Here is a 57,143-nt window from a genome sequence, read left to right as displayed (position 1 = left end):
GGTAACAGCGGAAATCATGGCCGCGGTTTATGCGCCGCAGGGTGGCGTCATGGGCGGTTTGCAGCCCCAGCTCCAGCCACACTTCATACCCCTGCGCCCGGTAGCCGGCCAGCAGGTCAAGCACCGCGTCCGGCACGCAGTCCGGCCGGGTGCCGACACACAACCCGACCATATCCGCCTGCTGCAAAGCCTGCTGGTACATTTGCCGCAGCAGCTGGGTTTCTGCATAGGTGCTGGTGTAGGCCTGGAAATAGGCGAGGTAACGGCGTGCGCGGTTGACCCTGGCAGCCTGCGCCGCCAGCTGCTCCGCAATGCTGAGCTGCGCGGCCGCCTCATCGGCAAAGGAGGCGACGTTGCAGAACGTGCAGCCGCCGCGCCCCAGGGTGCCGTCCCGGTTGGGGCAACTAAAGCCGCCGTGCAGCGTCAGTTTATGGACTTTCTCGCCAAAGCGGCGCTGTAAATAAGGGCCGAACATATTGACTAAGTCGGGCAGTTGCATGATGGTATTTTTGCCTCAGAAAAAGCCCAACACTTTAGCGGCAAATCACTTTTCCTATTATGATGCCGGTCAAGTCCCTCCCCACCGCGACACCTATGGAATAAAAATTCACTATAAACGATAATTAATTCATCTCTGGCCTGATGAATTCTTCTTATCTGCCTCAGGGGGATCATGAGAGAAAATGAAGGGGTAAAAAACAGTGTCAAACCACATACAACGGGGGTTTACCAGAATATAATTCTGCCATTATTACCCGCACTAGCATGGTGCAGAGATTTGGGCCTTGCACTATAGTGATACAGCTCACAACCAACCCACCCCGGCGGCGAGTTTCTGACCGATAAAAACACCTATATTTTTCTTATATTTCATAGAATTAACTCATTAAAATCACAAAAACGCATATCTTAAATACATATTTGACCTGCCTGTTCTTTCTCGCTAAGTTGGACATCCGCTGGAAGCATTCTCGACGGGGCAACAACTCGTCATACTTATGCAGTTATTGAAGACTCCCTCATTAAACAAGTCATAACCCGCTTGTGAGCGCCATCACAAGAGGCCATCGACGGAGGACGTCAGGCCGCGTAATTACGTGCCGGTCATGCAGGTAACCGCCTGCCCCTCCTGAAGATTTGCCCCTTGCCGTCGGCAGTCAAGAGTCACGTAGAGCCTGGGGAGGTTCCTGATATGTTGTACGATGCATCCCAAGAGAGGGATAACTGTGGTTTCGGCCTGATCGCCCACATAGAAGGCGAACCTAGCCACAAGGTGGTACGCACCGCCATTCACGCACTGGCGCGTATGCAACACCGTGGTGCAATTCTTGCCGACGGCAAAACCGGTGACGGCTGTGGCCTGCTGCTGCAAAAGCCGGACCGCTTTTACCGCATGGTGGCCGAAGAGCGTGGCTGGCGTCTGGCCAAGAACTACGCCGTAGGCATGATGTTCCTCAGCAAAAACGAGGACGACGCCCGCGCGAGCCGCCGCATTGTGGAAGAGGAACTGCAAAACGAGACCCTGTCGGTGGTGGGCTGGCGCGACGTGCCGACCAACCCGGACGTGCTCGGCGAGATTGCCCTCTCCTCCCTGCCCCGTATTGAGCAGATCTTTGTGAATGCCCCGGCCGGCTGGCGTCCGCGTGATATGGAGCGCCGCCTCTATATGGCCCGCCGCCGGATTGAAAAGCGCATTCAGGACAACGAATTCTACGTGTGCAGCCTGTCGAACCTGGTGACGATCTATAAAGGGTTGTGCATGCCGGCCGACTTGCCGCGCTTCTATCTGGATCTGGCTGACCTGCGGATGGAATCGGCAATCTGCCTGTTCCACCAGCGCTTCTCCACCAACACCGTGCCGCGCTGGAAGCTCGCGCAGCCGTTCCGCTACCTGGCGCATAACGGCGAGATCAACACCATTGCCGGTAACCGCCAATGGGCGCGTGCGCGCGGCTATAAATTCAAGACCCCGCTGATCCCTGACCTGCAGGATGCCGCGCCGTTCGTCAACGAGAGCGGTTCCGACTCCAGCTCGCTCGACAACATGCTGGAACTGTTCCTGAGCGGCGGGATGGACCTGGTGCGCGCCATGCGCCTGCTGGTGCCGCCTGCCTGGCAGCAGAACCCGGACATGGACAGCGACCTGCGCGCGTTCTTTGACTTCAACTCCATGCACATGGAGCCGTGGGACGGCCCGGCCGGTATCGTGCTCTCTGACGGGCGCTACGCAGCCTGTAACCTCGACCGTAACGGCCTGCGCCCGGCGCGCTATGTCATCACCAAAGACAAGCTGATCACCTGTGCCTCGGAAGTCGGCATCTGGGATTACCAGCCGGACGAAGTGATTGAAAAAGGGCGCGTCGGCCCCGGCGAGCTGATGGTGATCGACACCCGCAGCGGCCGCATTCTGCACTCGGCAGAAACCGACAATGACCTGAAAAGCCGCCACCCCTATAAAGAGTGGATGGAGAAAAACGTCAAACGCCTGGTGCCGTTCGAAGATCTGCCGGAAGATCAGGTAGGCCGCCGCGAGCTGGACGATGCGCAGCTGGAAACCTACCAGAAGCAGTTCGGCTACAGCAGTGAAGAACTGGACCAGATTATCCGCGTGCTGGGCGAGAACGGCCAGGAAGCGGTCGGGTCGATGGGCGATGATACGCCGTTCGCCGTGCTCTCCAGCCGCCCGCGTGTGATCTATGACTATTTCCGCCAGCAGTTCGCGCAGGTAACCAACCCGCCGATTGACCCGCTGCGTGAAGCGCATGTGATGTCACTGGCGACCAGCATCGGCCGTGAAATGAACGTCTTCTTTGAAGCGGAAGGCCAGTCCCACCGCCTGAGCTTCAAGTCGCCGATTCTGCTCTACTCGGACTTCACCCAGCTGACGTCGCTGGAAGGTGAATACTATCGCGCCGAAACGCTGGACCTGACCTACAACCCGGCGGTACAGGATCTGGAAAGCATGATCCGTGACCTGTGCGACCAGGCGGAACATAAAGTGCGTGACGGTGCGGTGCTGCTGGTGCTCTCTGACCGCGCCATCGCCCCGGACCGCCTGCCGGTACCGGCCCCGATGGCTGTGGGTGCCATCCAGACGCGTCTGGTGGAGAAGAACCTGCGCTGTGACGCCAACCTGATTGTGGAAACGGCCAGCGCCCGCGACCCGCACCACTTTGCCGTGCTGCTCGGGTTCGGTGCCACCGCGATCTACCCGTACCTGGCTTACGAGACGCTGGCGAAGCTGGTGGACTCACGCGCCATCGACAAGAAATACCGCGAAGTGATGCTGAACTACCGCAACGGCATCAACAAGGGGCTGTACAAGATCATGTCCAAAATGGGCATCTCGACCGTCGCCTCTTACCGCTGTTCCAAACTGTTTGAAGCGGTCGGCCTGCACCGTGAGCTGAGCGACCTCTGCTTCCAGGGCGTGGTCAGCCGCATCGGCGGGGCCAACTTCAGCGATTTTGAACAAGATCTGCAAAACCTGGCCAAGCGCGCCTGGCTGAAGCGTAAGCCGCTGGATCAGGGCGGGCTGCTGAAGTTCGTGTACGGCGGCGAGTACCACATGTACAACCCGGACGTGGTGCGCACCCTGCAAAATGCCGTGCATACCGGCGAGTACAGCGACTACCAGCAATACGCGAAGCTGGTGAACGAGCGCCCGGCGTCGACATTGCGCGATCTGCTGGCGATCAAACCATCGGGTGAGCCGATCACGCTGGATCAGGTCGAGCCGGCAGAGAATCTCTACAAACGCTTTGATACCGCGGCGATGTCCATCGGCGCGCTCAGCCCGGAGGCCCATGAGTCCCTGGCGGAAGCGATGAACAGCCTCGGCGGCTTCTCCAACTCCGGCGAAGGCGGCGAAGACCCGGCGCGTTACGGCACCAATAAAGTCTCCCGCATCAAGCAGGTGGCCTCAGGCCGCTTCGGCGTGACGCCTGCCTACCTGGTCAATGCCGACGTCATCCAGGTGAAAGTGGCGCAAGGCGCGAAGCCGGGTGAAGGCGGCCAGTTGCCGGGCGACAAAGTCACGCCGTACATCGCCAAGCTGCGTTATTCGGTGCCGGGCGTGACGCTGATCTCCCCGCCGCCGCACCACGATATCTATTCGATCGAGGATCTGGCCCAGCTGATCTTTGACCTGAAACAGGTCAACCCGAAGGCACTGATTTCGGTGAAGCTGGTGTCTGAGCCGGGTGTCGGCACCATTGCCGTGGGCGTGGCGAAAGCCTATGCCGATTTGATCACCATCGCCGGGTATGACGGCGGCACCGGTGCCAGCCCGCTGTCATCGGTGAAGTATGCCGGTTGCCCGTGGGAACTGGGGCTGGTGGAAACGCAACAGGCGCTGGTGGCCAACGGCCTGCGCCACAAAATCCGCCTGCAGGTGGATGGCGGCCTGAAAACCGGCGTGGACATCATTAAAGCCGCGATCCTGGGGGCAGAGAGCTTCGGCTTCGGCACCGGCCCGATGGTCGCGCTGGGCTGCAAATACCTGCGTATCTGCCACCTGAACAACTGTGCGACCGGTGTGGCGACTCAGGATGACAAACTGCGCCGCGATCACTACCACGGCCTGCCGCTGCGCGTGACGAACTATTTCCACTTCATCGCACGGGAAACGCGTGAAATCATGGCATCACTGGGCGTCAGCCGCCTGGTTGACCTGATTGGCCGCACCGACCTGCTGGAGGAGCTGGAAGGCTTCACCGCCAAGCAGAATAAGTTGGACCTGGCCCCGATGCTGAAAACTGCCCAGCCGCATCCGGGCAAGGCGCTTTACTGCACCGAAAGCAGCAACCCGCCGTTTGATCCGGGCCTGCTGAACAAAGCGCTGCTGGAACAGGCCGCGCCGTACGTGGAAAAACGCCAGAGCAAGACGTTCTACTTCGACATCCGTAACACCGATCGCTCAGTGGGCGCGCTGCTCTCCGGGGCGATTGCTGAGAAGCACGGCGACCAGGGCATGGCCTCGGATCCGATCACCGCTCACTTCTCCGGTACCGCCGGCCAGAGCTTCGGCGTCTGGAATGCGGGTGGCGTGGATCTGATGCTGACCGGCGACGCCAACGACTACGTCGGCAAAGGCATGGCCGGCGGCCGGATCTCGGTGCGCCCGCCGGTGGGTTCCGCGTTCCGCAGCCATGAAGCGAGCATCATCGGTAACACCTGCCTGTATGGTGCGACCGGCGGCAAACTGTTCGCGGCAGGCCGGGCGGGTGAACGCTTCGCCGTGCGTAACTCCGGGGCCATCACCGTGGTGGAAGGCATCGGTGACAACGGCTGTGAATACATGACCGGCGGCATCGTGTGCGTGCTCGGGAAAACCGGCGTCAACTTCGGCGCAGGCATGACCGGCGGCTTCGCCTACGTGCTGGACGAAGATGGCGAGTTCCGCAAACGCGTCAACCCGGAGCTGGTCGAGATTTTGGATGTGGATCAGCTGGCTATCCATGAAGAACACCTGCGCGGCCTGATTACGGAACATGTGCAACTGACCGGCTCCAGCCGCGGCGAAGAAATGCTCGCCAACTGGCCGGTGTGGTCTGCGAAGTTCGCCCTGGTGAAACCGAAGTCCAGTGATGTCAAAGCATTGTTGGGTCACCGCAGTCGTTCCGCAGCTGAGCTGCGGGTACAAGCGCAGTAAGAGGTTTTCGATGAGTCAAAACGTTTATCAATTTATCGATTTGCAGCGCGTTGATCCGCCAAAGAAAGCGCTGAAGATTCGGAAAATTGAGTTTGTAGAAATTTATGAGCCGTTTTCTGATACCCAGGCCCAGTCGCAGGCCGATCGCTGCATCGCGTGTGGTAACCCTTATTGCGAATGGAAGTGCCCGGTTCATAACTATATTCCGAACTGGCTGAAGCTGGCGAACGAAGGCCGCATTATGGAAGCGGCAGACCTCGCCCACCAGACCAACAGCCTGCCGGAAGTGTGCGGGCGCGTCTGCCCGCAGGATCGCCTGTGCGAAGGCTCCTGCACGCTGAACGATGAGTTCGGCGCGGTGACCATCGGTAACATCGAGCGCTACATCAACGATAAAGCGATCGAGATGGGCTGGCGGCCGGATATGTCCCACGTTAAACCCACCGGCAAGCGCGTAGCGATTGTCGGTGCCGGCCCGGCCGGGCTGGCCTGTGCAGACGTGCTGACGCGCAACGGGGTGAAGGCAGTGGTGTATGACCGTCATCCGGAGATCGGTGGTTTGCTGACGTTCGGCATCCCGGCGTTCAAACTGGAAAAATCGGTGATGACCACCCGCCGCGAGATTTTCACCGGCATGGGCATTGAGTTCCAGCTGAATACTGAAGTCGGCAAAGACATCACCATGGACGCTTTGCTGGCAGAGTACGACGCGGTGTTCCTCGGCGTCGGGACGTATCAGTCCATGCGCGGCGGGCTGGAAAATGAGGATTCGCCGGGCGTGTACGATGCGCTGCCGTTCCTGATTGCCAATACCAAGCAGCTGATGGGCTTTGAAGCACAGCCGGACGAGCCTTACATCAACATGGAAGGCAAACGCGTGGTGGTGCTGGGCGGCGGCGATACGGCGATGGACTGCGTGCGCACCTCCATCCGCCAGGGTGCGTTGCACGTGACCTGTGCCTACCGCCGTGACGAAGAGAACATGCCCGGTTCGCGCCGCGAAGTGAAAAACGCGCGTGAAGAGGGTGTGGAGTTCAAATTCAATGTGCAGCCGCTGAGCATTGTGCTGGACAGCCAGGGCCGGGTGTGCGGCGTGAAGATGGTGCGTACCCAACTGGGCGCGGCCGATGCGGCCGGGCGCCGCCGGGCTGAAATCGTGCCGGGCTCTGAGCATACAATGGATGCCGACGCCGTGGTGATGGCCTTTGGTTTCCGCCCGCACAGCATGGAATGGCTGGCGGCGCACGATGTGGAGCTGGATAACCAGGGCCGCATCGTGGCACCGGAAGCGGTCGAAAACGCCTTCCAGACCAGCAACCCGAAAATCTTCGCCGGTGGCGATGCGGTACGCGGCTCTGACCTGGTGGTCACGGCGATTGCCGAAGGCCGGAAAGCGGCAGACGGCATCATGAACTACCTGGAAGTGTAAGCGGCGTCTCTTACCGCGCACTCCACCGAAAGGGGCCTTCACGGCCCCTTTTTTATTGCCGTCCTGCCAGACATAAAACGTCGCGCCATAAAAAAAGCCCCGCCGGAGCGGGGCTTTTTGATGCGGTATGAAGGGTTACTTCACGACCCGCAGGGCCGGGCGGCCGCCACGTGGCGGTTGCGGCGGTTCGTCATCCGAATCATTGCTGTTATCGGGACGATCGCCGTCAATCACGGACATGGTAGGCTCTGGCGCGGCGCCCTCTTCCCCAGGCGCCTCAAACATGCCTTCTTCTTCGTAGGCAGGCTCCGGCTCGAACATGGTACCGGCCCCGTTTTCACGGGCGTAAATCGCCAACACAGCGGCAATCGGAACATTCACCTGACGCGGCACACCCCCGAAGCGGGCATTGAAACGGACGTCGTCCGTGCCCAACTCCAGATTCCCTACCGCGCGCGGTGCAATGTTCAGCACGATTTGGCCGTCACGGGCAAACTCCATCGGTACCATAACACCTGGGCGCGTGACATCCACCACCAGGTGCGGCGTCAGCTGGTTGTCGAGCAACCAGTCATAGAACGCACGCAACAGGTACGGACGACGCGGAGACATGTGCGACATCTCCATCTGAATTAACCCCGAGTATGTAAACGCATTTCGCGTTCAGCTTCAGTCAGCGACGCCAGGAAGGCATCACGTTCAAAGACGCGGGTCATGTACCCTTTCAGCTCTTTGGAGCCGGCGCCGGTAAGCTCAATGCCCAGTTGCGGCAGACGCCACAACAGCGGTGCCAGGTAGCAATCTACCAGGCTGAATTCATCACTTAAGAAGAAAGGCTTCAACGTAAAGACCGGCGCGATTTCAATCAGCGCTTCACGGAGCTGTTTACGGGCTGCTTCTGCTTCCTGGCCGCTGCTCTGTTCGATTTTGTACATCAGCGAATACCAGTCTTTCTCGATGCGGCGCATCCACAGGCGGCTTTCGCCACGCGCAACCGGGTAAACCGGCATCAGCGGCGGGTGTGGGAAACGCTCATCCAGGTATTCCATGATGATGCGGGATTCATACAGCGTCAGTTCACGATCAACCAGCGTTGGTACAGATTGATAAGGGTTGAGGTCAATCAGATCCTGCGGCAGATTTCCCATATCTACCTGCTCGATCTCGACACTGACACCTTTCTCCGCCAGTACGATACGTACTTGATGGCTAAAGATGTCGGTCGGGCCAGAGAACAGCGTCATTACCGAACGTTTGTTGGCAGCGACAGCCATGTAAACCTCCAAGTTTATCTAGAAAACAGTGCGAATAGCCAACGATCAGGCTGCTATCCTGAATCATGCATCGCCAGCCAGCAGCCTCGCAGACCAGCCTGAAGAACAGGCGATCCTCAGGGCAAAGAACCAACAAAACTGCTCGGCGCTCGGGCGCAAAAGTGTTGTTAGTTTACCAGATTTTGCCTGTTTTGTGGCGGGGCAACGGTGATTTCAGCGTGAATTGTATGTCATCCGGCAAATAAGGAGAGCAACGGCCGGATTGCGGGCATAAAAAAACCCGGTGAGACACCGGGTTTTTGACGTTGTTTCCGCTGCGTGAGCAGCCAGAAATTAACGCTTGGAGAACTGAGGACGACGACGTGCTTTACGCAGGCCGACTTTCTTACGTTCAACCTGACGGGCGTCACGGGTAACGAAGCCAGCTTTACGCAGCTCCCCACGCAGAGACTCGTCATATTCCATCAGTGCACGGGTGATACCGTGACGGATAGCACCAGCTTGACCGGAGATACCACCACCTTTAACGGTGATGTACAGGTCAAATTTGCCAACCATGTCGACCAGTTCCAGCGGCTGACGAACTACCATGCGGGCAGTTTCGCGACCGAAGTACTGTTCCAGGCTACGCTGGTTAATTACGATGTTACCACTGCCCGGCTTGATGAAAACGCGAGCGGCGGAGCTTTTGCGGCGACCAGTGCCGTAGTATTGATTTTCAGCCATTGCCTATAATCCCGATTAAATGTCAAGAACTTGCGGTTGCTGTGCCGCGTGATTGTGCTCGTTACCCGCGTAAACTTTCAGTTTACGGTACATAGCACGACCCAGCGGGCCCTTCGGCAGCATGCCTTTAACCGCGATCTCAATCACACGCTCAGGACGGCGGGCAATCATCTCTTCAAAGGTCGCTTGTTTGATACCACCGATGTGGCCGGTGTGATGGTAATAAATCTTGTCATTACGCTTGTTGCCGGTTACAGCAACTTTCTCAGCGTTCAGAACGATGATGTAATCACCGGTATCAACGTGCGGAGTGTATTCCGCTTTATGCTTGCCACGCAGACGGCGAGCCAGTTCAGTGGCCAGGCGACCCAAGGTCTTGCCGCTTGCGTCAACTACGAACCAGTCACGCTGTACTGTTTCCGGTTTAGCTGTAAAAGTTTTCATTAAAAGCTTACCCAATTTAAGTTACACGTTGGCGAACACCCAAACGCTTAATTAACAGTGTTGGAGGTTCACACGACCATCAAGTCCAGCAAACCTACCCCTTCGAATAGCCTATGCCGGCACTAATAAAGTTTCGGGAAAAAAACTTTGTTGTAACGTGGGGTCGCAAGATTATAGAGAAGTCACCTGCAAAGATCGACTGCTTTTTTGGCGTAAATGCATAAATTCTGCCCGCTGTCCGGCAGGCAGAGAAAAGGCCGCGATCAGGGCAGATGCGGCAGGCGCAGGTACTCCTCGCTCTGCATCTCCTGCAGGCGCGACAGGCAGCGCTGGTACTCAAATTTCAGCCGGTCGCCGCGGTAGATGTCATGCATCCCGGCGTCGGCGGACACCACCAGTTTGACGTGGCGCTCATAGAACTCATCCACCAGCGCCAGGAAGCGGCGGGCGGCGTTTTCGTTGTGGCTGTCCATCACCCGCACATTGTGCACCAGCACCGTGTGGTAGAGCGTCGAGAGCGCGATGTAATCGTGCTGGCTGCGCGCCTCTTCACACAGGGTGTGGAAGTCGATCGCCACCACGCCTTCTGCCTCCGTCAGCACCGGCAACGGGCGGTGGTTAATCTCCAGCACCCGGCCGGGCTCCCCCGGTTTGCCGGCCAGCCGCGCAAACATGCTGCCGAGCTGGTCTTCTGCCGCCGGCCCCAGCGGCGAGATCCAGAGGTTGGCCTGGGTCAGGGTGCGCAGGCGGTAGTCGATGCCGGCATCCACGTTCATCACCTGGCAATGGGCGTTGATGAGGTCAATCGCCGGCAGGAAGCGCTGGCGTTGCAGGCCGTTGCGGTAGAGCTGGTCCGGCGGAATGTTGGACGTGGCGATAAGCGTGATGCCGCGCGCAAACAGCGCCTGCAACAGGGTCGCCAGCAGCATGGCGTCGGTAATGTCAGAGACGAAAAACTCATCGAAGCAGAGCACATCGGTGTCAGCCTTGAAGCGGTCCGCCACTGTCTCCAGCGGGTTCTCCTGCCCCTGCAACTGCGTGAGCTGCTCATGCACCCGCAGCATAAACCGGTGGAAGTGCAGCCGCATTTTCCGCTCACCCGGCAGGCTGTGGAAAAACATGTCCATCAGCCAGGTTTTGCCGCGCCCCACACCGCCCCACATATACAGCCCCTGCACCGGCGCTTGCGGAGCCGGTTTTTTGCCCATCAGCCGGGCGAACAGGCCGCCGGACGCACGCGGTGCCTCCGGTTTTTGCGCAATCAGCGCATGGTAGATGGCATCAAGTTGCGTGACGGCCTGACGCTGCACGTCATCCGGTTGGTAATCCCCGGCGTCCAGCGCCTGGTGATAGCGTGCAAGGGGCGTAATGGATTGCATGTTTTTCGACGTTCCGTGAGAAAAAAGTTATCGGTGTTTCGCCGCGCTTCGGAGCCTGATCCCCCCGATTTCGCCGCAGTTGCCTGCTGTGTTGCTTATGAAAAATTCGCCTTCCCTCAGGTTCAGACCCGTCAGGATTCCACTGAGACAAGGTTAACGGTTATAGTGAGCATTATTAAGTGAAAAAGTTAAGTGAAAAAGCCCTACTGGACAACGAGAGTAACATAGGAGTCATTATGACCTGGGAGTATGCACTTATTGGTTTAGTCGTCGGCCTGATTATCGGCGCGCTGGCGATGCGTTTCGGCAACCGTAAATTGCGGCAACAACAGGTACTGCAAACGGAACTGGAAAAAAGCAAAACCGAGCTGGAAGAGTACCGCCAGGAGCTGGTCAGCCACTTCGCCCGCAGTGCGGAACTGCTGGACAACATGGCAACTGACTATCGCCAGCTCTATCAGCACATGGCGAAAAGCTCCAACAACCTGCTGCCGGACATGCCGACGCAGGATAACCCGTTCCGTTACCGCCTGACGGAAGCCGAAGCAGATAACGACCAGGCACCGGTCGAGATGCCGCGCGACTACTCCGACAGCGCCTCCGGCCTGTTGCGGGGTGACCGCACGCGCCGTAACTGATTCGCTGCACGCCGGCAGCCCCCTGCTGCCGGCCTCACCTTTCCTCACAGCCCGTCAATTTCGCACGTCAGACATGACAACCGAAAATCAGTCCCTTATTGTTAAAAGATACCCTGTTGAGCGCGCAGGTGTGTTGCCGCTACGACATCATCGCGCAACAGGTTATTGTCTTTTCTTAGCGTTTTTTGCCGCAGGTTGCGGGAGAGCCCACCGATGAAGATAAAATTACTAGCCAGTGCCCTGAGCCTCGCCCTTGGCCTCGGCCTGTCCATGCCGCAGGCGGGTGCGTCTGCATTGCCGGTCGAAGTTGACGGGCAGCCGCTGCCGAGCCTGGCCCCGATGCTGGCGAAAACCTTGCCGGCGGTGGTCAGCGTGCATGTGTATGGCACGCAGGTTGAGCATCAGCGCCTGCCGGAAGAGTACAAATATTTCTTTGGCCCGAATGGCCCCTCAGACAACGAGAGCATCACCCCGTTTGAAGGGCTGGGCTCCGGCGTGATTATTGACGCCGCCAAAGGCTATGTGCTGACCAATAACCATGTGATCAACAATGCAGAAAAGATCCAGGTGCAGCTTAACGATGGGCGCGAATATGACGCCAAACTGCTCGGCAAGGATGAGCAGAGCGATATTGCCCTGCTGCAACTGAAAGACCCGAAAAACCTGACGGCCATCCGCATGGCGGATTCCGACCAGTTGCGGGTCGGGGATTTTGCCATCGCCGTCGGTAACCCGTTCGGCCTCGGCCAGACCGCGACCTCAGGCATTATCTCTGCACTCGGGCGCAGCGGCCTGAACCTTGAGGGGCTGGAGAACTTTATCCAGACCGATGCCTCGATTAACCGCGGCAACTCCGGCGGCGCGCTGATTAACCTGAACGGCGAACTGATCGGCATCAACACCGCGATCCTGGCGCCGGGCGGCGGCAGCATCGGCATCGGTTTCGCCATTCCCAGCAACATGGCGCAGAATCTCAGCAAACAGCTGATTGAGTTCGGGGAAGTGAAACGCGGTATGCTCGGCATCAAAGGCAGTGAGATGAATGCCGATATGGCCAAAGCCTTTAATCTTGATGCCCAGCGCGGGGCGTTTGTTAACGAAGTGCTGCCGGACTCCGCCGCCGCCAAAGCCGGTATCAAAGCGGGTGATGTGCTGGTGTCGCTGAATGGCCGGACCATCGAGAGTTTCGCGGAACTGCGCGCCAAAGTGGGCACCACCGGGCCGGGCAAAACCGTCCGCATCGGCCTGTTGCGTGCCGGCAAGCCGATGGACGTCAACGTGACGCTGCAAACCAGCACGGAGATCGCCTCTGCCCTGCCGCTCTCGCCCGCCTTGCAGGGCGCCGCGATGAGCGACGGCACGACCCAGGCCGGTGACAAAGGCATCACGCTGGTGAGTGTGGAACCCTCCTCCCCGGCGGCGGCCATCGGCCTGCAAAAGGGCGATGTGATCATTGGCGTGAACCGTGAGCGCACCCGTACGCTGTCGGAATTGCGCAAAGTGCTGGACGCCAAACCGCAGCTGGTGGCGCTGAATGTGGTGCGCGGCAACGACAATATCTATTTGTTGCTGCGATAATTTCCGTTAAAAGTGGGCACGGCGCGCTGCCGTGCCCTAAAACTTCATGCTATCCTCGCCCCCATCCGACCCCCTGATGACCTGAGCCGATGCTTGCTAAGTTACTGCGTTCTATTGTGTTGGGCTTAATTGTTGCCGGCATTTTGCTGTTCGCCTTGCCGGCCTTGCGGCTGCCGATGGCCGAATCCCTGTTTCCGGCGCAATTCAGCGGCGATGATGAGCAACCCCTCAGCTACAACCAGGGGGTGCGCCACGCTGCCCCGGCGGTGGTCAATGTCTATAACCGCAGTATGGGCACGTCGTCCCGCAATGAGCTGGAGATCCGTACCCTCGGCTCCGGCGTGATCATGAATGACAAAGGCTACATCCTGACCAACAAGCATGTGATCAACGATGCCGAGCAAATCATTGTGGCGTTGCAGGATGGCCGGGTGTTTGAGGCGCTGCTGGTTGGCTCAGACAGCCTGACCGATCTGGCAGTACTGAAAATTGACGCCGCGGCCCTGCCGGTGATCCCGATCAATACCCACCGCATCCCGCGCGTCGGCGATGTGGTGATGGCGATCGGCAACCCCTATAACCTCGGCCAGACGATTACCCAGGGCATCATCAGCGCCACCGGGCGCATCGGCCTCAGCCCGTCCGGGCGGCAGAACTTCCTGCAAACCGACGCCTCCATCAACCGCGGCAACTCCGGCGGCGCGCTGGTGAATACGCTGGGCGAGCTGGTCGGCATCAACACCCTGTCGTTCGACAAAAGCAACGACGGCGAAACGCCGGAAGGCATCGGCTTCGCCATCCCGACCGCGCTGGCCACCAAAGTCATGGAGAAACTGATCCGCGACGGCCGGGTGATCCGGGGCTATATCGGCATCGGCGGCCGGGAAATCAGCCCGATGCACACGCCGAACAGCGGGCTGGATCGCATTCAGGGTATTGTGGTGAATGAAGTGACGCCGGGCGGCCCGGCGGCCAAAGCAGGGATGCAGGTCAATGACGTGATTGTGAGCCTGAACCACAAACCGGCCATCTCCGCGATTGAAACCATGGATCAGGTTGCGGAAATCCGCCCCGGCTCCGTGATCCCGGTGGAGATTATGCGTAACGGCCACAAACAGACGCTGCAGGTCACGATTCAGGAGTACCCGTCCCAGTAAGCGCGGGCGCGCCCTCTACGCGGACCCATAAAAAAAGCCGGCCAGGTTTCCCTGAGCCGGCTTTTTTATCGCCGTCTGGCGGAGGCTTACGCCTGCTCGCCGCTGATGCGTTCGATGTTGGCACCCAGCGCGCGCAGTTTGTCTTCAATGCGCTCATAGCCGCGGTCGATGTGGTAGATGCGATCCACCACCGTGGTGCCTTCCGCGATGCACCCTGCCAGCACCAGGCTGGCGGAGGCGCGCAGATCGGTCGCCATCACCTGGGCACCCGAGAGCTGGGCAACGCCGTGGCAGATCACGGTGTTGCTTTCGATTTCCGCGTGTGCGCCCATGCGGATCAGCTCCGGCACATGCATGAAGCGGTTTTCGAAGATGGTTTCCGTGATGACGCCGGTGCCTTCGGCCACCAGGTTCAGCAGGCTGAATTGCGCCTGCATGTCAGTCGGGAAGCCTGGGTGCGGCGCGGTGCGGATGTTAACGCCTTTCGGGCGCTGGCCGTGCATGTCCAGGCTTATCCAGTCTTCGCCGACTTCGATATCCGCCCCGGCTTCGCGCAGTTTCGCCAGCACGGCGTCCAGCGTGTCCGGGCGGGTTTCACGGCAGACCACTTTGCCGCCGGAGATCGCCGCCGCCACCAGGAAGGTGCCGGTTTCGATGCGGTCAGGCAGCACACGGTAAACGCCGCCGCCCAGGCGCTCAACGCCCTGGATGGTGATCTTGTCAGTGCCTGCGCCGGTGATTTTCGCGCCCATCGCGTTCAGGAAGCCCGCCGTATCGACGATTTCCGGCTCACGCGCGGCGTTTTCAATAATGGTGGTGCCTTCTGCCAGCGTTGCGGCACTCATGATGGTGACGGTCGCGCCGACGCTGACCTTGTCCATCACGATATGCGCGCCCTTCAGGCGGCCGTTCACCGAGGCTTTCACATAGCCCTCTTCCAGCTTGATCTCTGCACCCAGCTGTTCCAGGCCGGTGATGTGCAGGTCAACCGGGCGCGCGCCGATGGCGCAACCGCCCGGCAATGAGACCTGGCCGCGGCCGAAACGGGCCACCAGCGGGCCAAGCGCCCAGATGGACGCCCGCATGGTTTTCACCAGCTCATAAGGCGCGGTGAACTCGTTCACGCCGCTGGCATCCACAAACACCGACCCGTTGCGCTCAATTTTGGTGCCGAGCTGGCTCAGCAGCTTCAGGGTGGTGTCGATGTCTTTCAGGTGCGGAACGTTCTGGATCTCCACCGGCTCTTCAGCCAGCAGGGCAGCGAACAGGATCGGCAAGGCAGCGTTTTTGGCCCCGGAGATGGTCACTTCGCCACTCAAACGGGTACGGCCCTGCACACGAAATTTATCCATTATGACAGCTCTCAGTGTTTAACTTTATAAGGATCGCAAAGGGCGGATCGGGCACCGGCGCCCGGCATCAGAAGCCGTTCAGCAGGCGGTCACGCTTCCACTCTTCCGGCGTAAAGGCTTTGATAGACAGGGCATGGATGCGGTTGTCGGCGATGTATTCCATCAGCGGGGCATAGACGCTCTGCTGTTTTTTCACGCGGCTCATCCCGGCGAACTGCTCACCGACCACGATCACCTGAAAATGGCTGCCGTCACCGGTAACATGGGCTTCTTGCAGTGTCAGCGCCTGCATCAGAACATCTTTGATTTCTTGAGTATCCATAGGAGTCGATTCTGTCTAAAAGGGGATCATATCAGCCGACCATCTTAGTTGAATCCGGCGTACTCTTAAACAAAGAAAAAGCCCCTGCAAAGGCTTTCTTACAGGGGCTTTAACGGTATTGTGCTGTAAACCGGCGGAAAAACGCGGCTAAGTCGCCGCGTTAACAGGGATTATCTCATCCAGATTGTAAAGCGTAATCAACGTTTCCAGCCGGTCGGTAATGCCGGTCAGCGTCAGCGGGGTGCCGCGTTTTTCCGCTTCGTCACGCAGATGCACCAGCATCGCCAGGCCGGTGGAGTCCACCCGGTCAAGCTGCGAGAGGTCAAGCACCCGTTTGTCAGCCAGCAACGTGTGGCGCTGCTGCCACAACGGCAGCAGCGTTTCACGGTCAAGATCCCCTTTCAGCACCAGCGTCTGCGGCAGGGATTCCCACTGTAACGGCGAGGCGTCGCTCATCATTTCTGCTGGTCGAGGGTAATCGGCTGGGCGGCCGCGCTTTTCAGGCGGGCGGTCAGGCCGTCAACGCCCTGCTGGCGCAGGATGTCTGCCCACTCGTTCTGCTTGGTGGTGATCATGCTCACCCCTTCGGCGATCATGTCATACGCCTGCCAGTTGCCGGTTTTGCTGTTTTTACGCCATTGGAAATCGAGGCGTACCGGCGGGCGGCCGCCGTTATCCACGATGGTGACGCGGATGGCGATGATGTTCGCATCCCCCAGCGGCTGGTCCGGGGCGATCTGGTAGGTCTGGCCGTGGTAGAGCGCCAGTGCCTGGCCATACGCCTGGGCCAGATAGTCCTCGAATGCCTTGAAGTAGGCTTCACGCTGCGCCGGGGTCGCCTCTTTGTAGTAGCGGCCCAGCACCAGCGCACCGGCATATTTCACCTGCACATAAGGCAGCAATTCCTGACGCACCACCTCACGCAGGTAGTTCGGATCCTGCTTGATTTTCGGCTGCTCGCTTTTCAGGCGGGTAAAGGTTTTCTGCGCCGCCTCTTCCATGACCCGGTACGGGTTGGTTTGATCTACTGCGTTTGCCAGCGGGGCCACCACCAGTAACGCCACCATCAATAAACGTTTAAACATGCAGGTTTCCTCTTAATTGCTGGGCGCGGCCGGGGCAGCAGCCGGAGCTGCCGCCTCTGCGCCCGGTTTGGCGGCGTCATCAGTGCCACCGCTTTTGTACAGGAACTGGCCGATCAGATCTTCCAGCACCATCGCTGATTTCGTGTCCTGGATTGTGCCTCCCTCTTTCAGGATAGCCGTGCCCATGTCCGGGTCCTCAAACCCGACGTTGAGCGCCAGATACTGCTCGCCCAGCAGGCCGGAGGTGCGGATCGCCAGCGAGCTGGTGTCCGGGATCTGGTTATAGGTTTCGTCAATGTCCATCGCCACGCGCGGCGAGTAGCCTTTGTCGAGGGTGATGTCAGCCACCCGGCCAACCACCACGCCGCCGATTTTCACCGGTGAGCTGGCTTTCAGGCCGCCGATGTTGTCAAAGGTGGCGTAGATACGGTACGTCGGCGTAGTGCGCATCGACGTAATATTGGCCACTTTCAGGCAGAGGAATAAGACCGCGCCCAGCGCGATCAACATGAATATCCCAACCCAGATTTCACTCTTTTTCGTTTGCATTATCAGTTCCCAAACATCAGTGCCGTCAGCACAAAATCCAATCCCAGCACCGCCAATGACGAGTGCACCACGGTACGGGTCGTTGCCCGGCTGATCCCTTGTGAGGTCGGTACCGCATCGTACCCGTTGAACAGCGCAATCCAGGTCACGGTAATGGCGAAGACCAGGCTTTTAATCAGGCAGTTCACCAGGTCCTGCCGCCAGTCAACGGCGTTCTGCATCGCTGACCAGAAGAAGCCGCTGTCGATACCTTTCCAGTCCACCCCCACCAGCGAGCCGCCCCAGATACCGACGGCGACGAAAATCGCCGTCAGCAGCGGCATACTGATAAGCCCTGCCCAGAAGCGCGGTGCCACCACCCGCCGCAGCGGGTCGATCGCCATCATCTCCATGCTGGAGAGCTGCTCAGTGGCCTTCATCAGGCCGATTTCCGCCGTCAGGGCAGACCCGGCGCGCCCGGCAAACAGCAGCGCGGTGACCACCGGCCCCAGCTCCCGCAGCAGCGACAGCGCCACCATCATGCCCAGGCTGCTTTCCGCGCTGTACGTGGTGAGGATCAGGTAGCCCTGTAACCCCAGCACCATGCCGATAAACAGCCCCGACACCGCAATGATCAGCAGCGACATCACGCCGACGCTGTAAAGCTGTTTCACCAGCAGCGGCCCATGCTTGCGCGGCTGCGGCACCCCGGCCAGTGCGCCGAACATCATCAGCCCGGCGCGCCCGAAGGAAAGGCACAACGAAATTCCGTGGCGTCCTAATGACGCCAGTGCACGAATAAACATCAGTGTATTGACTCCCTCATCCTAGCAGCCCGGCTTTGTAATCACCGGCAGGGAAACGGAACGGCACCGGCCCGTCGGCAATGCCGTCGAGGAACTGGCGCACACGGGGGTCGGTATTGGCTTGCAGCTCGGCCGGCGTCCCTTCGGCCACCACGTGCTGCTCCGCCACAATATAGGCGTAGTCGGCAATGCTCAGCACTTCCGGCACATCGTGCGACACCACAATGCAGGTGACGCCCAGTGCATGGTTCAGCTCATCAATCAGCTTCACCAACACCCCCATGGTGATCGGGTCCTGGCCGACAAACGGCTCATCGAACATGATAAGCATGGGGTCAAGGGCGATGGCGCGGGCCAGCGCCGCACGCCGGGCCATCCCGCCGGAGAGTTCGGAGGGCATCAGTTTTGCTGCCCCGCGCAGCCCGACGGCCTCCAGTTTCATCATCACTGTGGTGTGCAGCAGTTCCGGCGGAAGCTGGCTGTGCTCACGTAATGGGAAAGCCACGTTTTCATACACATTGAGATCGGTAAACAGCGCCCCGGACTGGAACAGCATGCTCATTTTCTTGCGTGTTGCGTAGAGTTTGCGCCGTGAGAGCGTGGGGATGTTCTCCCCATCAAACCAGATCTCACCCTCGTCAGGCGCGAGCTGCCCGCCAATCAGGCGCAGCAGCGTGGTTTTACCAATACCGGAGGGGCCCATGATGGCGGTGACTTTGCCGCGCGGCACCGTCATATTGATTTTTTCGAAGATGGGGCGATCGCCGCGCACAAAACTGATGCCTTTGATCTCCACCAGATTCGATGCCTTCTGGTTCATTCTTGCGGTCCCTTTTGGGGTCTGTTTCGCCGAGACGATACCCCTGATGTTAAAGCAAAGGCGCCAGCGCGCCGTATTTTTACAAAACCTTACTGCGGTTCCCGCTACACTTGCCCTACGTTTTACTTTTATGGCCTGCAGGGTCAAAATTAGCGGATAAATCTTAGCGTTATCGCCGGTGCGGGTTCGCGGCCGGCTTTAGTCAGTTTATCATTGATTCGGACAATAGGTTTTGACCTTCTGATTCACCAACGAACAGGGGATTATACCGAATAAAGGACTCCGCATGCTGCTTGCGACCGTACTATTGATCGTTGGTTTACTTCTCCTATGTTACGCGGCTGATCGTCTGGTGTATGGTGCAGCCGTGCTGGCCCGCGCAATTGGGGTGCCGCCGCTGGTCACCGGCATGACGATTGTGGGCATCGGCATCTCCCTGCCGGAGCTGGTGGTGTCAGCCACCGCCGCCGTGGGCGGCCAGCGCGATCTGGCGATCGGCAACGCCCTGGGTTCCACCATTGTGAATATTTTGTTGATCCTCGGCGGCGCGGCGCTGATCCACCCGTTGCGGGTACAGTCGGCGATTTTGCGGCGTGAGCTGCCGCTGATGCTGGCAATCACCGTGATGTGCGGGTTTGTGCTGTCAGATTTACAGCTCACGCGGCTCGACGGCGTGATCCTGCTGTTGGGGGCCGCCTTCTTCTGCCTGATGTCGCTGAAAATTGCCCGGCTGGCGCAGCGGGAAGGCAGTGACCCGCTGACGGCAGAGCAGATGGCCGAACTGCCGCAGGACAGCAGCAGCACCGTGGCGGTGCTCTGGCTGGTGCTGGCCTTTATCATGATGCCGCTTTCCGCCGGGATGATTGTGGACAACGCCACGGTGATCGCCCGCTATTTCGGCGTCAGCGAACTGGTGATTGGGCTGACGGTGATTGCGGTGGGCACCAGCCTGCCGGAACTGGCCACGCTGGTCGCGGGCGCACTGAAAGGCGAGGATGATATTGCTTTAGGAAATATCATAGGCGCCAATATCTTTAATCTCTGTATAGTGCTCGGCATCCCGGCCCTGATCGCGCCCGGCCAGTTTGCGCCCGAGGCTTTCCAGCGCGATTACTGGGTGATGCTGGCGGTCAGCGGCGTGCTGGCCGGCCTCTGTCTGATGCGCCGCCACCGTATTGGCCGCCTGGCAGGCGCGCTGTTATTGTGCGGCTTTATGGCTTATCTTGCGTGGCTGCTGCGTGTTCCGGCCGGCCCCGCCCTGTAAAACAGTCAGGATATCATCATGGCGAATTTTGAACTCCAACCCGGTTTCAACTTCGAACAGGCCGGTAAAACCGTGTTGCAGATTGAGCGGGCGGGCCTGGCCCAACTGGACCAGTACATCAACCATGACTTTACCCGTGCCTGTGAGATGATGTTCTACTGCCCCGGCAAAGTGGTGGTGATGGGCATGGGCAAATCAGGCCACATCGGCCGCAAACTGGCGGCCACTTTTGCCAGCACCGGCACACCGGCCTTTTTTGTGCACCCCGGCGAGGCCAGCCACGGCGACCTCGGCATGGTGAGCGCGCAGGACGTGGTGGTCGCCCTCTCCAACTCCGGTGAATCCAACGAGATCCTGGCGCTGGTGCCGGTGCTGAAACGGTTGCAGGTGCCGCTTATCTGCATGACCGGCAACCCCGAGAGCGCGATGGGCAAAGCGGCGGACATCCACCTCTGCGTGCATGTCCCGCAGGAAGCCTGCCCGCTGGGGCTGGCCCCCACCACCAGCACCACCGCGGCGCTGGTGATGGGCGACGCACTGGCGGTGGCGTTGCTGGAGGCGCGCGGCTTCACGGCCGAGGATTTCGCCCTCTCCCACCCCGGCGGCGCACTGGGCCGCAAGCTGCTGCTGCGCGTCAGTGATATCATGCACAGCGGCAATGAACTTCCGCACGTCAGCCGGGACGCCTCCCTGCGCGATGCGCTGCTGGAGATCACGCGTAAAAATCTCGGGATGACCGTGATTTGTGACGACCTGATGAAAATTGAGGGCGTCTTCACCGACGGCGACCTGCGCCGCATTATTGATATGGGCATCGACTTCAACCAGGCGCGCATCGCCGATGTGATGACGCCCGGCGGCCTGCGGGTCCGCCCCGGCGCGCTGGCGGTGGATGCCCTGAACATCATGCAATCCCGGCATATTACCGCCCTGATGGTTGCCGATGGCGACCAGTTGCTGGGTGTGGTACATATGCATGACATGCTGCGCGCTGGCGTAGTTTAATGAAGGAAAGGGTAAATGAGTGAGACTACAGCAACAGTGAATACCTGCTACGGCCCGGTCAGTGCCGGGGTGCTCGACCGTGCACGGCAGATTCGCCTGCTGATTTGTGATGTGGATGGCGTCATGTCCGATGGCCTGATCTATATGGGCAACCACGGCGAAGAGCTGAAAGCCTTCAACGTGCGTGACGGGTACGGCATCCGCTGCCTGCTGACCTCGGATGTCGAGGTCGCGATTATTACCGGCCGCTCGGCGAAGCTGCTGGAAGACCGGGCCGCCACGCTCGGCATCCGCCACCTTTACCAGGGGCAGTCCGACAAGTTGCTGGCGTTCCGCGAGCTGCTGGAGAAACTGGCGCTGCGGGCCGATCAGGTGGCCTATATCGGTGATGATCTGATCGACTGGCCGGTGATGGCGGAATCCGGGCTGGCGGTGGCGGTGGCCGATGCCCACCCGATGCTGCTGCCGCGCGCGCACTACACCACCCGCATCAGCGGCGGCAAGGGCGCGGTGCGTGAGCTGTGTGACCTGATTCTGCTGGCGCAGGGCAAGCTGGAGGATGCCAGGGGGCTTTCCATATGAGCAGACCAAAATTGTGGCTCACCCTGCTGCTCGGCCTCGCCGCCCTGATCCTGATCGGCCTGAACCTGACGGACGGCGATGACGATGCCGCGCCTTCCGCGCTGAACACCCAGGATCCGACCTACCAGAGCCAGCATACCGTGACCGTGGTCTATGACCCGACCGGCAAGCTGAACTACAAACTGGTGGCGGACGAAGTGAAATACTACACCACGGACGAACTGAGCTGGTTCACCACCCCGGTCATGACACTTTACGATGCCAATACCGTACCGACCTGGTCGGTTCGCGCCGATCGTGCCAAGCTGACCAAAGACCGGATGCTCTACCTGTATGGCCATGTTGAGGTCACCAGCCTGACCGCGACGTCGCAATTGCAGCGGATCAACACGGACAATGCCCAGGTAAACCTGGTGACCCAGGATGTCTCCTCGGATGATGAAGTGACCCTCTACGGAGCGGCCTTCACCTCCAAAGGTTTGAAAATGCGCGGCAATTTGCGGAACAAAACAGCACAGCTGATCGAAAAGGTAAACACCTACTATGAAATCCAGAATTCAACCCCCACTCCGTAACCTGCTGATGGTCAGTTCGCTTCTGGCTGTGAGCGTGCCGGCTTTTGCGCTGAAAGATGACACCAGCCAGCCAATCCATATCGACTCCGCCCAGCAGGCGCTGGACATGGAAGGCAACACCGTGACCTTTACCGGCAACGTGGTCGCCAAACAGGGCAGCATTGAGATCAAAGCCGACAAAGTGGTGGTGATCCGCCCGCAGGGCCAGCAAGGCAAAGAAGTGATCGAAGCCTACGGTAACCCGGTCACCTTCTTCCAGTTGCAGGAAAACGGCAAACCGGTGAAGGGCCACTCGCAGAAGATGCGTTATGAGCTGGCCAATGACTTCGTCACCCTGACCGGCAACGCCTATCTGGAGCAGCTGGACAGCAACGTGAAAGGTGACCGCATTACCTATCTGGTCCAAAAACAGCAGATGGAGGCCTTCAGTGATGAGGGCAAACGTGTTACCACTGTGTTAATCCCGACGCAGCTCCAGGACAAGGGCAACACGTCCGGCACCCAGAAGAAGAGTAACTGATTCGCTATGGCTACCTTAATCGCAGAAAAACTCGCCAAATCATATAAAAGCCGTAAAGTGGTGGAGGACGTCAGCCTGACGGTCAACTCCGGTGAGATTGTCGGGCTGCTCGGCCCGAACGGCGCCGGCAAGACCACCACCTTCTACATGGTGGTCGGCATCGTGCAGCGGGACGCCGGGCGGATCATCATCGATGACGAGGACATCAGCCTGCTGCCGTTGCACGCGCGTGCGCGCCGCGGCATCGGCTACCTGCCGCAGGAGGCCTCTATTTTCCGCCGCCTCAGCGTCTATAACAACCTGATGGCCGTGCTGGAAATCCGTGATGACCTCACCAGCGAGCAGCGCCGTGACCGCGCCGATGAGCTGATGGCAGAGTTCCACATCACCCATCTGCGCGACAGCCTGGGCCAGGCGCTCTCCGGCGGGGAACGCCGCCGGGTGGAGATCGCCCGTGCGCTGGCCGCCAACCCGAAATTCATCCTGCTGGATGAGCCTTTCGCCGGGGTTGACCCAATCTCGGTGATCGACATTAAAAAAATCATTGAGCACCTGCGCGACAGCGGCCTGGGCGTGCTGATTACCGACCACAACGTGCGGGAAACCCTCGACGTCTGTGAACGCGCCTATATCGTCAGCCAGGGGCACCTGATTGCCCACGGCTCACCCAGCGATATCCTGGCCGATGAGCAGGTAAAACGCGTCTACCTCGGCGAAGAGTTCCGCCTTTGATTGGCTGCTTCCGGCGCCGTTACCCGTAAGGACATTGAATCCATTCTATGAAGCAAGGTTTGCAACTCAGGCTTAGCCAGCAACTGGCCATGACTCCCCAGCTCCAGCAGGCCATCCGGCTGCTGCAGCTCTCCACGCTTGAACTGCAGCAGGAGATCCAACTGGCATTAGAGAGCAACCCGCTGCTTGAACAGACGGACATTCACGACGAAATCGACGCCAGGGAGAGCACCGACAGCGAGGCCCTCGACACCCGCGAAGCCCTCGAGCAGAAGGATATGCCCGAGGAGCTGCCGCTGGATGCCACCTGGGATGAGATCTACACCGCCGGCACCCCGTCCGGGACCGGCACCGACTACAGCGATGACGAGCTGCCGGTCTACCAGGGCGAAACCACCCAGACCCTTCAGGACTACCTGATGTGGCAGGTGGATCTCACCCCCTTCTCCGACACCGACGCCGCCATTGCCACCTCCATTGTGGATGCGGTGGACGATACCGGCTACCTCACCGCCACACTGGATGAGATCCTCGAAAGCATCGGCGACGACAACGTCACGATGGACGAAGTGGAAGCGGTGCTGAAACGCGTGCAGCGCTTCGACCCGATTGGCGTCGCCGCGCGTGACCTGCGCGACTGTTTGCTGATCCAGCTCTCGCAGTTTGTGCCCGGCCTCCCCTACCTGGCGGAAGCGAAACTGATTGTCAGCGAACACCTGGATCTGCTCGGCAATCACGATTTCAGGAGCTTAATGCGTTCGACCCGGCTAAAAGAGGATACACTTAAAGGGGCGATGCAGCTGATCCAGTCGCTGGACCCGCGCCCCGGCCAGTCGATCAACACCGGCGAATCAGAGTATGTGATCCCGGATGTGCTGGTGCGCAAGCATCAGGGTGTCTGGACGGTGGAGCTGAACGCGGACAGCGTGCCGCGCCTCAAAATTAACCAGCAGTATGCGGCGCTGGGCGGCTCCACCCGCAGCGACAGCGACGGCCAGTTCATCCGCAGCAACCTCCAGGAAGCCAAATGGCTGATCAAGAGCCTGGAGAGCCGCAACGAGACGCTGCTGAAAGTGACGCGCTGCATCGTGGAGCAGCAGCAGGCATTCTTTGAGAAGGGTGAAGAGTACATGAAACCGATGGTGCTGGCGGACATCGCCCAGGCCGTTGATATGCATGAGTCCACCATTTCCCGCGTGACTACGCAGAAGTTCCTGCACAGCCCGCGCGGCATTTTTGAACTGAAGTATTTCTTCTCAAGCCACGTGAGCACAGACAGCGGCGGCGAGGCGTCTTCTACCGCCATCCGTGCCCTGGTGAAGAAATTAATTGCGGCTGAAAACCCCGCGAAACCTCTGAGTGACAGCAAGCTGGCGACCCTGCTTTCCGACCAGGGGATCATGGTAGCCCGTCGTACTGTTGCAAAATACCGAGAGTCTTTGTCCATCCCGCCGTCGAACCAACGCAAACAACTGGTTTGACCTAAACAGAGAAGGAAGACATTATGCAGCTCAACATCACCGGACACCACGTTGAAATCACTGAGCCCCTGCGCGACTTTGTCACCACGAAATTTGCCAAGCTTGAGCAATTTTTCGACAGGATCAACCAGGTCTATGTGGTTCTCAGCATGGAGAAAGTGCACAAAATTGCCGAAGCAACGGTGCACGTGAATGGAGGCGAGTTGCACGCCACCTCGGAACATGAGGACATGTACGCGGCCATTGACGGCCTGATTGACAAGCTGTCCCGGCAGCTCAATAAACACAAAGACAAGCTAAAACAGCACTGAAACTCACTGTAGCCAGTTGCGCTACATCGCCTGACAATCGGCTCGTTGCCCTGCGGTAACGGGCCGATAAGCCATCAGGCGTGACCCGAGCGCTTAAGTGAAAGATGAGATGATAAACGATACGGTTATGCAGTTAAGCACTGTGCTCAGCGCAGAGTGCACCAAAAGCGGCGTCCACTGCTCCAGCAAGAAACGCGCCCTGGAAATCGTCAGCGAACTGGCCGCGAAACAGCTCAGCCTGCCGCCGCAGGTGGTGTTTGAGGCGGTACTGACCCGCGAGCGGATGGGCAGTACCGGCATCGGCAGCGGTATCGCGATCCCCCACGGCAAGCTGGAGGAGGACACGCTGCGCGCAGTGGGGGTCTTTATTCGCCTCGATCAGCCGATCCCGTTTGACGCCATCGACAACCAGCCGGTGGATCTGCTGTTTGCCCTGCTGGTCCCGGCCGATCAATGCAAAACCCATTTACATACCCTGTCGCTGGTGGCAAAACGGCTGGCGGACAAAAACGTCTGCCGCCGGTTGCGTGCCGCCCAGAGTGACGAAGAGCTGTACCAGATCATTACCGAATAGCCGGCAACGCCGGGCTCTGCCGCCGGCGCCGGTAATTAACATGCCAAGAGTGAATTGCCAGGGGGAGTGACACATGGTGCTGATGATAGTCAGCGGCCGTTCCGGTTCGGGTAAATCTGTTGCCTTGCGTGCGCTTGAAGATATGGGCTTTTACTGCGTCGATAACCTGCCGGTGGTTCTGCTGCCGCAGTTGGCGCACGCGCTGGTGGAACGCAACACCTCCGCCGCCGTCAGCATTGACGTGCGCAACATGCCGGAAACACCGGAAATCTTTGAGCACGCCATGTCCCAGCTGCCGGAGAGCTTTTCACCGCAACTGCTGTTCCTTGATGCGGACCGCAACACCCTGATCCGCCGTTACAGCGATACCCGTCGCCTGCATCCCCTCTCCGCCCGCAACCTGTCGCTGGAGAGCGCCATTGATGAGGAGAACGAGCTGCTGGAGCCGCTGCGCTCACGCGCCGATCTGCTGATCGACACCTCGGAGATGTCAGTGCATGAGCTGGCCGAAATGCTGCGTACCCGCCTGCTGGGCAAACGCGAGCGCGAGCTGACGATGGTGTTCGAATCCTTTGGCTTCAAGCACGGCATCCCGATTGATGCCGACTATGTGTTTGACGTACGTTTCCTGCCCAACCCGCACTGGGACCCGAAACTGCGCCCGATGACCGGCCTGGACCGCCCGGTCGCCGCCTTCCTTGACCGGCATACGGAAGTGCATAACTTCATTTACCAGACGCGCAGCTACCTTGAACAGTGGCTGCCGATGCTCGAAACCAATAACCGCAGTTACCTCACCGTCGCCATCGGCTGTACCGGCGGCAAGCACCGGTCGGTGTATGTGGCTGAGCAACTGGCGGATTATTTCCGTTCCCGCGGGAAGAACGTGCAATCCCGCCATCGCACGCTGGAAAAACGTAAATTATGACGGTGAAACACACGGTGGAGATCAAAAACCGGCTCGGCATGCACGCCCGGCCGGCGATGAAACTGTTTGAGCTGGTGCAGAGCTTTGACGCCGAAGTGATGCTGCGCAACGACGCAGGCATGGAGGCGGAGGCCAGCAGCGTGATCGCCCTGCTGATGCTCGACTCGCCCAAAGGCCAGCGCATTGAGATCGAGGCCACCGGCCCCGATGAGGTCAATGCGCTGAACGCGGTGGTGGAGCTGTTTAACTCCGGCTTCGACGAGGAGTAGCGGTTAAATCCGGCTCAGGCTTTCGCCGGCAATCGCTTTAAAGCTGGCAAAATCGCGGCTGGCGAGCAACCGGCTGGCCGAGCGCTCACGCACAAAGGTGACGAACAGGTCATAGATCGCCATCGCTTCCTCATAATCGGCTTTGCTTATCGCCAGCAGGAAAATCACCTGCGCCGTCTCCCCTTGCCCCCAGGCGATGCCCGGCGGGCAGAGCACCGTCACCACCACGGTTTTTTTCGCCTGTAACCCCAGCGCGTGCGGCAGCGCGATGCCCTCGCCCAGCATGGTAGAGACAATCGCCTCCCGCTCCGTGACCGAGGCGTAAAAATCGCCGTCCACCACCCCTTCCTGCTCCAGTTGGCCGCACACCCGGCGAAACAGTTCCTCCTGGCTCAGCGGCTGGTCGAGGATCAGGAAATGCCCGGCATCAAAAAACTTCTCCAGCATATAGGGGCGGGTGCGATCCACCAGCACCAGCTTGCCGAGCTGTTCCAATTGGAATTCGGTCGGGAACGGTGACATCACCACCACCGGTTTGTTGCGCTCCGCCAGCCGCGCCGTGGAGATCACAAAATCCTCGTCAATCTGGCTGAGCTGCTCATAGTCGCGCAGCGTGATGATGCGGGTGATCTCCAGCTGCGGGTATTTGCGGCTGACCTGCGCCTGGATCATGCGGATGGTGGAATTGCCGGTGTCGCACACCAGCAGCACCTGCGGGTGGCGCTGGTAGCCGATGTTGTAGTGGCGCTCCAGCCCGACGCCGATGTGCAGCACCAGAAACCCGATCTCGTTTTCGCTCAGGCTGTAGGGGGTATATTTTCCCCAGCTTGACAGGGCCGCCAGCGTGACGTCATAGGCCATCGGGTAGTGCTGTTTGATGTTCGCCAGCAGCGGGTTCGGGATGGCTATCTGGTATTTCACCCGGGTGATCATGGTTTTGATGTGCGTCAGCAGGTCGGCGCGCAACTGCTCGTCACCCTGCAAATCGTAGTTATAGTGCGCATTGATGTAAGAGAGCAGGTAATCCACCAGCGCCTCCTCATCGTCGGCATTGATCTCCGTAGGCTGCACCGCCTGGACGCGCCGTGCAGCGATGTTTACCCGCAGGTACGCCTCCTCCGCCGGGGCAATCTCCTTCCCTGCCCACTGGCGCAACTGGGCCGCCAGCGCTGAGGAGACCTGCCGCACCGCCTCATCCCCTTCGTCGGCCTGGAAATCGGAGAGCGGGTAGCCGTCACAAATGCGCCGGAGCGCCACCGCGCAGTAAAGCGCCAGATAGTGCTCGCCCTCGTCCGTCAACCGGATCCCCGCCTGTGACACGCCCTGATGCAGCGCGGCGGCCAGCGCCGGCATCTGCGCCACTGCCAGCACCGCCGGTGAATGCAGCAGCCCGGCGCTGTGTTCATCCTGCCGCTGGAACAGCAGATCGGTCAGGCAGGCGCGGATCGCCACTTCGCTGCCGAACAGTTTCATGCCGTAGCGCGGTTTGGTTTCAATCGTCAGCGGGTAACGGCTGAGATACTCCCGCACCTCCGCCATGTCACTTTGCAGCGTGCCGCGGCTCACGTACCACTCATCCGCCAGGTCTTCCAGTTTCAGCGAAAACGGCGAGGTGAGAAACCGCACCAGCAGGCAGGTCGCCCGGTCAGCCGCCGTCCGCGGGATTTGCGGCGCGGCGGCCGCAGGCTGGCGCAGCGCACTGAAGCGAACCGCATCCTCTACCCGGAGCTGGTAGCCGCTGCCGCGCGTGTGCACAAACTGCGCGCCATAGCGGATCAGGATCTCGTTAAGTGCCGTGATGTCCGCCCGCACGGTGCGGGTGGAGACGTCAAAGCGTTTCGCCAGCTCCTCCTGCGGCAGGATCTCATCCTGCAAGGCATCAAACAGATTGGCCAGACGTTGATAGGGAAACCGCACCATAATCCTTCCAGGGTTGGGATAACTGTTCGCACCGGAGGGCAGCATCGCTGCCTCAGGGCACCATAATCAGCTGGGACGGGCTGCCGACCGGGGTGTACTCGTCGGCGAAAGTCAGTGTGCCATGCGCCGGATCGACCTGGAAGCGGGTTATGTTGTCACTTTTCTGATTCATGACATAAAGCGTTTTCCCGGCCGGGTCGAGCGTCAGGCTGCGGGGGTAATCGCCGCGCGTCCACACCTCACTGACCCAGCGCATCCCGCCTTCGGGCGTGACGGCGATCTGGGCGATGCTGTTGTGCAGGCGGTTGGCGACATAGAGGTTTTTGCCGTCACGCCCCAGCAGCAACCCGGCGGCAAAACTGGTACCCTGGTAGGCCGGCGGCAGCGATGAAAGGCTGTTCAGCGGCGTCAGCGTGCCGGTGTCGCGGTTGAGGCGGTAGCTGGTCACCACTGAGGCCTCTTCCGCAATCACAAACAGCGTGTCGCCCGACGGGTGGAACACCAGATGGCGCGGCCCGGCACCGGCCGAAGCGGCCGGGATGAACGGCGGATCATTTGGCGTCAGCGCGCCGGTTTCAGGATCGCGCCGCCACTGGTAGATCCTGTCCAGCCCCAGATCGGTGGAGAAGGCGAAACGCCCGCTGGGATCGCTCTCGATCATATGGGCGTGCGGCCCATTATGGTCGCTGATGGCGAAACTCCCCGGCACTGCGGCGACCGGCCTGGCGGCACCCGGCTCGCCCTGTTGCTGCTGCACCGACACCGCCGCGCCAAGTTTCCCGTCACCCGCCACCGGGAAGCTGGCGACGCTGCCGCTGATATAGTTCGCCACCAGCAGGAATTTCTCATCCGGCGTCAACGACAGCCAGACCGGCCCCTGCCCGGCGGACATCACCTGGTTGAGCAGCGTTAAACTGCCGTCCTGTGGGTTGATGCGGTAAGCACTCAGCCCGCCCTGCTGCCCGCCGTTGAAATCCGCGACCTCGCTGCCGACAAACAGCAGCGTGCCGGCGGCGTTCGCCACCAGTTGCGCCGGGTTACTGACGCGGCTGACCAGTGCTCGCTCACTGAGGCGGCCGTCGGTGGCATTGACGGTGAAGCGGTAGACGCCTTCGCCGTTGGGGTTATAGGTGCCGACATAAGCGAAGCGCGCGGTCTCTGCGTGCAGCGGCGCGCTGACCATCGCCAGTACCAGACAAAGGGCGGTGCGTGTTTTCACGGCGTTTCTCCTGTGTAAGAAGGCTTAGCCCACCAGTGCGCGCAATTGTGCCAGCAGGGCCGCGACCGCCGCCGGGCGGGTGTCACCGCTCTGGCTGTCGATAATAGAACTGTAGACATGCGGGATGATTTTGCTGACCCCGGCCTCCAGCGCGATCGCCATGATCGGCGTGAAGTTCTCCAGATCGATGCCGCCGGTGGGTTCCAGCCAGAAATCCTGCGCCGCACAGGCGCGCGCCACGGCAGCGAACTCCTCCCGCGTGGCCAGCCCGCCCATCGGGAAATATTTCACCGCGCTGCCGCCCATCTCTTTCAGCATCGCAATCGCCGTTTCTACCGGCACTGTCGCTGCCGGTTGCCCGCTGCTCAGCGGCCCGGTGGAAATCGTCACCCAGCCCACGCGGCCGGTAGGCGAAATCAGCCCATTGACCACCGTATCAGGCTGGCCCAACAGCGCCCGGCTGCTGCCCACACCGCTGAAGACCTGGTTCACATGCTGCGGTTGCAGCGCGGCCGCAATCTGCCCGACCATCACCGACTGGCGCGGATCGCCCGCCCCCAGCCCGACCGATACCGCGTTATTAATCAGCGCCGCGTAGCCACGCATATCCGCCACGGCTGACGCCACATCCGGGTAATTTTTCGAGAGCACGCCCACCAGCACATGCCCCTCTGCCGCGTCATACACCGCCTGCGCATTGGCTTTGCTGCCCGCCAGCACATTGAGGCAGACACGGTCACGGTAATAATTTGGGGTTAATGAGGTCGGTTTCACGGGCGTTTCTCCAGCAGGGTGGCAAGGCAGGTGTAAAGGGTCGTGAGTTGCTCCGGGGTGACGCTGCGCACATCGACCTCGATCTTGCCCTCATTGGCGCGGTAACCGCGGAAATAGATGGCGATCTTCCCGGTTTTCAGCCGCTGCACAATCTCGCCGGTGCGCAGCCCCAGCGCTGCCTCATCAAAGGCGATTTCGGTACGGGCGATGTCGCGCCCGGCGCTGTCCCATACCACGCGTGCCGTCACGCCCGGCAGGGTGTTGAGGCGCTCAATAAACGGCGTCATTTTCTCCACCAGTTGCTGCCCGCTCACCGGCACGCGGTGGACGTAACGCTCAATCGCTTCGGTCAGCCCGAGGATGCCCTCTTTGCCGACTTTCATCGCCCGGCCGATGCCTTCCGACTGGCGGCGCACCCAGGCCACATAAGTTGCGCGCCCGATGACCAGCCCGCTCGACGGGCCTTCCAGCGCTTTCGCGCCGCTGTAGATCACCAGATCCGCACCCATCTGGTAATAACAGGTGAGATCCTCTTCTGCGGCCGCATCCACAATCAGCGGCAACTGGTGGCGGTGTGCCACCTCTGCTGCCTCTGCGACCGTCAGCATACTTTTCTGTACCGAGTGGTGCGATTTGATGTAGAGCAGCGCTGCGGTGCGCGGGGTAATGGCGGCGGCCAGTTGCGCCGCCGAGCACTCATTGGCGTAGCCGGCTTCGACCACCTTTCCGCCGCCCAGCGCCACCATGGTGCCGACCGGCGCGCCGTAATTCACGTTATGCCCTTTCGGCAGCACAATTTCGTCCGGCTCCTGATGGGCGGCACTGTGCAGGTTCACCAGCAAATGATCGCTCTCTTTGACGATCACCGCCGCCACCGACTGCGCGATCCCGGCCGAGGCGCAGGAGACGATCACCGCATCCTCCACGTTCAGCAGCCCGGCAATATAGGCACCGGTTTTCAGCACCAGATCCTTCATCTCGAAAAAGTGGCCGAGGCCATACTCCACCGCGGCGGCCACTGCCGGCTCCGGCGTCGAGACGCCCAGGATCGTCATGCGGCCGGAGGCGTTAATCACCTGTTTCAGCCGGTATTTTTCGTGGGGGGAAACGGTGTTGTTATCAGACAGCGCATCAGAAGACATGATAGGCATTCCCTTCTTGGGTTGGATAGAGCGCCCCGGCGACCACCGCCGCCAGCGGCACCAGCTGCTGCGGCGCATTCATGGCGGCCCCGTCAGCATCGGCGTAGATCTGCGGCGTGTCGTTGAGGGCAAACAGCGTGAGGTCAGCCGTTTCCCCCACCGCCAGCCGCCCGCGCCCGGTGAGTTTCAGCGACTGGGCGGCGTTTAACGTGACGCAATCAATCACCTGCGGCAGCGTCATGCCGAGCGCCAAAAATTTGGACATCACCGCCGCCAGGCTGTGTACCGGCCCGTCCAGGCGGTTGCGGCAGTAAATGTCGGAACTGATGGTGTGCGGCAGAATGCCGAGCGCAATCGCCTGCCGCGCCACCGCAAAGCTGAAGCTGGCGCTGCCGTGGCCGACATCCAGCCGCACACCGCGATCCAGCGCCTTACGCACTGCGCCGCGCAGCGCGCCTTCCAGCGTCAGGATGCGGTTCGGTTTGCCGTTGTAGCAGTGGGTGATGATGTCACCCGCGGTCAGCAGATCGGCGATGCCGTCCAGATCAGGCGGATCGTTGCCGATGTGCACCATCAGCGGCAAATCGCCATTCTCATGCTGGATCTGCTTGGCGCGGATCAGCGGCCGCAGGCCGTTCTCCCCCACCACACTGCTGCTCATGCGCGCTTTCAGCCCGACGATAAAGCCGGGGTAGTCGCCGATTGCCTGTTTCACCGCCGCGCCGTCGATCTGCGCCATGTCCGCCAGCTCGTTCTGCGTCACGATGCCGGTGCGGGCGATGTTCAGCAGCGCCAGCACCTGTGTGCGCGCCGTGCGGGTCAGGCGGTGGAAATCCCCCACCTGATCCGCGCCGGTGCTGCCTGCATCCACCACGGTGGTGACGCCGCCGTCGATGCCGACGCGATCCGGCTCGTCGTGGTAGATCGGCGAAGCCGGGTAGCAGTGCACATGGCTGTCGATCCAGCCGGCGCTCAGGTACACCCCGCCCGCCAGATCCACGGTGTTTTCCGCCGCCATCGCGCCCGGCAACGTCCCCAGCGCGGCGATCCGGCCGTTCTGCACCGCCAGATCGATGACGCTGCCGTCTGCCAGCCGCGCCCGGCGCAGGATCAGATCTTTCATCGCGGCCGCCATCAGGAGAGCGTCACCGGGAACAGCGCGCCAAAGATCATCGCGCCGAGGATCGCCCCGCCGGTGATCGGCTTCTGCCAGAGGTAGAACAGCAGCGCGCCCAGCAGCGACCCGATGCCGATCGGGATCGAGGCGGTGATCGCTGACAGGATAATCAGCGGCCCGAGGAAACGCCCGGAGGTGTTGCCCGCGCCCATCATCACATCCGCGCCGTAGGTGGAGTTGCTCTGGTTGATGGTGAATTTGCGCGCCAGGATAATCAGGTAGCCAATCGCCAGCCCGGCCACCAGCCCGGTGATCAGCGAAGCGATAAAGTTCTCCACCGGGAAGACGATGCCCGCGCCGAGCAGCAGCGCCGGGATGCCCAGCCCGACGCCGGTCTGCACCGCGCCGCCGATGTCCAGCACGCCGACCAGCGAGCCTTCAATGATGCGGGCGAACAGGAAGCTCGCCCCGAAAGCCGCCACTGCGCCGTAAACGCCGGTGTCCATCCCGGCGCGCAGCATCGACACAAACGCCACTTCGTTAAACGCGCCGATGCCGTAGAGGTAGTACATGTGGGTACCGGCAAACACCCCGGAGGAGAGCAAGCCGACAAAGATCGGGAAAGACCAGTCGGCGTACCAGAACCCGGCTTTCTCCTGCGGAGCTGCTTTTTCGGTGATAAGGGTCGTCATGATTATTTCCCGCTCAGGGTGTTATGGATGTGCTCGAGCCAGCCGGGCACGCCGAGGGTGAAGGATTGCAGCAGCTTCATATCAAAGCCGCGGAAGAAGCCGCTCAGCACGAACAGCAGCACAATCACCGCCATCATGATTTTGGTGACGCGGTTCCAGCCGCTCTCTTCCACACCTTTGCCGATCAGGATGCCGAGCACCAGCCCCGGTACGGCGTTCCCCATGATAAGCTGCGCCAGCCCGCCGAACACCGTGCCCCAGAAGCCGGAGCGGCGGCCCGCATCAATCGCCGCCAGCCAGAAGATCACCGGCATCACGGTGTTCACCAGCAGGTTGGCGGCCGGCACCAGCACTTTCACCGCCGTGACCTGAAGCGCCGCCGGCACCGCCGAGGCGGTGGTATTGAGAAACGCCACCACCACCATGCCGATAAGCCCACAGGCCAGCGCCATTTTGCGCGGGTCGTGCAGGGTTTCCGCCAGGTTGCGGTTTTTCATCATGATCGCCGCCGCCCCCCAGTTGGGGATGATGCGGTGGTCAACATCCTGGGTGAAGGCCCCGGCCGCCACGGAGGAGGCCCAGGCGTTGAAGAAGAAGCCGAGGCCGAAGGAGAAGTGGGATGCCGGATCGCCCTCGCAGGCGTTCAGCTCGCCGAGCGTACGGAAGGCCCCCATGCCCTGCACCGTCGGCGCATGGAACATCCGCGCCGCGCCGGCACCCACGCCGACCCCCACCAGCCCGCCGATAATCAGCGATTTAAGCAGAATAATAAAAAACATCAGGACTCCTTATCTCTCGTTCCCGTGTTTAAGGGGTGGCGAACGTCACCTGCCCGGTATTAATGGCGGTAACGTTGACCGTAATATCCAGCGTGACGGCATACTGGCGCTTTTCACGCGGCAGAAAGAAGAACAGGAATTTTTCCCGCGTGATGGTTTCCTCTGCCGTTATTACCCGGAGATCCTGCGGCTCAATACGTAATAACACCGTCTCCGTGGAGTTCATTACTGCCTGCTGCACCTGGCTTAAGGCCGCGGAAAAGGCGGCGGCTTTGGTCGGGCCTTTTCCCTGTACCTGAACCGTGGTGGTATAGATCTGTTTCATGGTGTCTGGCCGAATTTTTTACGCCAGGCTTCCACCAGTTTCTGGCCTAATTCCTCTTTATCCATAAAACCGAATCCTAATACCGTGCAGCCTTCATTAATGGCAGTGACGCCTTCCTCTACGGAGCGCATACCGTGTTTGGCTTTATAACCATATTTATTCTGCGCGGTTATCGCCCCGGCCCCGCCGCTGCCGCAAAATGAGATGCCGAAGGTCGCGCCTTCTGCTTTCATCACATCGCCCAGCCGCATATCCGCCGCCATGCCCGGCACCACCACCGCCCGGCCGCCCGCGGCTTCCACGCCCTGCGCGACTTTCTGCCCTTTGCCCAGCCGGTCACCAATCACTACGGTAATATCCATTGTTATCCCCTTATCTGGTTACATGTCGTTATCGCGGGTATTTTCTTTTGCGACTTCAAAATGCACCGAGAGCAAATACGCCTCTTCAATCGGCAAATTACCGACGCTCCCGATGACCTGTTCCGCCAGCGCCATCGACTCTGCGGAAATATCCTCAAACAGATCTTTGTCCACTTCCGGCAACGGCTCCCCGGTAAAAGAGCGCAACACCATGGCGCGGATATGGGAATCCAGCATCTGTTGCTGTACGGCATTTGGGTAAATGGCCTGGCGGCGCAATAACCCCATTATTTCGGCCAATACCTCTTCCGTCCGGTTATCAGCCATTTCGGTATCCACCCTGACGGCGTGATGCCCCGGTGCGGTTCCATTATTCACGGCGCGTCTCCCTGCCGGTTATTTACGGGTAATGGGAATACCCTACGCGCAGCCGGGCACGCTGTGTAGACGCACTTTTTCCAGTTCAAACTGGAAATGAAATAGGCAGAAAAGATCCAATTCGCAAAACAGTCGGATTAAATGAAAAATAGGGGGGAACGGAAAATAAAAACAGGAAGAAAAACAGAAAGAAAAACGGCCCACTACGGGGCCGTTTTTAAAGGAAGGCGGGGAAGGCTTATTCGCCGGCGATTTTCATTTCCGGCAACAGCACCGAGCCGCACTGGATGTTGCTGCGGGTTTCGATGTCACTGCCGACGCTGACGATATTGCGCAGCATCTCTTTCAGGTTACCGGCAATGGTTATCTCGCTGACCGGGTACTGGATCTCGCCGTTCTCTACCCAGAAGCCGGACGCACCGCGCGAATAGTCACCGGTGACGCCGCTGACGCCCTGGCCCATCAGTTCCGTGACCATCAGGCCGGTGCCGAGCTGTTTCAGCATGGCGGTGAAGTCGTGCCCCTGCCCGGCAATACGCCAGTTATGGATGCCGCCCGCGTGGCCGGTGCTTTTCAGGCCGAGTTTGCGCGCTGAGTAGCTGGTCATCAGCCAGGTTTGCAGGATGCCGTCTTTCACGATGTCACGGCGCTGGGTGCGGACCCCTTCGCTGTCGAACGGCGTGGAGGCCAGCCCCTTCAACAGGTGCGGGTGCTCCTCAATCGTCAGCCACTCCGGCAGGATCTGTTTGCCCAGGCTGTCGAGCAGGAAGCTCGATTTGCGGTAGATGCTGCCGCCGCTGATGGCGCCGACCAGGTGGCCGAACAGGCCGGTCGCCACTTCGGAGGCAAACAGCACCGGCGCTTTCATGGTCTGTAGTTTGCGCGGCGACAGGCGGGAGAGCGTGCGGCGGGCGCACTCTTCCCCGACCCACTCCGGGCTTTGCAGATCGTCAATCGCGCGGCCGATGGTGTAGGCGTAGTCACGCTCCATGTCGCCGTTGTGCTCGGCAATCACGCAGCTCGACATCGAATGGCGGCTGGAGCAGTAGCTCTGCAACATGCCGTGGCTGTTGCCGAACACCTTGATGCCGACGTGGCTGTTGAAGCTGCCGCCTTCACTGTTGGTGATGCGTTTGTCAGCGGAAAGCGCCGCCTGTTCTGCCCGTGCCGCCAGCTCAATGGCGCGCTCGGCGTCCAGCTCGGTCGGGTGGAACAGATCGAGATCCGGGGCCTCAAAGGCCAGCAGTTCCGGGTCGGCGGCCCCAGCGTACGGGTCCGGCGAGGTGTAGCGGGCGATGTCCAGCGCTGCCTGCACCGTGCGGCTGATGGCCTCCGGGCTGAGATCGGTGGAGGAGGCACTGCCCTTGCGGTTCTGCCAGTACACCGTGATGCCCAGCGCGCCATCGCTGTTGAACTCCACGTTCTCCACGTCGCCAAACCGGGTGCTGACACTGATCCCGGTGGATTTACTGACGGCCACTTCGGCCTGATCGGCCCCGGCCTGCGCCAGTTCCAGGGCGCGGGCGACCGCCTGTTCCAGCGTTTTACGTTGCTCTGCAACTTGAGTGACTACTTTCATCGATCTGCCATAATTAATGAGATAATCGTCCGGAAACCGGCTGGGTTCGCCTGGGTTCCCGCTCCACGTCCACGGCGTTTTACACCTGATTGATAGGCTTGAGTCTAACAGAGATTCACATAAATTGATGGCGGCCGCCAATCCGCCGGGCATCTTTGCCCACAATCCGCGCAGCCTTGCGCCATAATAACCGGGCTGCGGGCGCGATCTTTGCTGCTAAACCCGGCTGTCGCTGGCGATCCACGCCGACAACCTGATAGGATTAGCCTCTTTTTTTGGAGTCCCCATGAACAAACCACACGAAGACTGGCTCGACGACGTCCCTGAGAATGAAAACGAAGAAGACGACGAGATTATCTGGGTCAGCAAAAGCGAAATTAAACGTGATGCCGAAGCGCTGAAAGATCTGGGCGCAGAGCTGATGGAGCTCGGCAAAAACGCGCTCGACAAAATCCCGCTGGATGAAGACCTGCGCGCCGCGATTGAACTGGCACAACGCATCAAAAAAGAGGGCCGCCGCCGCCAGTTGCAGCTGATCGGCAAAATGCTGCGCGCCCGCGATCCGGAGCCGATCCAGACCGCCCTCGACAAGCTGAAAAACCGCCATAACCAGCAGGTTTCCCTGTTCCATAAACTGGAAACGCTGCGTGATCGCCTGGTTGAAGAGGGTGACGACGCCGTGCCGGACGTCCTGGCGCTCTACCCGGACGCTGACCGCCAGCAGTTGCGGGCGCTGGTGCGTAACGCCCAGAAAGAGAAAGCTGCCAACAAGCCGCCGAAAGCATTCCGCCAGATTTTCCAGTACCTGCGCGAACTGGCCGAAGCCAAGGATCAGTAATCCCCACGCCGGGATCTGCCAGCCGGGGGGAGAGGAACTCGCCCTGTGGCTGGCCCGGCCGCCGGCTTTCCGGCGGCGCAATGATCGGCGGTGCGCTTACTGACGAATGTTAAAACGCAGCCCGCCTTCCAGCTCTTCCTCCGCCTCTTCAAACAACAGCACCAGCGCGCCGAAGCGTCGCTTTTTGCGTGCATTCAGGTTGACGAACTCAATCTCTACCGGCAGCCCAAGGCGGCCTGTCACCACATCCCACAGCGCATCCAGATTTGCCCCAAAACCGTCGCCCAGCGCAAACTCTCGCGCAAATTCGCCGTAAAACCGGGGCAGATCCGGTATCTGATTAAAGTCGAAAACCACTTTCCCCATGCACTTACTCCATCCTGATGAAATGTTTACCGTTACCGCACGTCAGGCCGGTTCACCCGCCCCCGTCAGAGATTGCCGAGGTGCAGGGTTTTGACTTCCAGGTACTCTTCCAGGCCCAGCACCGAGCCTTCACGCCCCAGCCCGGACTCCTTCACGCCGCCAAACGGGCCGAGCTCAGTGGAGACGGAGCACTCGTTGATGCCGATCATGCCGCTCTCCAGCGCCTGCGACACGCGGAACACCCGTTGCAGGTTCTGGGTATAGAAGTAAGCCGCCAGCCCGAACTCGCTGGCATTGGCGCGGCGGATAACCTCCTCTTCCGTACTGAAGCGCAGGCAGGCCGCCAGCGGGCCGAATGTCTCTTCGTGGGCCACCTGCATCTCGTCGGTGACATCCGCCAGCACCGTGGGCTGGTAGAAGTTGCCGCCCAGCGCGTGGCGCTCGCCGCCGGTGATGACCCGCGCGCCTTTGCCCAACGCGTCGCTGACGTGCTGTTCCACCTTTTCAACCCCTTTCGGCTCAATCAGCGGGCCGACCACCACGCCTTCGTCCATGCCGTTGCCGACTTTGAGCTTTTTCACTGCCTCCGCGAGGCGGCTGACGAATTCATCATAGATGCCGTCCTGGATATAGAAGCGGTTGGTGGCGACGCAGACCTGCCCGCTGTTGCGGAATTTGTTGGCGATCGCCCCCTGCACCGCCAGTTCCAGGTCGGCATCCTCAAACACGATGTAAGGCGCATTGCCGCCCAGCTCCATCGAGACTTTTTTCATGGTCTCTGCCGCGTTGCGGACCAGCGTTTTGCCCACTTCCGTGGAGCCGGTGAAGGAGATTTTACGCACGGTTTTGCTGGCCATGATGGCGTCGCTGATGGCATGGGTGTCACCTGCCACACCGTTCAGCACCCCTTTCGGCACCCCGGCGCGGTCTGCCAGTTCCAGCAACGCAAAGGCAGAGAGCGGCGTATTGTTGGCCGGTTTAATCAAGCCGGTACAGCCTGCCGCCAGCGCCGGGCCGAGTTTGCGCGTCAGCATCGCCAACGGGAAATTCCACGGGGTGATGGCGGCGACCACGCCAATCGGCTCACGGGTTGCCAGAATGCGCGCGCCGGGTTTGGTGCCGGGGATAATCTCGCCGTTGGCGCGTTTCGCCTCTTCGGCAAACCACTGGATGTAACTGGCGGCGTAGTCCACTTCGCCCAGCGCCTCTTTCAGCGGTTTGCCCTGCTCCGCCACCATCAGCTCGCCCAGGAAAGGTTTGTTTTCCTGAATCAGCTGATACCAGCGGTAAAGGATTTCCGAGCGTTCTTTGGCGGTTTTGCTGCGCCAGGCCGGGAAGGCCTCCGCGGCGGCGGCAATCGCGGCGTTGGTTTCCGCTTCACCGGCTTTCGCCACATTGGCGATGACCTCACCGGTAGCCGGGTCCTGCACCTCAAAGGTCTCACCGGCCTGCTGCCAGACGCCCGCCACAAAGTAGCCGGTTTTGAATAAGTCGTTTTTTTTCAGGCTGTCATAGCGCGCCATACTCTTCTCCTGATGCACACACGGCCTCAGCGCCGCGTGAAAAATAAAGCAGTCCAGCTAAGTATAGCGGTTTCTCATGGCATGGAGATGACGCGCCAATTCAGCCATCATTGCCTTTAATATCATCCAGTTATTGCTTCATCGCAAAAGGCGGGCAAAAAAAAGCCAGACCGGCGTCTGGCTTGGTTATCACGCGCTGAGCAGCGCATTTTCATATTTGTGCAGCATGTCTGCCAGCCGCTTCACCGGTTCGGTGACGTGGCGCGGAGCCTGGTAGTGCACCAGTTTTTGCTGGTACTCATTCAGCTCTTTCAGCAACCGGTCGTAGTAGTAGCGGCGCTTGACGTCATTGGTGGCGGTAACCACATGGTCGGCAGTGTTGCGGATCTGCTTATGGAACGCCGAGAGCTCCTCATTCACCGGGATTTCCGCCTGCCGCATCCGCTGGTGCGCGATGATCAGCGTCAGCGCCAGCCGGTATTTGGCGATGTCATTCGGGAACATCACCAGCAACTGGTTAAGCTGCTGATAGAGCGCCGGTAAATGGTTTTCACGGCGGCGTGACGCCTTGGTGGTCAACGCCGACACCGCGCTGCTCATCAGCCGGTTCAGCAGCGTGCGGCCGGTACGCTCTTTGGATTTATCGCGGATCAGCAGGATCACCACCAGCGCCACCCCGGCACCGATAAACTGGCCGGTGGCGTTATCGAGGAAGCTGGTGACGTTGAACGTCATCGGGTTGCTCAGCACCAGGATGTTGATGCTGCCCGCCAGCAGGCCCAGGGTGCCGAGCCGCCGCTTCTGCACTTCAATGCCGCAGATAAAGGTCAGCACGCCGAGGCACAGGCAGAGCAGCAATACGCTCTGCTGGGTGGCGGGCAGGATCAGCATAAAGTAGAGCGAGCCGACCGGGATCGCCACCATCATGCCCAGCACGAAATCCATCGCCATCATGCGCGGGTTCGGGGTGCGCATCGCCAGGGCGGTGACCACGCCGATGATGACCATAAAGCCGCTGCCGGACGTCCAGCCGGTCCAGAGCCAGATCAGGCTGCCCGCGGCAGTGGCCGCAAAGGTGCGCAGGCCGTTGATCATCGCGTGGTAACGCTCGGCGGAAGGGGTTTTGATCACCACTTCATCGCTCAGCACGCCCTCTTCCACATTGTTGATGCTGCTGTTGGTGCGTACGCCTTTTGCCAGCAACAGATAGCGCGAGGCGGCCCCGACCCAACTGGTGACGGTGACCGGCGCGCTGGCGTTGTTTGTCAGCAGGTGGCGCAGCACTTTCATCCGCTTATGCACCTCCGGCAGGGTGTCGGCCGGTTCATCAAACAGGCTGCGCACGCTGGCGGAGATCTCTTCCGGGTGGTTCAGCAGGATGAAATAGGTTTCGCACGCCTGGGTGATAAGCGTCAGCGACAGGGTATGCAACGCCCGCAGCCGCCGGTTGGCGCGCCCCCAGCGGGAGGATTCCATCATCAGGTGGTTGCGCATCCCGTTCAGGGCATTGGTGTTTTTCACCAGATCGCCCCAGGCTTTGTCCACGGTTTCCCGTTCGGCAGAACCGAGGCAGAGCTGCATCAGCCGGTATTGGTCCACCAGCAGTTTCTCCACCAGCCGGTCGATGTCCGCTTTGATGGAGCGCGGCGAGAACAGCAGATCGGCGATCACGGCACTGACGATCCCCAGCACAATTTCACTGCACCGCTCCACAGCGAACTGCGGGGTTTGCAGCGGGGTATTGGCAGAGGTGACGACGATAATCAGCGCGGTATAACCGGCCAGCCCCAGCGCGTAGGAGTTTTCCACCCGCACCAGTGATGACCACCAGGTACAGAAACCGGCCCAGATGCAGCAGAGCAGCAGCATCACCACCGGCGCGCGGATGGTGGCGATCATGATCACCAGCGCCGCCAGGCAGCCGATAAAGGTGCCGATGATCCGCAGCCAGCCGCGGTGGCGGATCGCGCCGGAGAACGGCTCGCCGCCGGCGACAAACGCCGGGCCGGCCACCACGATCGCGGCGGTCATCGCTGACCAGCGCGGCGTCACCAGCTCCAGATGGAAGCCGAGGATCAGCGCAAACAGAATGGCAAAAGTGAGCTTGAGCGCAAACCGCATCCGCGGAAAGGGAAACTCAACGTTGAGGCTTTTCATCGCTGCCCCTTAGCCGAACTCGCGCAAACGGTGCAGGAACTGCACAAACGGCGACTCCGTGGTCACGTCACGGTCATTGGTACCGGTTATCACCACCGTGGCCGTGGTGCCCGCCGGGTACGGGTGCGCCTGGTCAGCGGCATCCAGCCGGATGCGCACCGGCACGCGCTGCGCCAGGCGTACCCACTCCAGGTTGGAGTCCACGGTCGCCATGCCTTTGCTGTCCGGCGTGCTGCTGCTGTTATTGACCCCGGCGGCGATGCTGTCCACGGTGCCGTGCATGATGCGGTTACTGCCGAGCGGGGTGATTTCCACGCGATCACCGATATTCACCTGCGGCAGCTTGGTCTCTTCCATGTAGGCCAGAATGTAGAAGGTGTTTTTCTTCACCAGCGCCACGGCAGTCGAGCCGCGGGTGATGTAGTCCCCACCGTGCACGTTCAGGTTGGTGACCCAGCCGTCCGCCGGCGCTTTCACGTCAGTACGTTCCAGGTCGAGCTTCGCCAGGTCACGCGCGGCCACCGCTTTCGCCAGCTGGTGCTGGGCGGTTTGCAGCGAGTTGTTGGACTGGTCGATCTCCTCCTGCGACATCGCCTGGACACCCAGACGCACGCGGCGGCCCGCCTCACGTTTCTTCTCCGCCGCCAGCGCCTGGTAGTAGGCCACGTCGGCTTCGGCCTCTTCCAGCGCCTGCTGGTAACGCGGCTTGTCGACGGTGAACAGGATCTGCCCGGCTTTCACCAGCTGGTTATCTTTCACCGGCACATCGGTAATCAGCCCGGTGACGTCCGGTGCAATCCCCACCACATCGGCGGTGAATTTGGCATCGCGCGTCCACGGCGATTCGGTATAGAACACCCAGGCGCGGAAAATCGCGATGGCCGCGAGGATGACCAACAGCAGGGTGATCGCAATACGAATTATTTTTATAGAAAGGGTTTTCACAGCGACCTCAGACAAAGAGACAAGAAATCAGATAGAACAGACAGCAGTACAGCGCTGTATTGAACAGTGCAGGGTGCCAGACAAAATCATAGATCCCGGTGGGTTGCAGCAGCCGCCGCAGAATGAAAAACAGCGCCAGGGCGGCGAGTATTTCGAAAAAAACCGGGGGAAACGATAATCCGAAAATCACCATTACCGGAAGCAAACTCATCATTTATTCCTTATTGTTTACTCTGCCGGGCTAATACCTCACCATACCGCGCCGGTGCTTCAGCTATTTTAGGCAATATCCGGCACCTTCCACTGGGGAAGCGCAGGAAGGCGTTAAGAAAAAGTAAGCTGAAAGCAGTGCGGAGGTGTCGCGAGGAGAATTGATTGACTACAGATTCGCCCAATCAAAGGCACTTCACCCGTGGGACTATGGTAGCGTTGTTGTTATCAGTCTATCTACCTTATGTGATCTAAATCACTTTTAAGCCAGAGTGAATAATGGAACGACTCAAGCGCATGTCCGTGTTTGCCAAAGTAGTGGAGTGCGGCTCGTTTACCGCCGCGGCGCGCCAGCTGGAAATGAGTGTCTCCTCCATCAGCCAGACCGTCTCCAAACTGGAGAATGAGTTGCAGGTGAAACTGCTGAACCGCAGCACCCGCAGTATCGGCCTGACCGAGGCAGGGAAGATTTACTATCAGGGCTGCCGCCGTATGTTGCAGGATGTGCTGGAGGTGCATGAGCAGCTTTACGCCTTCAATAACACCCCGACCGGCACGCTGCGCATCGGCAGCTCCTCGACCATGGCGCAGAATGTGCTGGCGAACATGACCGCCGACATGATGCGCGAATACCCCGGCCTGACAGTAAACCTGGTGACCGGCATCCCCGCGCCGGATTTGATTGCCGACGGGCTGGACGTGGTGATCCGCGTCGGTGCGTTGCAGGACTCCAGCCTGTTCTCAAAACGCCTGGGCTCCATGCCGATGGTGGTGTGCGCCGCGCGCAGCTACCTGAACCAGCACGGCACGCCGGAGAAACCGGCCGACATCGTCAATTTCTCCTGGCTGGAATACAGCGTGCGGCCCGACAGCGAATTCGAACTGATCGCCCCGGAAGGGATCACCACCCGCCTCAGCCCGCACGGGCGTTTTGTCACCAATGACTCGCAGACCATGATCCGCTGGCTCAAGGCCGGGGCGGGCATCGCCTATGTGCCGCTGATGTGGATTATTGATGAGATTAACGCCGGTGAGGTGGAGATCCTGTTTGCCCGCTACCACTCTGACCCGCGCCCGGTGTACGCGCTCTATACCGAAAAAGACAAGCTGCCGCTGAAAGTGCAGGTGTGCATCAACTACCTGACGGAGTATTTCAACCAGGTCGGGACGCTGTTCAAGCAGTACCGTGAGCAGAAGCCGCTCGAGGAGTGAAGGCCGGAAAGCAGACTGCCCGCAGGCGCGGGCAGTCGGTGTGTATCAGGAGACAGGATTACGCGGTGCCGCCGACGGTGAGGGTGTTGAGTTTCAGCGTCGGCTGGCCAACGCCCACCGGCAGGCTTTGCCCCTCTTTGCCGCAGACGCCGACGCCCTTGTCGAGCGCCAGATCGTTGCCGACCATCGAAATCTGTTGCATCGCCTCGATGCCGGAGCCGATCAGCGTCGCGCCCTTCACCGGTTTGGTGATGCGCCCTTTCTCAATCAGGTAGGCTTCTGAGGTGGAGAACACGAACTTGCCGGAGGTGATGTCCACCTGGCCGCCGCCGAAGTTCGGCGCATAGAGGCCATACTCCACGCTGCTGATGATCTCTTCCGGCGTGGACTGCCCGGCCAGCATGTAGGTGTTGGTCATGCGCGGCATCGGCAGGTGCGCGTAGGACTCACGGCGGCCGTTGCCGGTCGGGGCCACACCCATCAGGCGCGCGTTGAGTTTGTCCTGCATGTAGCCTTTCAGGATGCCGTTCTCGATCAGCACGTTGTACTGGCCCGGCACGCCTTCGTCGTCAATCGCCAGCGAGCCGCGCAGCCCCTGGAGGGTGCCGTCATCCACCACGGTGCAGAGTTCAGAGGCCACCAGCTCGCCCATCTGGCCGCTGAATACCGAGGTGCCGCGACGGTTGAAGTCCCCTTCCAGGCCGTGGCCGACCGCCTCATGCAGCAGCACGCCCGGCCAGCCTGCGCCGAGCACTACCGGCATCGCCCCGGCCGGGGCCGCGACGGCGGAGAGGTTCACCAGCGCCATACGCACCGCTTCGCGCGCCCAGGCTTCCGCCCGCACTTCGCCGTTTTCGTTCTGCAGGAAGAAGTCATAACCGAAACGCCCGCCGCCGCCGCTGGAGCCGCGCTCGCGTTTGCCGTCCTCTTCCACCAGCACACTCACGGAGAGCCGCACCAGCGGGCGCACGTCCGCCGCCAGCGTGCCGTCGGTGGCCGCCACCAGCACGGTTTCATACACGCCGGTCAGGCTGGCGCTGACTTCCTGCACGCGGCGGTCAGCGGCGCGCGCCGCCTTGTCCACCCGGTGCAGCAGGGCGATTTTCTCTTCACGCGGCAGGCTTTGCAGCGGGTCGAGCAGCGGGTAAAGCGCGGTGTGGTTGACGGCGCCCAGCGTATGAATTTTGCCGCTGCCGTTCTCACGCACGATGTTACGTGCCGCCTGGGCGCTCAGGTTCAGCGCGTTCAGCGTCAGTTGGTCGGCGTAGGCGAAGCCGGTTTTCTCACCGCTGACGGCGCGCACGCCGACACCCTGGTCGATGTTGTAGGAGCCGTCTTTGATGATGCTGTCTTCAATCACCCAGGCTTCATGGTAACTGGACTGGAAATAGAGGTCGGCATAGTCGAGGCGACGCTCAGCCAGTTGACCCAATACCGAGGAAAGGTCTTGGTGCGTAAGGTTGTTCGCAGTAAGTAACTGCTCACTAGCAAAGGCCAGGCTCATAGTATCTTCACTCATTGTTATAGGGTTCCGGTGCGGCGCACCGGATTCGGGGATGTTGCGCCCGGCTACTTCGCCCCGGCCGCTTTCGGCTCGCGCAACACCTCATTAATCTTGGGTTGATCCAAGTTACCACTGATGTGGTAACGGATCAGGGAGATTTTGTTCCAGAGCGGTGCCAGCGCTTTGGTGGCGGCAAACACCGCCGCGCCAATCACCGGGTTTATCACAAACGCGGTGGCCACCCCCACCGTGGCGGAGATTTCCGGCGCGATCACCGCTTCCATCTCAATCTGCCGGCGCACCAGATCCACCTGCCCGTTCATGGCGATGTCAGCGGCCAGCCCATCCACCAGCAGGTCATCCGTGTGCAGCACGCCATCCTTGATCCAGATAGTGGATTTAATGGAGTCGAAATAGAAACCTTTACCGAAGGTATCACTAAAATCAAGCTGCAACTTGCGCAGCAGGGCATCGAAACTGATCAGCCGCAGCAATTGCCCGGCGCGGCCGCCGCCGAGATCGGCGATTTCCCCTTTGCCCAGCGCGCTGTTCAGCGTGCCGTTCAGCGTCGGGATGGATGGTTTCCACGGTTCGCCCTGCCAGTGCAGATCAAACGCCACATTGAACGGCGCGGCTTTCAGCGGGGTTGAGAGGCCAAGCCAGGCGGCGGCTTCATCAATTTTCTCGCCCTGCAATGTCCCTTTCAGCCCGGTACGCGATCCGGCGCTGCCCTGTTGCCACTGGCCGTCCACCGTCAGGCGCATTTTGCCGGTGTCCACCAGCCCGTTACGCAGCGTAAGGGTGTCGCCCTGCGGCGTGACATCCGCCTCCACCCGGCCCACATTCTGGCCGTAGAACCAGCAGCTCCGGCAGCGCAGCATCACCGATGGCCAGTTGCTGAAGGAGATGTTTTCGCCGAACGGATTGCTGCCGGTGCCGGAGGCGCGCTCGCCGGTGGCCGCGGCGAACTGCGGATTATAATAAAGGTAGCGGATATCCGCCTGCCACGGCGCACTTTCCGCCATTTTCAGGGTGCCGTCCGCTTCATCCGCGTGTACCTGCGCCTGCATCCCGCCCGCTTGCTGGGTGGTGTTCACCGCGACGTTATGCCAGCTCTGCCCGCCGGCCTCCAGCACCGGGGTGGTCAGGGTGACCAGTTTCGGGAAATGGAACGCCAGCGCCGGGGCGGCATTGGCCGCTGCCGGGATAGCCTGCGCCGGTGACAGCAGCGCCAGCCAGCTTTCGCCATCCAGCGCCGGGAGGTCGAGCGTCAGGCTGCTGTCGGCAGGCAGCGGGGGTGGGGTGGCGCTATGGCGCTGCCAGGCGGCGCGGTCAAGGGTCAGTGCGTCCCCCAGCAGCCAGCGGCTGTTAAAGGCGTTCTCTTTGCCGACGCGCCCGGTCAGGTTAAAGCTTTTCAGCCCACCTTTCGCCCTGGCAGTCAGCAGCAGCGGCTCACCGGCGGTTTTGCCCAGCGGCGCGGGTAAGTGACTGCTTACTGCTTTTAGATCCACGCTGGCCTCTACGTCATACTCCGGCTTGCCCTGGTGCGGCAGGGTAATGCCGACCTGGCTTTTCCAGGCGGCGCTGCCGCCCAGGGCCGGAATAGCCGCCGCCGGTAAGCCCGGCAGCCTGGCAGGTTGCCAGTCACCGGACAGGTTCACCTTGATGCCCATGCTCTGCGGCTGCTCCTGGGTGGAGAAATCCACCGCCAGCGGTTGCCCCAGCCAGTTGCCCTGCATCGGTTCGCTTTGCAGGTTGCCGTTGTCATAGCGGAAGCGGCCGTTCAGGTGCTTGATGGTGGTGTTCAGCGGTTTAATCAGCAGGCTGTTATCCGCCAGTTGCACATCACCGCTGGCCCTGACCTGCTGGCCGTTCAACGGAATATCGAGATGTAAGCGCCCACTGACATCGCCGCCGATCTGCAATTCATCCAGCGCGGCCCCCAGCGAGCCTTTCAGGGGGGTCTGGTTGAAGTAATTTCCCACTTCTTTACCCGCACCCCGGATATCGGCATCCACCAGCAGCTTCTGTTTCAGGTAATCCGGGATTGCGGCCACCACATTATTGCCCTGCACCTGCCCCAGCGTGGTATGGGCCGCTTTCATAAACAGGCCGTCGTTGAGGAAGTTGAGGTCGATGTCCAGATCCTGCAACGCCGGCCAGCCCGGCTGGAAGCGGAAGGTGGACGCGCGCAGCGGCACATAAACCTGGAACTGGCCGTCATTGTGTTTGTAAGGGAACAGGTGCGGGTTCCCGGCGTAGACCAGCGTGGCGTTCTCCACCTGCCCGCCCTGGATCGCCCCGCTCAGGTAATCCACCAGATGGGTGCCCATCAGCGGTTCCGGGAAGTAGCGCCAGGCGTCACCGGCGTCATACAACCGGATACCGGAGAGAATCGACAGCCACGGCGTACCGTTGGCCGGCTGCATATAGTCGAAATCACCGGTGGCCCACAGCGAGCGCGCCTGCACGTCCAGCCCGCGCCCCCAGAGTTCCAGCCGGTCGCTGTTGTTGACCCAGCCAATCGCCCCCTGCGCGCGGTGCACTTCCAGCGGCGCGCGGAACATCTCGCCATACGGCAACACGCTCTCGTTGAGGTCCAGATCCAGCCGTCCCTGCGGCACGCTGCCGCTCAGCGTCCCGGCGAAATGGCTGACGCCCGGCAATACTTTCCAGTGCTGCCAGCTGACGTCATGCCATTTCGCCTGGAAACGGGTCAGTTCCGGCTGCTTGAGCGGGATGTCGAGCGCCAGCGCATCAATATGCCCGGCGGGTTTCAGGTCATTCCAGCGGTCCAGCAGATTGGGCGAGAGGAACGCCACCATCGGCAACAGCGGCCCGAGGCGCTCAATGCGGATATGGCGGGTGCGCAGGCGTAACTCTTCGCGTTGATTCGGGCCGAGGAAATCGGTGTTTTCCGGCAGCCACAACGCAGAGATGCCGCCGCGCGGCCACGGTTGGCCGTCGGTCTGCAACGCCAGTTGCGGCACATCAAATTGCCAGCCGCGCCCCTGCCGTTTCGCATGGAGGGAGAGATCCGCCACCTCGAGCCGGTGCGGCTGGCCGTCGATGTTCCAGCGCGCCTCGCCCTGCCGTACCCGCGCATCGCCCCCGGCAATTTCGCCGTTCTGCACCTGCAACCAGGCCGCCAGGCTGACGTTGCCGGTTTGCAGGCCGGTGTTGCGGCGCAGCCAGCGCCCCAGCCACGGCTTGAGATCCACATCGTCCGCCTGCAGATAGACCGTGCCGTTGTTCAGCAGCCCCTGGCTGTCGTGCAGGTCCATGCGCAGTTGCACCACGCCATGCTGGCCGGTAAAGGTTGAGAGGCTGAGCTGCCCCTCCGCGCGGTGGCGGTTGTCGCTGTTAAGCCAGGTGAGTTGCGGGATGTCAAACACCGCGCGCGGGCCGGAAGGCGTCAGGAACGAGATGCGGCTGTTGCGCAGGTCAAAGTGGTCAACCTGCTTGAGGAAAAGGTTGCTGATTTCATTGGGTTCCACCGAGCTGCCCTGGTGGTCGCGGCCGCCGAGGGTGGAATCCAGGTCGAGCTGGAGGTTATAGAAGGTAAGGTCGCGGAACTGCCAGCGCCAGTGCAACAGCGATTGCCAGACATCCAGCGCCAGCGTGACGCGCTCCAGCTGCCAGGTGGAATCCGGCAGCCGCGCCTGTAAGCCGTTGACTTCCAGCGTCGGGCCGAAGGTTTCCCAACGGCCGGTTAACTTTTCTACCCTGACCGGTACCCCGCTCACCGCCTCGATTTTGCTCAGCAATTGCGGGCGGAACGTGTCCAGCTTCGGCAGCGCCAACCGTAACCCACTGATCAACAACGCCACCATCACAATAATGGTGGCGCAGGTGGTTAACAGAATACCCGGCACTCGCCTCACGCGTTTCTCCTTTCATCCCGTTGTCATCAGTACGGGATACGACATCAAATTAATTTACAGCCATGCGTGACGCAGGGGCGACAACATGCCGGCAGCCTCGTGCCGCCGGCCAGGTTACATCATGACGACGTCAAATTGTTCCTGGTTATAGAGCGGCTCGATCTGCACTTTGACCTGTTTGCCGACGAAAATTTCCACTTCCGCCAGCGCATGGGACTCTTCGCCTTTCAGCGCTTCGCCCACCGCCTGCGAGGCGTAGACCAGGAAACGGTCAGCATCATACGCATGATGCACGCGCACAATTTCGCGCAGGATCTCATAACAGACCGTTTCCACCGTTTTCAGCGTGCCGCGGCCATGACAGGTTGGACAATCATGACAGAGCACATGTTCCACGCTTTCACGCGTGCGTTTGCGGGTCATCTCCACCAGGCCGAGCTGGGAGAAACCATTGATGCTGGTTTTCACCCGGTCTTTGCTCAGTGCCTGCTCCAGCGAATGCAGCACGCGGCGGCGGTGGTCCTCGTTGCTCATGTCGATAAAGTCGATGATGATAATGCCGCCGAGGTTACGCAGCCTTAACTGGCGGGCGATGGCCTGCGTCGCTTCGACGTTGGTGTTGAAGATGGTTTCATCAAGGTTGCGGTGGCCGACAAATGCCCCGGTGTTGATGTCGATGGTGGTCATCGCCTCGGTCTGGTCGATAATCAGGTAACCGCCCGATTTCAGTTCGACTTTGCGCTCCAGCGCCCGCTGGATCTCGTTTTCCACATCGTAGAGATCGAAAATTGGCTGCTTGCCGGTGTAGTGCTCCAGCTTGCTGGTGAGTTCCGGCATATATTCGCCGGTGAACTCCAGCAACAATTCGTAGGTCAGGCGGGAATCGACGCGGATGCGATCCAGCGCTGCGCCGGCGAAATCACGCAGGATGCGCTGCGCCAGCGCCACTTCACCATACAGCTTGCACTTGGTGACATTGCGTTTTTTGCGCTCGGTGACTTTCGTCCAGAGGCGTTTGAGGAAGGCGGCGTCCTGGGACAGCTCCTCCGCCCCTACCCCTTCGGCGGCGGTGCGGATAATAAAGCCGCCCAGATCGTCACAGTACGCGGAAACGATTTTCTTCAGGCGATCACGCTCCGCCTCACTGGCGATGCGCTGTGACACGCCGACATGCGCCGCGCCCGGCATAAACACCAGGTAACGCGACGGCAGGGTGATGTCGGTGGTGAGGCGCGCGCCCTTGGTGCCGAGCGGGTCTTTCACCACCTGCACCATTAAATCCTGCCCCTGGCGCACCAGCTCGGCGATGTCACGCACGTGGAAATTTTTGCGCTCGTCCCCGGCCACGCACTCGGTGTGCGGCATGATGTCGGAGGCGTGGAGGAAGGCGGCCTTGTCGAGGCCGATGTCCACAAAGGCGGCCTGCATCCCCGGCAACACACGGCTGACGCGGCCCTTGTAGATGTTGCCGGCGATGCCGCGTTTGGCTTCGCGCTCGATGTGGATCTCTTGCAGAATGCCGCCGTCAATATAGGCGACCCGTGTCTCTGAGGGGGTGATGTTTACCAGTAATTCAGCGGTCATGGTCTCTCCTTACCTTGCGGACAGCCATAAACTGGCTGTACAGCTCCTGTGTCTCCACCAGCGGCAACCCGACCACGGCCGGGTAGCTGCCGCGGATCTCCCGCACAAAACAGCCGCCTTTGCCCTGGATGCCATACGCACCCGCCTTGTCAAAGGGTTCGCCACCGGCGATATAGTGTTGAATCTCGTCTGAGGAGAGTACGCGGAAAGTGACCTCCGTCGTCACCAGCGTGCAGAGCAGATCGCCCCGGTCGGCTATCGCCACCGCGGTCATCACCTGGTGCTGCCTGCCGGACAGCGCCTGCAACATCTCTGCGGCGTGCTCCGCGTCACGCGGCTTCTCCAGCACCTGCCCCTCTAATACCACGATAGTATCAGAACCGAGGACCGGCAAATCCTGCGGGGCAGCGGCCACCCCGGCCAGCGCCTTGTCCTGTGCCAGCCGCCGTACATAGCCTTCCGGCGTCTCTTCCGGACGGCGCACCTCTTCCACGTCCGCCACAATACGTTCGAACGGGATCTCCAGCAGGGAGAGCAATTCATGCCGCCGCGGGGAGGCGGAAGCCAGATAGAGCGAAGTCATCTTGGTCCTCATTGTACGGCAAATTGACGGCGGATTTTACGCATCAACAGGAACAGCCACGGCCACAGGATGCCGTCAATCACACTACTCCAGAATACTTCCGGTCGGAACGACACATTTATCACTAAAAATTCAGCCCAGAACACCACAACGTGCATCGCCAGCGAGAGCAGCATCACAATCAGCGCTTGTTGCCATAATGCCATGTTGCGGAACAGCTGGAATTTGAAGGCCACCAGATAAGCGATGATGCCCAGCGCCAGCGCCCTGACCCCAAGCGTGGAGCCGAGGATCAGGTCATTGAGCAGGCCGAGGATAAAGCCGGTACCGACATTCACCCGGTGCGGCAGCGCCATCACCCAGTAAATGAGCAGCAGCGTCAGCCACGAGGGCCGGAACATGTAGATCTGTTCAGGCCAGGGCATAATTTGCAGCAACATGGCAATAAAGAACGAGATCCAGATTATCCAGCGCCCGTGGCTGCGGTAGCGGTTCATGGCTGTGTCCCCCTGGCCGGCGAAGCCGGTGCCGCACCGTTAACCGGGGCAGCACCGTTTGCCGGTACAGCATTAGTCGCCGGGGCCGGAGCCGGGGCGGGTGGCCCCATCTCATTGGCGCGCGGCAATACCTGCGGCATCATCTGCATCAGGCGTTCATTGGCGACGCGGTGCACTTCGTCCGGCGGCAGGGGCATGTCCCCATTACGGTCAGACCCCCACAGCAGCAGCAGATAGCGCAAACGTTGCAGGCCGGCCGTCGGGCGGGCCTGGATAACCGTGTAGGCGCGCTGGTTGTCCACTTTCACCGAGGAGACCACCGCCACCGGATACCCTTCCGGGAAGCGGCCGCCGAGGCCGGAGGTCACCAGCACATCGCCGACACGGATGTCCGTGTTGCTCGGCAGGTGCTCAAGCTGAAGGTCATCGGTACAGCCGCTGCCTGCGGCAATTACCCGGATGTCATTACGCAGCACCTGAATCGGCAACGCGTGGGATGCATCGCAGATAAGCAACACGCGGCTGGTGAATTGCGCCACCGCCACCACCTGCCCGACCACGCCCTTGTCACTGATCACCGGCTGGCCTTCATAGACGCCGTTTTCAGAGCCCTTGTCGATAACCACCTGGTCGCTGTACGGGTCGGTGCCGGTGGAGATCACCTGCGTGACCATCTTCTGCTCGTCCTGGCGCAGGGGTGACCCCAGCAATTCACGCAGGCGGGCATTTTCCTGCTTGAACTGGCCAAGCAGCAGTTGATCGCTGTTTTTCAGTAGCAGCTCCTGGCGGAGCGCACGGTTTTCCAGCTCGAGCTGCTGGCGGGTCGCCAGCGTGTCAGAGACGCTGTCGAGCAGTTTGCGCGGGCCATTAGACAGGAAATAGAAGGGACTGACGGCCGTATCCATATAGGTACGGATCTTCATGAAGGTACCGAGACGGCTGTCGGCGATAATCAGGGCAATCGCCGCGACAATAGCCAAAAAGAGACGTAATTGCAGGGAAGGCCCCCTGCTAAAAATCGGCTTCATAAATTATGCGGATTCCTCGACGACAGAAGGGGGTAGCCACATGGCGTGAAAGCCGTTCACGCCCGGCACGCAGGTCAACCAAACCGGGCAGGCCGGCGCACCCTGCGTGGGTACGCCCTTAATGCCGTGACACAGCGGTTCATGCTTGCGCACCGCGATGTGCGCCACCCCTTCCCAGGGCTGATGAGATGTTGCGCGGATTACTCTTCGCTGAACAAATCGCCGCCGTGCATGTCGATCATCTCCAGCGCCTTGCCGCCGCCACGGGCAACACAGGTCAGCGGATCTTCTGCCACGACCACCGGGATGCCCGTCTCTTCCATCAGCAGGCGGTCGAGGTTACGCAGCAGCGCGCCGCCGCCGGTCAGTACCATGCCGCGCTCGGAGATGTCCGAGGCGAGTTCCGGCGGGCACTGCTCCAGCGCCACCATCACCGCGCTGACGATGCCGGTCAGCGGCTCCTGCAACGCTTCGAGGATCTCGTTGGAGTTCAGGGTAAAGCCGCGCGGCACACCCTCAGCCAGGTTACGGCCGCGCACTTCAATTTCGCGCACTTCGTCACCTGGGTAGGCGGAGCCGATTTCGTGTTTGATGCGCTCTGCGGTCGCTTCACCAATCAGCGAGCCGTAGTTACGGCGCACATAATTAATGATGGCTTCGTCAAAACGGTCACCGCCGATACGGACAGAAGAAGAGTAGACCACGCCGTTCAGGGAGATCACGGCCACTTCGGTGGTACCGCCACCAATATCCACCACCATGGAGCCGGTCGCTTCAGACACCGGCAGGCCGGCGCCGATTGCCGCGGCCATCGGTTCTTCAATCAGGAAGACTTCACGTGCGCCTGCGCCCTGCGCGGACTCACGGATTGCCCGGCGTTCAACCTGGGTCGCGCCAACCGGCACGCACACCAGCACACGCGGGCTTGGGCGCATAAAGCTGTTGCTGTGGACCTGTTTGATGAAGTGCTGAAGCATTTTTTCAGTCACAAAGAAGTCAGCAATCACGCCGTCTTTCATCGGGCGGATAGCCGCGATGTTGCCGGGCGTACGCCCCAGCATCTGTTTGGCGTCATGGCCCACCGCCGCAACGCTCTTAGGGGAACCGGCACGATCCTGGCGAATGGCAACCACCGACGGTTCATTCAATACAATGCCTTGCCCTTTAACATAGATCAGGGTATTGGCCGTACCCAGGTCGATGGACAAGTCATTGGAAAACATGCCACGGAATTTCTTAAACATAACGAAAGGATAATCCTGCAAGCTGGGGGCGGAAAATAAAATCCGCCTACTTTACCAACCACGCGAAGCAGCGACAAGGCGCATAAACAGTCTGCTCCGGTGAAAAAATAGTCTGCGATGTTGACAATTTATCGGCCATAAAACAAGGGCTGCCCTGATTTTTCGGCACCGCTTGCAGAGTCTTCTTCTGGCACGTTATAAAGGCGCGCACATCACACATACATAGCTACATTACACACACATACATTTTCCCCGCTTCAGAATGTTGGTAAGGACTCACCAACACCCCTGCCAGCGGGCTGGCTCATTCTACGTCAATTCGACCCAATGGATCAGCGTATTGCTATCAGTTATGGGAATATTTTTTGTTGCTTCTTTCAACAAGCGCCGGTAACGCAAAATAATCCCCCTGCCCGCCGTGCACGCCTTTCTCTTTCAGGGTTTGCCACTCCTCGGCGGTCCTCACCCCCGCGGCAAATACCTGCACCTGAGTGCCGTCGCAGGCGTTGACCAGGCTCTGGACAAACAACTGGTTTTCGACCCGCCGGTCAATGCTGCGCACCAGGCCGGGGTGAAGTTTAACCAGCTCCACCGGTAACGATTTGATATAGGTGGTGCTGACCACCGTCAGCCCCGCCTGCGCCACCACCAGCCGGCACCCTAACCCATGCAGTAACCGCAGCACCGGCCGTAAACGGTCGATATGTTGACAGAGATCCGCCTCTGCAAGTTCAATCATAATTCGCCGGCGCTGGTTTTTTTCAGATTGCAGCAACGTATCGCGCAGCCATTGCTGGAACGGCCGCTGCAACAGCGCATCCACCGTCAGCGGAAACGCCAGCGCGTCGTCCGGCCACTCCGCCAGCAGCGGCAGGATCTGCGTCAGCGTCTGGCGGTCATAACGCTGCGCCAGGCCAAACAGCATGGCGAACGGGATAAACTCCGCCGCCGGTAACTCCTGCTCGCCGTCAAAAATGCGGCGCAGGATCTCAACATGGTGCCGGCGGCCGTCGCGGGTCAGGGCGGGTTTCTGGTAGAGCCGCAGCCCGTCGCGCGCCAGCGTGTGCTCCAGCAGGGTCCGCCAGCGGACGCTGCCGCGCCCGCGCTCCGGCACCTGGCTGTCATGCACGACCCAGCCGTTGCTGCCCTGCAACGAGGCCAGCCTGGCGGCCTGTTCGGCGTTATCCATCACCTGCTCCGGCGACTGGCCGTAACGGTAGGTGCTGATGCCGATAGAGAGCAGCGCCTCCAGATCAATCGGCTGGTTCGGCAAGGCGCCCACCGCATTCACCAGTTGCCCGGCGATCACATCCGCCTCTTTCAGCGTGCTGTGCGGCAGCAACACCGCGAAATCACTGGCGAAATAGCGCGCCAGCAGCGCCGCCGGGTAGCGCATCACAAAGGTAGAAAGCAGGTTGGCGACGGCGTTCAGCAGCTCCTGCACCGCCGGGCGGCCATGCACATCGCGCAGGGTGTCGATATCCGGCAGGCGGATCAGCATTACCACGCCATAGGCCCCGGCATCTTCCAGTTGCGTGGTGAGCTGGTTGTCAAAAAAGAGCCGGTTATTGAGGCCGGTGCCCGCATCCTGTGCGGCAAAGGTGCGAATCAGCGTGTCTACCCGGCCGCGCTCCTCCTGGGCTTCGCGCAGTTCCCGCAGCAGCCTGTCCAGCGCACTGCTGGCGGCCGGCGGCCATTCGCGGATGTCGCCCTGCCCCACATTGTGGCGCTCACCGCGCAAAATCTGCCGCGCCCGCGCCTCCAGCCGTTCATAACCGGCAATCTGCCGCGTCAGCCAGCGGTAACTCAGCCCCATCACCCCAATCATGGCCAGGATAGCCAGGCTGAT

General features: G+C 60.5%; 54 protein-coding genes and 2 pseudogenes (2 of these 56 cut by a window edge). 18 read left to right on the top strand and 38 right to left on the bottom strand.

Annotated elements, in window-relative coordinates; translation table 11 throughout:
• Positions 1-499 carry the 5' portion of a tRNA modification radical SAM protein MnmL/YtqA gene (gene mnmL / locus JK232_RS16520; protein ID WP_101834009.1) on the bottom strand. Its footprint begins 446 nt before the window's first position, so the window shows 499 of its 945 coding nt (coding positions 1-499); its start codon is at positions 497-499; its stop codon lies beyond the left edge, outside the window.
• A gap of 693 nt (positions 500-1,192) precedes the next feature.
• Here mnmL and gltB point away from each other — a divergent pair.
• A complete protein-coding gene (gene gltB, locus JK232_RS16515) occupies positions 1,193-5,653 on the top strand; it encodes a glutamate synthase large subunit (protein WP_072931759.1) in 4,461 nt (1,486 codons plus the stop codon).
• Positions 5,654-5,663: 10 nt separating this feature from the next.
• Complete coding sequence (locus JK232_RS16510; protein ID WP_072931757.1) at positions 5,664-7,082, top strand: glutamate synthase small subunit; 1,419 nt, start codon at positions 5,664-5,666, stop codon at positions 7,080-7,082.
• 135 nt (positions 7,083-7,217) lie between these two features.
• On the opposite strand, the gene sspB is transcribed toward JK232_RS16510, so the two are convergent.
• From sspB to zapE, 5 genes are all read right to left on the bottom strand, one after another.
• The gene (sspB, locus tag JK232_RS16505; RefSeq protein WP_072931755.1) at positions 7,218-7,709 is read right to left on the bottom strand and encodes a ClpXP protease specificity-enhancing factor; all 492 of its coding nucleotides are present in this window, start codon (positions 7,707-7,709) and stop codon (positions 7,218-7,220) included.
• Between the two features lie 5 nt (positions 7,710-7,714).
• Positions 7,715-8,356, bottom strand: a complete 642-nt coding sequence (gene sspA / locus JK232_RS16500) for a stringent starvation protein SspA (protein WP_072931753.1) — start codon at positions 8,354-8,356, stop codon at positions 7,715-7,717.
• Positions 8,357-8,689: 333 nt separating this feature from the next.
• Entirely contained in the window at positions 8,690-9,082 is a 393-nt protein-coding gene (rpsI, locus tag JK232_RS16495; RefSeq protein ID WP_011091939.1) for a 30S ribosomal protein S9, read from the bottom strand.
• Positions 9,083-9,097: 15 nt separating this feature from the next.
• Entirely contained in the window at positions 9,098-9,526 is a 429-nt protein-coding gene (rplM, locus tag JK232_RS16490; RefSeq protein ID WP_072931751.1) for a 50S ribosomal protein L13, read from the bottom strand.
• Between the two features lie 263 nt (positions 9,527-9,789).
• Positions 9,790-10,905, bottom strand: a complete 1,116-nt coding sequence (zapE, locus tag JK232_RS16485) for a cell division protein ZapE (protein WP_101828786.1) — start codon at positions 10,903-10,905, stop codon at positions 9,790-9,792.
• Between the two features lie 236 nt (positions 10,906-11,141).
• Between zapE and zapG the strand changes: the two genes are divergently transcribed.
• From zapG to degS, 3 genes are all read left to right on the top strand, one after another.
• Positions 11,142-11,543, top strand: coding sequence for a Z-ring associated protein ZapG (zapG, locus tag JK232_RS16480; protein WP_072931747.1), 402 nt, complete (start codon positions 11,142-11,144; stop codon positions 11,541-11,543).
• Between the two features lie 213 nt (positions 11,544-11,756).
• Positions 11,757-13,121, top strand: a complete 1,365-nt coding sequence (gene degQ, locus JK232_RS16475; RefSeq protein ID WP_072931735.1) for a serine endoprotease DegQ — start codon at positions 11,757-11,759, stop codon at positions 13,119-13,121.
• An 89-nt stretch (positions 13,122-13,210) separates the two neighbouring features.
• Positions 13,211-14,278 carry an outer membrane-stress sensor serine endopeptidase DegS gene (degS, locus tag JK232_RS16470; protein WP_072931733.1) on the top strand — a complete coding sequence of 356 codons (1,068 nt, stop codon included), beginning with the start codon at positions 13,211-13,213 and terminating at the stop codon, positions 14,276-14,278.
• 86 nt (positions 14,279-14,364) lie between these two features.
• Here degS and murA read toward each other — a convergent pair whose 3' ends face one another.
• The 7 genes from murA to mlaF form a co-directional block, all read right to left on the bottom strand.
• A complete protein-coding gene (murA, locus tag JK232_RS16465) occupies positions 14,365-15,630 on the bottom strand; it encodes a UDP-N-acetylglucosamine 1-carboxyvinyltransferase (RefSeq protein WP_072931731.1) in 1,266 nt (421 codons plus the stop codon).
• A 67-nt stretch (positions 15,631-15,697) separates the two neighbouring features.
• The gene (ibaG, locus tag JK232_RS16460; protein WP_072931729.1) at positions 15,698-15,952 is read right to left on the bottom strand and encodes a BolA family iron metabolism protein IbaG; all 255 of its coding nucleotides are present in this window, start codon (positions 15,950-15,952) and stop codon (positions 15,698-15,700) included.
• 147 nt (positions 15,953-16,099) lie between these two features.
• A complete protein-coding gene (gene mlaB, locus JK232_RS16455; RefSeq protein ID WP_072931727.1) occupies positions 16,100-16,408 on the bottom strand; it encodes a lipid asymmetry maintenance protein MlaB in 309 nt (102 codons plus the stop codon).
• The gene (gene mlaC, locus JK232_RS16450; protein ID WP_072931725.1) at positions 16,408-17,037 is read right to left on the bottom strand and encodes a phospholipid-binding protein MlaC; all 630 of its coding nucleotides are present in this window, start codon (positions 17,035-17,037) and stop codon (positions 16,408-16,410) included. The genes mlaB and mlaC overlap by 1 nt, the downstream gene beginning before the upstream one ends.
• A gap of 12 nt (positions 17,038-17,049) precedes the next feature.
• Positions 17,050-17,586 carry an outer membrane lipid asymmetry maintenance protein MlaD gene (mlaD, locus tag JK232_RS16445; RefSeq protein ID WP_072931723.1) on the bottom strand — a complete coding sequence of 179 codons (537 nt, stop codon included), beginning with the start codon at positions 17,584-17,586 and terminating at the stop codon, positions 17,050-17,052.
• Between the two features lie 2 nt (positions 17,587-17,588).
• Entirely contained in the window at positions 17,589-18,371 is a 783-nt protein-coding gene (gene mlaE, locus JK232_RS16440) for a lipid asymmetry maintenance ABC transporter permease subunit MlaE (protein WP_072931721.1), read from the bottom strand.
• A gap of 16 nt (positions 18,372-18,387) precedes the next feature.
• Positions 18,388-19,191 carry a phospholipid ABC transporter ATP-binding protein MlaF gene (gene mlaF, locus JK232_RS16435; RefSeq protein ID WP_072931719.1) on the bottom strand — a complete coding sequence of 268 codons (804 nt, stop codon included), beginning with the start codon at positions 19,189-19,191 and terminating at the stop codon, positions 18,388-18,390.
• Between the two features lie 286 nt (positions 19,192-19,477).
• On the opposite strand from mlaF, the gene JK232_RS16430 reads away from it, so the two are divergent.
• The 11 genes from JK232_RS16430 to npr all read left to right on the top strand — a co-directional run bounded on the left by JK232_RS16430 (position 19,478) and on the right by npr (position 27,432).
• On the top strand, positions 19,478-20,455 hold the full coding sequence (locus tag JK232_RS16430) for a calcium/sodium antiporter (RefSeq protein WP_072931717.1): 978 nt from the start codon (positions 19,478-19,480) through the stop codon (positions 20,453-20,455).
• Positions 20,456-20,473: 18 nt separating this feature from the next.
• Positions 20,474-21,460 (top strand): arabinose-5-phosphate isomerase KdsD, encoded by a 987-nt coding sequence (gene kdsD / locus JK232_RS16425; RefSeq protein WP_072931715.1) that lies wholly within the window; start codon positions 20,474-20,476, stop codon positions 21,458-21,460.
• Positions 21,461-21,475: 15 nt separating this feature from the next.
• Positions 21,476-22,042, top strand: a complete 567-nt coding sequence (gene kdsC, locus JK232_RS16420; RefSeq protein WP_072931713.1) for a 3-deoxy-manno-octulosonate-8-phosphatase KdsC — start codon at positions 21,476-21,478, stop codon at positions 22,040-22,042.
• Positions 22,039-22,617 (top strand): LPS export ABC transporter periplasmic protein LptC, encoded by a 579-nt coding sequence (gene lptC / locus JK232_RS16415; protein ID WP_072931711.1) that lies wholly within the window; start codon positions 22,039-22,041, stop codon positions 22,615-22,617. Before kdsC ends, lptC begins: the two co-directional genes overlap by 4 nt.
• Complete coding sequence (gene lptA / locus JK232_RS16410; RefSeq protein ID WP_072931709.1) at positions 22,586-23,137, top strand: lipopolysaccharide ABC transporter substrate-binding protein LptA; 552 nt, start codon at positions 22,586-22,588, stop codon at positions 23,135-23,137. Before lptC ends, lptA begins: the two co-directional genes overlap by 32 nt.
• 6 nt (positions 23,138-23,143) lie before the next feature.
• Positions 23,144-23,869, top strand: a complete 726-nt coding sequence (gene lptB / locus JK232_RS16405; protein WP_072931707.1) for an LPS export ABC transporter ATP-binding protein — start codon at positions 23,144-23,146, stop codon at positions 23,867-23,869.
• A gap of 47 nt (positions 23,870-23,916) precedes the next feature.
• Positions 23,917-25,350, top strand: a complete 1,434-nt coding sequence (gene rpoN, locus JK232_RS16400; protein WP_072931705.1) for an RNA polymerase factor sigma-54 — start codon at positions 23,917-23,919, stop codon at positions 25,348-25,350.
• Between the two features lie 23 nt (positions 25,351-25,373).
• Positions 25,374-25,661, top strand: a complete 288-nt coding sequence (hpf, locus tag JK232_RS16395) for a ribosome hibernation promoting factor (RefSeq protein WP_072931703.1) — start codon at positions 25,374-25,376, stop codon at positions 25,659-25,661.
• Between the two features lie 97 nt (positions 25,662-25,758).
• Positions 25,759-26,235 (top strand): PTS IIA-like nitrogen regulatory protein PtsN, encoded by a 477-nt coding sequence (ptsN, locus tag JK232_RS16390; protein WP_175558180.1) that lies wholly within the window; start codon positions 25,759-25,761, stop codon positions 26,233-26,235.
• Between the two features lie 73 nt (positions 26,236-26,308).
• A complete protein-coding gene (gene rapZ / locus JK232_RS16385; RefSeq protein ID WP_072931701.1) occupies positions 26,309-27,163 on the top strand; it encodes an RNase adapter RapZ in 855 nt (284 codons plus the stop codon).
• Positions 27,160-27,432 (top strand): PTS phosphocarrier protein NPr, encoded by a 273-nt coding sequence (npr, locus tag JK232_RS16380; RefSeq protein WP_072931699.1) that lies wholly within the window; start codon positions 27,160-27,162, stop codon positions 27,430-27,432. The genes rapZ and npr overlap by 4 nt, the downstream gene beginning before the upstream one ends.
• Before the next feature lie 3 nt (positions 27,433-27,435).
• Here npr and JK232_RS16375 read toward each other — a convergent pair.
• The 12 genes and pseudogenes from JK232_RS16375 to pmbA form a co-directional block, all read right to left on the bottom strand.
• Positions 27,436-28,740 (bottom strand): annotated as a pseudogene (locus tag JK232_RS16375) (BglG family transcription antiterminator); the annotation flags it as partial.
• 98 nt (positions 28,741-28,838) lie between these two features.
• Positions 28,839-29,352, bottom strand: a pseudogene (locus JK232_RS23085) (BglG family transcription antiterminator); the annotation flags it as partial.
• A gap of 52 nt (positions 29,353-29,404) precedes the next feature.
• Positions 29,405-30,535 (bottom strand): lactonase family protein, encoded by a 1,131-nt coding sequence (locus tag JK232_RS16370; RefSeq protein WP_212589423.1) that lies wholly within the window; start codon positions 30,533-30,535, stop codon positions 29,405-29,407.
• A 60-nt stretch (positions 30,536-30,595) separates the two neighbouring features.
• Positions 30,596-31,345, bottom strand: coding sequence for a 2-dehydro-3-deoxy-phosphogluconate aldolase (dagF, locus tag JK232_RS16365; protein WP_072931695.1), 750 nt, complete (start codon positions 31,343-31,345; stop codon positions 30,596-30,598).
• Positions 31,342-32,487 carry a DgaE family pyridoxal phosphate-dependent ammonia lyase gene (locus JK232_RS16360; RefSeq protein WP_101828785.1) on the bottom strand — a complete coding sequence of 382 codons (1,146 nt, stop codon included), beginning with the start codon at positions 32,485-32,487 and terminating at the stop codon, positions 31,342-31,344. Before JK232_RS16360 ends, dagF begins: the two co-directional genes overlap by 4 nt.
• Positions 32,477-33,610 carry an amidohydrolase/deacetylase family metallohydrolase gene (locus JK232_RS16355; protein WP_212589414.1) on the bottom strand — a complete coding sequence of 378 codons (1,134 nt, stop codon included), beginning with the start codon at positions 33,608-33,610 and terminating at the stop codon, positions 32,477-32,479. The genes JK232_RS16360 and JK232_RS16355 overlap by 11 nt, the downstream gene beginning before the upstream one ends.
• Before the next feature lie 11 nt (positions 33,611-33,621).
• Complete coding sequence (locus JK232_RS16350) at positions 33,622-34,296, bottom strand: DUF4310 family protein (protein WP_072931691.1); 675 nt, start codon at positions 34,294-34,296, stop codon at positions 33,622-33,624.
• Between the two features lie 2 nt (positions 34,297-34,298).
• Positions 34,299-35,075 (bottom strand): DUF4311 domain-containing protein, encoded by a 777-nt coding sequence (locus tag JK232_RS16345; RefSeq protein ID WP_072931688.1) that lies wholly within the window; start codon positions 35,073-35,075, stop codon positions 34,299-34,301.
• A gap of 28 nt (positions 35,076-35,103) precedes the next feature.
• The gene (locus JK232_RS16340) at positions 35,104-35,400 is read right to left on the bottom strand and encodes a DUF4312 family protein (protein ID WP_072931687.1); all 297 of its coding nucleotides are present in this window, start codon (positions 35,398-35,400) and stop codon (positions 35,104-35,106) included.
• Positions 35,397-35,762, bottom strand: coding sequence for a glycine-rich SFCGS family protein (locus JK232_RS16335; protein ID WP_072931685.1), 366 nt, complete (start codon positions 35,760-35,762; stop codon positions 35,397-35,399). Before JK232_RS16335 ends, JK232_RS16340 begins: the two co-directional genes overlap by 4 nt.
• An 18-nt stretch (positions 35,763-35,780) precedes the next feature.
• On the bottom strand, positions 35,781-36,140 hold the full coding sequence (locus JK232_RS16330; protein WP_394853967.1) for a glycine dehydrogenase: 360 nt from the start codon (positions 36,138-36,140) through the stop codon (positions 35,781-35,783).
• Between the two features lie 238 nt (positions 36,141-36,378).
• Positions 36,379-37,719, bottom strand: coding sequence for a metalloprotease PmbA (pmbA, locus tag JK232_RS16325; protein WP_072931681.1), 1,341 nt, complete (start codon positions 37,717-37,719; stop codon positions 36,379-36,381).
• Positions 37,720-38,005: 286 nt separating this feature from the next.
• Between pmbA and yjgA the strand changes: the two genes are divergently transcribed.
• On the top strand, positions 38,006-38,557 hold the full coding sequence (gene yjgA, locus JK232_RS16320) for a ribosome biogenesis factor YjgA (RefSeq protein WP_072931678.1): 552 nt from the start codon (positions 38,006-38,008) through the stop codon (positions 38,555-38,557).
• 96 nt (positions 38,558-38,653) lie between these two features.
• On the opposite strand, the gene JK232_RS16315 is transcribed toward yjgA, so the two are convergent.
• From JK232_RS16315 to aaeX, 5 genes are all read right to left on the bottom strand, one after another.
• On the bottom strand, positions 38,654-38,923 hold the full coding sequence (locus JK232_RS16315; protein WP_072931676.1) for a barstar family protein: 270 nt from the start codon (positions 38,921-38,923) through the stop codon (positions 38,654-38,656).
• Positions 38,924-38,988: 65 nt separating this feature from the next.
• Positions 38,989-40,446, bottom strand: coding sequence for an NAD-dependent succinate-semialdehyde dehydrogenase (locus JK232_RS16310; protein ID WP_101828993.1), 1,458 nt, complete (start codon positions 40,444-40,446; stop codon positions 38,989-38,991).
• Between the two features lie 189 nt (positions 40,447-40,635).
• Positions 40,636-42,603, bottom strand: coding sequence for a p-hydroxybenzoic acid efflux pump subunit AaeB (gene aaeB, locus JK232_RS16305; RefSeq protein ID WP_072931672.1), 1,968 nt, complete (start codon positions 42,601-42,603; stop codon positions 40,636-40,638).
• A 9-nt stretch (positions 42,604-42,612) separates the two neighbouring features.
• On the bottom strand, positions 42,613-43,548 hold the full coding sequence (gene aaeA, locus JK232_RS16300) for a p-hydroxybenzoic acid efflux pump subunit AaeA (RefSeq protein WP_072931671.1): 936 nt from the start codon (positions 43,546-43,548) through the stop codon (positions 42,613-42,615).
• A gap of 7 nt (positions 43,549-43,555) precedes the next feature.
• A complete protein-coding gene (gene aaeX, locus JK232_RS16295; RefSeq protein ID WP_072931669.1) occupies positions 43,556-43,759 on the bottom strand; it encodes a p-hydroxybenzoic acid efflux pump operon protein AaeX in 204 nt (67 codons plus the stop codon).
• Positions 43,760-44,037: 278 nt separating this feature from the next.
• On the opposite strand from aaeX, the gene aaeR reads away from it, so the two are divergent.
• The gene (aaeR, locus tag JK232_RS16290) at positions 44,038-44,970 is read left to right on the top strand and encodes an HTH-type transcriptional activator AaeR (RefSeq protein ID WP_072931667.1); all 933 of its coding nucleotides are present in this window, start codon (positions 44,038-44,040) and stop codon (positions 44,968-44,970) included.
• Between the two features lie 58 nt (positions 44,971-45,028).
• On the opposite strand, the gene tldD is transcribed toward aaeR, so the two are convergent.
• The 8 genes from tldD to csrD all read right to left on the bottom strand — a co-directional run.
• The gene (gene tldD / locus JK232_RS16285; protein WP_101828994.1) at positions 45,029-46,474 is read right to left on the bottom strand and encodes a metalloprotease TldD; all 1,446 of its coding nucleotides are present in this window, start codon (positions 46,472-46,474) and stop codon (positions 45,029-45,031) included.
• Between the two features lie 65 nt (positions 46,475-46,539).
• Positions 46,540-50,358 (bottom strand): AsmA2 domain-containing protein YhdP, encoded by a 3,819-nt coding sequence (gene yhdP / locus JK232_RS16280; RefSeq protein WP_212589413.1) that lies wholly within the window; start codon positions 50,356-50,358, stop codon positions 46,540-46,542.
• A gap of 114 nt (positions 50,359-50,472) precedes the next feature.
• Positions 50,473-51,942, bottom strand: a complete 1,470-nt coding sequence (rng, locus tag JK232_RS16275) for a ribonuclease G (RefSeq protein WP_072931661.1) — start codon at positions 51,940-51,942, stop codon at positions 50,473-50,475.
• On the bottom strand, positions 51,932-52,525 hold the full coding sequence (locus JK232_RS16270; RefSeq protein WP_072931660.1) for a Maf family protein: 594 nt from the start codon (positions 52,523-52,525) through the stop codon (positions 51,932-51,934). The genes rng and JK232_RS16270 overlap by 11 nt, the downstream gene beginning before the upstream one ends.
• Before the next feature lie 8 nt (positions 52,526-52,533).
• Positions 52,534-53,022 carry a rod shape-determining protein MreD gene (mreD, locus tag JK232_RS16265; RefSeq protein WP_072931658.1) on the bottom strand — a complete coding sequence of 163 codons (489 nt, stop codon included), beginning with the start codon at positions 53,020-53,022 and terminating at the stop codon, positions 52,534-52,536.
• Positions 53,019-54,050 (bottom strand): rod shape-determining protein MreC, encoded by a 1,032-nt coding sequence (gene mreC, locus JK232_RS16260; RefSeq protein WP_101828996.1) that lies wholly within the window; start codon positions 54,048-54,050, stop codon positions 53,019-53,021. The genes mreD and mreC overlap by 4 nt, the downstream gene beginning before the upstream one ends.
• 200 nt (positions 54,051-54,250) lie before the next feature.
• Positions 54,251-55,294 carry a rod shape-determining protein MreB gene (gene mreB / locus JK232_RS16255; protein ID WP_003855260.1) on the bottom strand — a complete coding sequence of 348 codons (1,044 nt, stop codon included), beginning with the start codon at positions 55,292-55,294 and terminating at the stop codon, positions 54,251-54,253.
• 346 nt (positions 55,295-55,640) lie between these two features.
• Positions 55,641-57,143, bottom strand: partial view of an RNase E specificity factor CsrD gene (gene csrD / locus JK232_RS16250; RefSeq protein WP_101828997.1) — the 3' portion only. Its footprint extends 417 nt past the window's final position; the window shows 1,503 of its 1,920 coding nt (coding positions 418-1,920); the start codon falls outside the window, past its right edge; it ends in the stop codon at positions 55,641-55,643.

This window comes from Nissabacter archeti (assembly GCF_018257325.1).
In the GTDB taxonomy this organism is placed as follows: domain Bacteria; phylum Pseudomonadota; class Gammaproteobacteria; order Enterobacterales; family Enterobacteriaceae; genus Chimaeribacter; species Chimaeribacter arupi.
The sequence above is the reverse complement of the archived record's forward strand: the minus strand, read 5'-3'. Positions and strand labels throughout refer to the sequence as shown.

Excerpts from the sequence above, each read along its gene's own strand:
- lptA (WP_072931709.1), top strand. The coding sequence starts at position 22,586 with ATGAAATCCAGAATTCAACCCCCACTCCGTAACCTGCTGATGGTCAGT.
- mlaE (WP_072931721.1), bottom strand. The coding sequence starts at position 18,371 with ATGTTTATTCGTGCACTGGCGTCATTAGGACGCCACGGAATTTCGTTG.
- mreD (WP_072931658.1), bottom strand. The coding sequence starts at position 53,022 with ATGAACCGCTACCGCAGCCACGGGCGCTGGATAATCTGGATCTCGTTC.
- sspA (WP_072931753.1), bottom strand. The coding sequence starts at position 8,356 with ATGGCTGTCGCTGCCAACAAACGTTCGGTAATGACGCTGTTCTCTGGC.
- mlaD (WP_072931723.1), bottom strand. The coding sequence starts at position 17,586 with ATGCAAACGAAAAAGAGTGAAATCTGGGTTGGGATATTCATGTTGATC.
- lptB (WP_072931707.1), top strand. The coding sequence starts at position 23,144 with ATGGCTACCTTAATCGCAGAAAAACTCGCCAAATCATATAAAAGCCGT.
- JK232_RS16355 (WP_212589414.1), bottom strand. The coding sequence starts at position 33,610 with ATGAAAGATCTGATCCTGCGCCGGGCGCGGCTGGCAGACGGCAGCGTC.
- mlaB (WP_072931727.1), bottom strand. The coding sequence starts at position 16,408 with ATGAGCGACGCCTCGCCGTTACAGTGGGAATCCCTGCCGCAGACGCTG.
- aaeX (WP_072931669.1), bottom strand. The coding sequence starts at position 43,759 with ATGAGTTTGCTTCCGGTAATGGTGATTTTCGGATTATCGTTTCCCCCG.
- zapG (WP_072931747.1), top strand. The coding sequence starts at position 11,142 with ATGACCTGGGAGTATGCACTTATTGGTTTAGTCGTCGGCCTGATTATC.
- kdsC (WP_072931713.1), top strand. The coding sequence starts at position 21,476 with ATGAGTGAGACTACAGCAACAGTGAATACCTGCTACGGCCCGGTCAGT.
- rapZ (WP_072931701.1), top strand. The coding sequence starts at position 26,309 with ATGGTGCTGATGATAGTCAGCGGCCGTTCCGGTTCGGGTAAATCTGTT.
- JK232_RS16315 (WP_072931676.1), bottom strand. The coding sequence starts at position 38,923 with ATGGGGAAAGTGGTTTTCGACTTTAATCAGATACCGGATCTGCCCCGG.
- rplM (WP_072931751.1), bottom strand. The coding sequence starts at position 9,526 with ATGAAAACTTTTACAGCTAAACCGGAAACAGTACAGCGTGACTGGTTC.
- JK232_RS16270 (WP_072931660.1), bottom strand. The coding sequence starts at position 52,525 with ATGACTTCGCTCTATCTGGCTTCCGCCTCCCCGCGGCGGCATGAATTG.
- ibaG (WP_072931729.1), bottom strand. The coding sequence starts at position 15,952 with ATGGATACTCAAGAAATCAAAGATGTTCTGATGCAGGCGCTGACACTG.
- JK232_RS16340 (WP_072931687.1), bottom strand. The coding sequence starts at position 35,400 with ATGAAACAGATCTATACCACCACGGTTCAGGTACAGGGAAAAGGCCCG.
- lptC (WP_072931711.1), top strand. The coding sequence starts at position 22,039 with ATGAGCAGACCAAAATTGTGGCTCACCCTGCTGCTCGGCCTCGCCGCC.
- JK232_RS16510 (WP_072931757.1), top strand. The coding sequence starts at position 5,664 with ATGAGTCAAAACGTTTATCAATTTATCGATTTGCAGCGCGTTGATCCG.
- zapE (WP_101828786.1), bottom strand. The coding sequence starts at position 10,905 with ATGCAATCCATTACGCCCCTTGCACGCTATCACCAGGCGCTGGACGCC.
- tldD (WP_101828994.1), bottom strand. The coding sequence starts at position 46,474 with ATGAGCCTGGCCTTTGCTAGTGAGCAGTTACTTACTGCGAACAACCTT.
- mreB (WP_003855260.1), bottom strand. The coding sequence starts at position 55,294 with ATGTTTAAGAAATTCCGTGGCATGTTTTCCAATGACTTGTCCATCGAC.
- mlaF (WP_072931719.1), bottom strand. The coding sequence starts at position 19,191 with ATGAACCAGAAGGCATCGAATCTGGTGGAGATCAAAGGCATCAGTTTT.
- degQ (WP_072931735.1), top strand. The coding sequence starts at position 11,757 with ATGAAGATAAAATTACTAGCCAGTGCCCTGAGCCTCGCCCTTGGCCTC.
- npr (WP_072931699.1), top strand. The coding sequence starts at position 27,160 with ATGACGGTGAAACACACGGTGGAGATCAAAAACCGGCTCGGCATGCAC.
- rpsI (WP_011091939.1), bottom strand. The coding sequence starts at position 9,082 with ATGGCTGAAAATCAATACTACGGCACTGGTCGCCGCAAAAGCTCCGCC.
- aaeR (WP_072931667.1), top strand. The coding sequence starts at position 44,038 with ATGGAACGACTCAAGCGCATGTCCGTGTTTGCCAAAGTAGTGGAGTGC.
- mlaC (WP_072931725.1), bottom strand. The coding sequence starts at position 17,037 with ATGTTTAAACGTTTATTGATGGTGGCGTTACTGGTGGTGGCCCCGCTG.
- kdsD (WP_072931715.1), top strand. The coding sequence starts at position 20,474 with ATGGCGAATTTTGAACTCCAACCCGGTTTCAACTTCGAACAGGCCGGT.
- pmbA (WP_072931681.1), bottom strand. The coding sequence starts at position 37,719 with ATGAAAGTAGTCACTCAAGTTGCAGAGCAACGTAAAACGCTGGAACAG.
- yjgA (WP_072931678.1), top strand. The coding sequence starts at position 38,006 with ATGAACAAACCACACGAAGACTGGCTCGACGACGTCCCTGAGAATGAA.
- JK232_RS16335 (WP_072931685.1), bottom strand. The coding sequence starts at position 35,762 with ATGGATATTACCGTAGTGATTGGTGACCGGCTGGGCAAAGGGCAGAAA.
- hpf (WP_072931703.1), top strand. The coding sequence starts at position 25,374 with ATGCAGCTCAACATCACCGGACACCACGTTGAAATCACTGAGCCCCTG.
- JK232_RS16430 (WP_072931717.1), top strand. The coding sequence starts at position 19,478 with ATGCTGCTTGCGACCGTACTATTGATCGTTGGTTTACTTCTCCTATGT.
- rng (WP_072931661.1), bottom strand. The coding sequence starts at position 51,942 with ATGACCGCTGAATTACTGGTAAACATCACCCCCTCAGAGACACGGGTC.
- murA (WP_072931731.1), bottom strand. The coding sequence starts at position 15,630 with ATGGATAAATTTCGTGTGCAGGGCCGTACCCGTTTGAGTGGCGAAGTG.
- aaeB (WP_072931672.1), bottom strand. The coding sequence starts at position 42,603 with ATGAAAAGCCTCAACGTTGAGTTTCCCTTTCCGCGGATGCGGTTTGCG.
- JK232_RS16360 (WP_101828785.1), bottom strand. The coding sequence starts at position 32,487 with ATGTCTTCTGATGCGCTGTCTGATAACAACACCGTTTCCCCCCACGAA.
- rpoN (WP_072931705.1), top strand. The coding sequence starts at position 23,917 with ATGAAGCAAGGTTTGCAACTCAGGCTTAGCCAGCAACTGGCCATGACT.
- JK232_RS16370 (WP_212589423.1), bottom strand. The coding sequence starts at position 30,535 with ATGGTCAGCGCGCCGCTGCACGCAGAGACCGCGCGCTTCGCTTATGTC.
- JK232_RS16310 (WP_101828993.1), bottom strand. The coding sequence starts at position 40,446 with ATGGCGCGCTATGACAGCCTGAAAAAAAACGACTTATTCAAAACCGGC.
- JK232_RS16345 (WP_072931688.1), bottom strand. The coding sequence starts at position 35,075 with ATGTTTTTTATTATTCTGCTTAAATCGCTGATTATCGGCGGGCTGGTG.
- degS (WP_072931733.1), top strand. The coding sequence starts at position 13,211 with ATGCTTGCTAAGTTACTGCGTTCTATTGTGTTGGGCTTAATTGTTGCC.
- JK232_RS16350 (WP_072931691.1), bottom strand. The coding sequence starts at position 34,296 with ATGACGACCCTTATCACCGAAAAAGCAGCTCCGCAGGAGAAAGCCGGG.
- sspB (WP_072931755.1), bottom strand. The coding sequence starts at position 7,709 with ATGGAGATGTCGCACATGTCTCCGCGTCGTCCGTACCTGTTGCGTGCG.
- mreC (WP_101828996.1), bottom strand. The coding sequence starts at position 54,050 with ATGAAGCCGATTTTTAGCAGGGGGCCTTCCCTGCAATTACGTCTCTTT.
- gltB (WP_072931759.1), top strand. The coding sequence starts at position 1,193 with ATGTTGTACGATGCATCCCAAGAGAGGGATAACTGTGGTTTCGGCCTG.